Origin of the sequence: Acidovorax sp. Leaf73 (assembly GCF_916855635.1) — a bacterium.
Taxonomy (GTDB): Bacteria; Pseudomonadota; Gammaproteobacteria; order Burkholderiales; family Burkholderiaceae_C; genus Acidovorax; species Acidovorax facilis.
The window spans coordinates 1-55524 of record NZ_CAKASI010000001.1 but is presented as its reverse complement, the minus strand read 5'-3'; the positions used below and the strand labels follow the sequence as shown (position 1 = coordinate 55524).

The window sequence follows — 55524 nt, the reverse complement described above, 5'->3', positions numbered from 1 at the left end:
CCCGATTGCCAACGCCATCATCACCACCGAAAACGTCGAGCAGGCCATCGCCCGCCAGACCGAAAAAGGCACCGATGCCGCCCGCGTTGCGGTGGAAATGGCCAACCTGCTGGACGAGCTGTCATGAGCGAAAACACCCCCACGCCGTCCTCGGCACGACCGCCCAAGCAGGCCCGCACCGGGCTCAAGAGCACGGGCACGCGCAAGGCAGCCTCCAAGTCCAACCGCAGCCGCGCGCGCGAATTCGCGCTGCAGGCGCTGTACCAGCACCTGGTGGGCGGCAACGATGCGCACGCCATCGACGCGTTCACCCGCGACCTGGCGGGCTTTCACAAGGCCGATTCGGTGCACTACGACGCACTGCTGCACGGCTGCATCAACACCGCCGCCGACCTGGACGCGCTGATCACCCCGCTGCTGGACCGCAAGATGGCCGAGATCTCGCCCATCGAGCATGCCGTGATGTGGATCGGCGTGTACGAGTTTCAGCACTGCCTGGACGTGCCATGGCGTGTGGTGCTCAACGAGTGCATTGAACTTGCCAAAGAGTTTGGCGGCACCGATGGCCACAAGTACGTGAACGCCGTGCTCAACGGCCTGGCCCCCAAGCTGCGTGCGCTGGAAGTGGCGGCCGACAAGGCCCCGGGCGCAATGCCTGGCGCGCCCGCCGACGAAGCCTGAGCGCCCCCCGCCGAAAGGCTCTCGCGCGTGCAACCCACTGCCACGCACGGGGCCTTCTTTCTTGAGTTTCCGAGCAACACCCGACCCGCACGGGCAGGACACCTTCCCATGAAGTTTTCCACGCGCGCTGAGCGCATCGAACCGTTCTATGTGATGGAGGTCGCCAAGGCCGCGCAGGCCCTGGCCCGCGAGGTGGCGGGCACGCGCGTGCCGATGATCTTTCTGAACATCGGCGAGCCGGACTTCACCGCGCCGCCCCTGGTGCAAGAGGCCGCCGCGCGCGCCGTGCACAGCGGCGCCACGCAGTACACCAACGCGCTGGGGCTGGATGCGCTGCGCGAGCGCATCAGCGGCTGGTACCAGAGCCGCTTTGGCGTCAACGTGCCTGCACGCCGCATCGTGGTCACGGCCGGTGCTTCGGCCGCGCTGCAGCTGGCGTGCCTGGCGCTGATCGAGTCGGGCGACGAGATCCTGATGCCCGACCCCAGCTACCCCTGCAACCGCCACTTCGTGAGCGCCGCCGAGGGCAAGGCCGTGCTGCTGCCCACCACGGCCGCAGAACGCTACCAGCTGAGCGCCGACAAGGTGCGTGCGGCCTGGACGGACAAGACGCGGGGTGTGCTGCTCGCATCGCCGTCCAACCCCACCGGCACTTCCATCGCGCCCGGTGAGCTGCGCCGAATCCACGAAGTGGTCCGAGCGCATGACGGCATCACGATGATCGACGAGATCTACCTGGGCCTGTCGTACGAGGAAGAGTTTGGCCACACCGCACTGGCCATCGACGACAACATCATCAGCATCAACAGCTTCAGCAAGTACTTCAACATGACCGGCTGGCGCCTGGGCTGGATGGTGGTGCCCGAAGCCATGGTGCCGGTGGTCGAGCGCCTGGCGCAGAACCTGTTCATCTGCGCCAGCACCGTGTCGCAACACGCGGCGCTGGCCTGCTTCGAGGCAGAGAGCATTGCTGAATACGAACGCCGCCGCGCCGAGTTCAAGGCCCGGCGCGACTTCTTTATCCCCGCCCTGCAGTCCATGGGCCTTTCGGTGCCGGTGATGCCCGACGGTGCCTTCTACGCCTGGGCGGACTGCACGCAGGCCGCCGAGCGCCTGGGTGTCAGCGGCAGCTGGGACTTTGCTTTTGAGCTGATGCGCCGTGCGCACATCGCCGTGACGCCAGGGCGTGACTTCGGCACGGCCGAGCCAGAACGGTTTGTGCGCTTTTCCACCGCCAACTCCATGGCGCAACTCCAAGAGTCTGTGGCGCGGCTGCGCAGCGTGCTGGGGTAACGCGCGATGGCATTCGAGTTTCCCATCCGCGTGTATTGGGAGGACACCGATGCCGGCGGCATCGTGTTCTATGCCAACTACCTCAAATTCTTCGAGCGCGCTCGCACCGAATGGCTGCGGTCGCTGGGCGTGGGTCAGCAGCGATTGCGGGAACAAACCGGGGGCATGTTTGTCGTAACCGATGCCCAGCTTCGCTACCACCGGCCTGCACGGCTGGACGATGAACTGATTGTTACCGCCGCCCTGCAGGCCTCGGGCCGCGCATCGTTGACAATAGTGCAGCGCGCGCTCCTGAAACCAGAGCAGATGACCGAACAAGCCCCTTTGTTGCTGAGCGAAGGCACCATCCGCATCGGATGGGTTGATGCTGCCACCATGCGCCCCGCAAGAATTCCGAACACCCTGCTGGAACAACTCTCACCATGAACTCCCAAGACATGTCCATCATCACCCTGGTGCTGCACGCCAGCTGGGTGGTGCAACTCGTGATGCTGCTGTTGCTGGGCGTCTCCGTCGCCAGTTGGGCAGCCATCTTCCGAAAGCTGTTTTCGCTCAAGCGCGTGAAAGCGCTCAATGAGGATTTCGAGCGCGAGTTCTGGTCGGGCACCAGCCTGAACGACCTGTACGCCAGTGCCGCACAAAACGCCAAGCAGGCCGGTCCCATGGAACGTATTTTTGCCAGCGGCATGCGTGAATACCAGAAGCTGCGTGAGCGCCGCATCGTGGACCCCGGCACCCTGCTCGACGGCGCACGCCGCGCCATGCGCGCGAGCTTCCAGCGCGAGATGGACGTGGTCGAATCGAGCCTTTCATTCCTGGCGTCGGTCGGCTCCGTGTCGCCGTACGTAGGCCTGTTTGGCACCGTGTGGGGCATCATGCACGCGTTCACCGGCTTTGCGGGCATGGAGCAGGTCACGCTGGCCACCGTGGCGCCTGGCATTGCCGAAGCCCTGGTGGCCACCGCGATCGGCCTGTTTGCCGCCATCCCCGCTGTGATCGCCTACAACCGCTTTGCCCGCGACATCGACCGCGTGGCCACGCACCAGGAGACCTTCATCGAAGAGTTCTCCAACATCCTGCAGCGCAATCTGGGCGCCCAGCCCGCACCCGCAGGCCATACGGCCTCGGGCCACTGAGCACGGAGGCCCACATGCCCGCCATGGCATCCCGCGGTCGAGGCCGCCGCACCATCAACGAGATCAACATGGTCCCGTTCATCGACGTGATGCTGGTGCTGCTCATCATCTTCATGGTGACGGCGCCCATGCTGACGCCGGGCGTTGTTGATGTGCCCAGCGTGGGCAAAGGCAAGAACATGCCCAAGGTGGTGGCCCAGGTCATCGTCAACAAGGACGGCACGCTGCAGTTCAAGACGCCCGAAGCCACACGCAGTCTGAACCAGCGCGAGATCGGCGACGCGGCCAGCCGCTGGCAGAAGGCCCAGGGTGCTGACAGCGCCAGTGCCGTGGTCATCAGCGCCGACAAGGGAGTGCAGTACGAAAACGTGGTGAAAGCCATGGATGCCTTGCAAAAGGCGGGCGTGCAACGCGTGGGTCTTTCCGTCAAACAGGGTGGTTGAACCGAACGCACGCCCGCCGCTCTGAAGCCCATGCACGCCCACAACGACCGCGACCAGTTTTCCCCGCCCCGCCCCCCGGCACGCTTGCGCGCCATTTCACTGGCGGTGCTTGTGCATGTCGTGCTCATCGGTGCGCTCACCTGGGGCGTGAACTGGAAGAACAGCGCCGACCAGCCTGCGGTGGAGGCCGAACTGTGGGCTGCGGTGCCCCAGCAGGCCGCACCACGCGCCGTGGAGCCCCCGCCGCCACCACCCGCTCCCCCGGAAGTGCGTCCGCCCGCTCCGCCACCACCACCGCCCCCCCGCGCCGTGGAGCCGCCCGACACGCGCGAGGCGGACATCGCCATCGAACGCGAAAAAAAGCGCCTGGAGCAGGAGAAGAAGGCGCGCGAGCAGCAGCTGGAACGTGAAAAGCGCGAACGTGAGCGCAAGGAAGACGAACGCCGCGACCGCCTGGAGCAGGAAAAGAAGGAACGCCTGCAAAAGGAAAAGGAAAAAGAAAAGGAACAGCGCGAAAAGCAGCTGGCTGAGCAGAAGAAGGCCGAGCAGGACAAGCAAAAGAAGCTGGCCGAAGACAAGCGCAAGGCGGACGAAGCCGCCAAGCGCAAGGCCGACGCGGAGGCCAAACAGCTGGCAGAACAGCGGGAAGCCAACCTGCGCCGCCTCCAGGGCCTGGCGGGGGCCACGGGCGGCGAGAACGCCACAGGCACAGCCCAGCGCAGCGCTGGTCCGTCGGGCAGCTATGGCGGCAAGGTTGCAGCCAAGGTCAAGCCCAACATCGTGTACCCCGACGCGATCTCAGGCAACCCGCGCGCCGAGGTGGAAGTCCGCCTTTCGCCCGATGGCACCATCGTGGGCAAACGCCTGGTGCAGTCCAGCGGCAACAAGGCCTGGGATGACGCAGTGCTCCGCGCCCTGGACAAGACCGAGACCCTGCCGCGCGATGTGGATGGCCGCGTGCCGCCTTCACTGACCATTGGCTTCAGACCACAGGACTGAGCCTTCACAAAAAAAAGCGCCCGGTAGTACCGGGCGCTTTTTTTTAGAGCATTTTTAGCCTCTAGCGCTTTGTAGAAAAGCGCAAACAGCTATACAAACAATAGCAAATCTCTGCCCCTTACCGGTCCCGGCGCTCCATGCGCCGATTCAGGTTCAGCGCGCCCAGCGTGCAGGCCACGCCCGACAGCAAATACACCGTGACCGCCAGCAGCCCGAACTGGGCCGACAGGTACAAGGCCACCAGCGGTGCAAACGCGGCGCCAATGATCCAGGCAAGGTCGGCCGAGAGAGCGGCGCCCGTGTAGCGGTATTGGGGCGAAAAATTGGCCGTGACCGTGCCCGACGCCTGGCCATACGACAAGCCCAGCAGCACAAAACCCAGTAGAAGGAACATGGTGCTGCCCACCTCGCCCGAGTTGAGCAGCACGGGGGCCATGAAGCTGAACACACCGATCAACACCGCCATGCCGCCCAGCAGCTTGCGGCGGCCCAGGTGGTCCGACAGCCAGCCAGACACCATGATGGCCCCCGCTGCCAGAAAGGCGCCTACGATCTGCACGCCCAGAATCTGGGTCACTGGCTGGTCCGAATACAGCGTGATCCAAGACAGCGGGAACACCGTGACCAGGTGGAACAGTGCAAAGCTGGCCAGCGCGGCAAAAGCACCCAGCACCACATTGCTGCCTTCGTCACGTATCACACGGCTCACAGGCACGGGCTGCAGTTCACGCTCTTGCAACAGCTCGGCGTATGACTGCCCCACCACCAGGCGCAGGCGGGCAAACAGGGCCACCACGTTCACGGCAAAGGCCACGAAGAAGGGATAACGCCAGCCCCAGGCCAGAAATTCCTGCACGCTGAGGCTGCTGTACAGATAGGCAAACAGACCCGCCGCCAGCACAAACCCGACCGGCGCGCCCAACTGTCCGATCATGGCAAACCAGCCCCGCCGTTCCTTGGGCGCCGACATGGCCAGCAGCGACGGCAGGCCGTCCCAAGAACCGCCGAGCGCCAGACCCTGGCCAATGCGCAGGATCAGCAGCGCCACCACGGCAGTCAGGCCCGCGTCCTTGTAGCCCGGCAAGAACGCCATCCCCACCGTGCACACGCCCAGCAGGAACAGTGCAATGGTCAGCTTGGTGCCCCGGCCCCAGCGCCGCTGGATGGCCATGGAAATGGCCGTGCCCACCGGGCGCACGACAAAAGCGACCGCCAGCAGCGCAAACGCCATCAGCGTGCCATCCAGGCGCGAGAGGAATGGAAAGAGGAAGGACGGAAAGACGAGAACGCAGGCGATCCCGAAAACGAAGAAGTCGAAATACTCGGACGAGCGTCCGATGATCACGCCCACAGCAATTTCGCTGGGGGTCACGTCTTCATGCGTATCAGCCCGCGAGAGAGAAGCGGGGCTTTCTTCAAAGCCGGCCGCGGGGTAAGTGGCAGAGGCGGGGCTGCTCATGAACAGGGCTCCTTGTCGTTGTTTGGATAAGACATTCTGGTTCTACACGCAAGTTTGATCTGGGACAAGTGCGGTTTCACTATGCCGTGTGCAGGACAACACCGCAGGGGCCGGAAATGCACCAAAGTGGGGCGCATTACTTTGACCTTGGACAAAATGTCCAATGTACAAAAAAGCTAGGGCTATTACATTCGACGGCACTTCGTTATCCGCGTTTACCCTTAAACGCCTTGGTTGCGCCTGTCACATGTCCAAACTACCTTTACCTCGCGTGCCTGTCTGGCTCGCCGCCATGGCCGCCCTGGGCAGCCTGGCTGGCTGCAGCAAGGCGGTCGTCCTCAACCCCGCCGGCGACATCGCGGCCCAGCAAGGCCACATGGTCATCCAGGCCACGCTGCTGATGCTGATCATCATCGTTCCGGTGATTGCCCTCACCCTGTGGTTTGCCTGGAAGTACCGCCAGAACAACACCGCCAACACCGAGGCCGACTACGATCCCGACTGGCACCACTCCACCACGCTGGAGCTGGTGATCTGGACCGTGCCGCTCTTGATCGTCATCGCCCTCGGCGCCCTGACCTGGATCGGCACCCACAAGCTCGACCCCTACCGCCCGCTGGACCGCATCTCGGCCAGCAAACCGCTGGACGCCCAATCCACCCCCATGGAAGTGCAGGTGGTGGCCATGGACTGGAAGTGGCTGTTCTTCTACCCTGAGCTGGGCATTGCCACCGTGAATGAACTGGCTGCGCCGGTGGACCGCCCCATCCTGTTCAAGCTCACGGCCACGTCCACGATGAACGCGTTTTACGTGCCCGACCTCGCCGGCATGATCTACGCGATGCCCGGCATGCAGACCGAGCTGAACGCCGTGATCAACCAACCGGGCGTGTACAAGGGCATGTCATCGCACTACAGCGGCGCTGGCTTCTCGGGCATGACGTTCAAGTTCCATGGCCTGAGCGAGAGCGACTTCGCGCAGTGGGTGGCCAAGACCAAGTCCGAAGGCAAGCCACTTACACGCCAGGCCTACATGGACCTGGCCAAGCCCAGCGAGCGCGACCCCGTGCAGCGCTTTGCCAGCGTGGAAGAAGGCCTGTATGACAAGGTACTGAACCGCTGTGTCGAAGACGGCAAGATGTGCATGCACCACATGATGGCCATCGACGAGAACGGCGGTGACGCCTATGTGCGCGCCGTGGGCCTGAATCTGCCGCAGGACGTATGCACCTCGCAGAACGCCGCCCAGGTGGTGGCCAGCCTGGAAGCCCGCCACGCACCGCGCGCCAACTCCGCCCAATGACCCGCCCTTGATTTGCCATGTCGGCGCCCGTGCCAAGCGGGTGTTGGCATCTTCCAAAGACCTTTATGTCCTCCGCACCTGATACCGCATCCCATTGGGCCTTGGGCCGAATCACCTGGGATTCCATACCGATGGCGCACGAGCCCATCGTGCTCTGGACCTTTGTCGCCACCGTGCTGGGTGGCCTGGCCGTGATGGCCGCCATCACCAAATTCCGCCTGTGGGGCACGCTGTGGCGCGACTGGATCTGCAGCATCGACCACAAGCGCATCGGCATCATGTACATGATCCTCGGCCTCGTGATGCTGCTGCGCGGCTTTGCCGACGCCGTGATGATGCGCCTGCAGCAGGCCATGGCCTTTGGCGACAACATGGGCTACCTGCCGCCGCACCACTACGACCAGATCTTCACCGCCCACGGCGTGATCATGATCTTCTTCGTGGCGATGCCGCTGGTCACGGGCCTCATGAACTACCTCGTGCCGCTGCAGATCGGCGCGCGCGACGTGTCGTTCCCGTTCCTCAACAACTTCAGCTTCTGGATGACCACGGCAGGCGCGATCCTGGTGATGGTGTCGCTGTTCCTGGGCGAGTTCTCCACATCCGGCTGGCTGGCACTGTCCAACCTGGGGGCGCAGCACCCCGGCGTGGGGCTCGACTACTACATCTGGGCCCTGCAGATTGCGGGGGTGGGCACCACGCTCTCGGGCATCAACCTGATCGTCACCATCATCAAGATGCGCGCCCCGGGCATGAACCTGATGCGCATGCCCGTCTTCACCTGGACTGCCCTGTGCACCAACGCGCTGATCGTGGCCTCGTTCCCGGTGCTGACGGCAGCGCTCGTGCTGATGTCGCTGGACCGCTATGTCGGCACCAACTTCTTCACGAACGACCTGGGCGGCAACGCCATGCTGTACGTGAACCTGATCTGGATCTGGGGCCACCCCGAGGTCTACATCCTGATCCTGCCGTGCTTCGGCATCTTCTCTGAAGTGGTGGCCACGTTCTGCAAGAAGCGGCTGTTCGGCTACACCTCCATGGTCTACGCCACGGTGGTGATCACCATCCTGTCGTACCTGGTGTGGCTGCACCACTTCTTCACCATGGGCTCAGGTGCGAGCGTGAATACCTTCTTTGGCATCACGACGATGATCATCTCGATCCCCACGGGCGCGAAGATCTTCAACTGGCTGTTCACCATGTACAAGGGCCGCATCCGCTTCGAGCTACCCATGATGTGGACCGTGGCCTTCATGGTGACCTTTGCCATTGGCGGCATGACCGGCGTGCTGCTGGCCGTGCCCCCGGCCGACTTCGTGCTGCACAACAGCCTGTTCCTGATCGCCCACTTCCACAACGTGATCATCGGTGGCGTGCTGTTCGGGCTGTTCGCCGGCATCAACTACTGGTATCCCAAGGCCTTTGGCTACAAGCTCGACCGCACCTGGGGCGTGCGTTCCTTCTGGCTGTGGGTGGTGGGCTTCTGGGTGGCGTTCGGCCCGCTGTATGTGCTGGGCCTGATGGGTGTCACGCGCCGTGCCAACCATTTTGAAGACCCGTCGCTGCAGATCTGGTTCGTGATCGCCGCCATCGGCGCCGCAATGATTGCTGCGGGCATCGCCTGCTTCCTGGTCCAGATCGTGGTGAGCTACCTCAAGCGCGACCAGCTGCGCGACCACACGGGCGACCCGTGGGATGCGCGCACGCTCGAATGGGCCACCTCGTCGCCCCCGCCCGACTACAACTTTGCCTTCACCCCTGTCGTGCATGAAATCGATGCGTGGTGGGACATGAAGAAGCATGGGTACCAGCGCCCGCTCGGCGGCTTTGCGCCCATCCATATGCCTGCCAACACCGGCTCGGGCGCGGTCATCTCGGCCTTGTCGCTGGTCTTTGGCTTCGCGCTGATCTGGCACATGTGGCTGCTTGCGGGCGTTTCGTTCGCGGCGCTGCTGCTGGCTTCGATCATCCACACGTTCAACTACAAGCGTGACTTCTACATCCCGGCGTCCCAAGTCGCCGCCACCGAAGAAGCCCGCACACTCCAACTGGCACGCCATGTCTGAACTCCGCCTCAACGCTGGCGCCGCCGCAGGCGCCCTGGCCCCGCGCGACTACCACCTTGCGCACGAGCCCCATCCCGAAAACGGCACCGCACTGGGCTTCTGGCTCTACCTGATGAGCGACTGCCTCATCTTTGCCGCCCTGTTTGCCACCTATGGCGTGCTGGGCCGCAGCTATGCGGCCGGCCCCACCGGTGCGCAGCTGTTCGACCTGACGCTGGTGGCCATCAACACGGCCTTCCTGCTGCTGTCCTCCATCACCTTTGGTTTTGCCATGCTGCGCAAGCAGCAAAAGGATGTGAAAGGCACGCTGCTGTGGCTGGCCGTCACCGGCTTCTTCGGCCTGTGCTTCCTGGGCCTCGAACTCTATGAGTTTGCCCACCTGATCCACCAGGGCGCCACGCCCCAGCGCAGCGCCTTCCTGTCAGCCTTCTTCACGCTGGTGGGCACCCACGGCCTGCACGTGACCTTTGGTCTGATCTGGCTGGTGGTGCTGATGGTGCAGATCGGCAAACACGGCCTGATCCCTGCCAACACCCGCCGCCTGATGTGCCTGTCGATGTTCTGGCACTTTCTGGACGTGGTCTGGATTGGCGTCTTCACCTTTGTGTACCTGATGGGAGTGCTGTAACTATGAGCGCACAACACACAACACACGCACACGGCGCGCATGACCATGGCGGCCACGACCACCACGGCGACGCGGAACCGCACAGCAGCCTGCGCGACTACACGATCGGCTTCGTGCTCTCGGTCATCCTCACGGCCATTCCCTTCTGGCTCGTCATGGCCAAGGTCATCGCCGACCGCAACACCGCCGTGCTGGTGCTGGGCGGCTTCGCCGTGATCCAGATCCTGGTGCACATGGTGTATTTCCTGCACATGAACGGCAAGGTCGAAGGCGGCTGGACCATGCTGTCCACCATCTTCACCGTGGTGTTCGTAGCCATTGCCATTGCGGGCACGCTGTGGGTCATGTTCCACATGAACGCGAACATGATGCCCGAGCACCCCACCCCCACGCCCGCAACGCATGAGGCGCCGGGCCACTCGACGCCCTGATGCCATTCCACCCCACAGCCCCGGTCCCCCAGTCCCGGCGGCTTCGCCAGGCGGTGCTCGCAGTTGTGGGCATCGCCTTGTTTTTGGGCTTTATCGCGCTGGGTACCTGGCAGGTGCAGCGCCGCGCATGGAAGCTCGCGTTGATCGAGCGCGTCGATCAACGCGTGCACGCTGCTCCTGTACCCCTGCCCTCCCGCCCAGAGTGGCCCCAGGTGAGTGCGGCCAGCCACGAATACCTGCCCGTCACCGCGCAGGGCCGGTGGCTGCCCGAGAAAACCGTGCTTACCCAGGCCCTGACCGAGCTGGGCTCGGGCTTCTGGGTGATGACGCCCTTGCAGCTGGCCGATGGCGCGCAGGTGCTGGTGAACCGGGGTTTTGTGCCGCAGGAGCAGCGCGCCCAATGGCTGGCAAAGCCTATGCCCGCCTCCATCCCCCCTACATCCACCACCGCGACTGTCCAGGGCCTGCTGCGCATGAGCGAGCCCGACGGTGGTTTTCTGCGCACCAACGCCCCGGCTGAGCAGCGCTGGTACTCGCGCGACATTGCGGCCATCGGCCATTGGCTGCAGTTGCCCGAGACTGCCCCCTTCTTCATCGATGCTGGGTTGCCTCCCGTACCAGGCGCCGCTGCGCCCCCGGCAGCGGACACCCGTTGGCCGCGCGCTGGCATGACGGTGATCCGTTTCCATAACAGCCACCTGGTCTACGCACTGACCTGGTACGGTCTGGCCCTCATGGTTGCGGGTGCTGGCTGGTATGTGGCACGCTACGAGCGCCGCCTGCGCGGCTTTGCGCGCCCTGCCACCACCTTCGCCCCTGATGACACCTCTTCGTCCTGATACTGCGACCGCCGCGCCACAGCGCAACGCACGCTCGGCCGATGCCGCCGCAGGCATCAAGAACCTGCAGCAGCTGATCGAGCTGCGCTGGATTGCCGTGGTCGGCCAGGTGTTCACCATCGAGATGGCGCACTACAGCCTGAACCTCACGCTGCCTGTGCGCGAGATGCTGCTGGTGGTGGGCTGCCTGGCGGTGTTCAACGTGGTGAGCCTGCTGCGGCTGCGCACCGGTGTGATGGTGCGCAATGTGGAGCTTTTTCTGGCCCTGCTGATCGATGTGGCCGTGCTCACAGTGCAGCTGTACCTGAGCGGGGGCACCAGCAATCCGTTCGTCTTCCTGTACCTGCTGCAGATCACGCTGGGGGCCGTGCTGCTGCGCGGCGCCTACATCTGGTCCATCGTGATCATCACGCTGCTGTGTTTTGGCGTGCTGGCCACACACCACCTGCCCCTGGAGTTGCCGCAGGACCTGCACCAGGGCCTGTCGAGCCTTTACGTGATCGGGTTGCTGGTGTGCTTTGTGCTCAACGCCACGCTGGTGGTGGTCTTCATCACCCGCATCAACCTGAACCTGCGTGAACGCGATGCGCGCCTGGCCGCAGCACGCCGCCGCCGCGTGGAAGAAGAGCACATCGTGCGCATGGGCCTGCTGGCCTCAGGCGCGGCCCACGAGCTGGGCACGCCGCTGTCCACGCTGGCCGTGATCCTGGGGGACTGGCAGCATGACAAGCAGTTGGCGGCCCACCCAGCGCTGAAGGAAGACATCGACGAAATGCAGGCCCAGGTGCAGCGCTGCAAGAGCATCGTGAGCGGCATCCTGCTTTCGGCCGGAGAGACACGCGGCGAAGCCTCCATGCAGACCACCGTGCGCACCTTTGTGGATGCCCTGGCAGAAGAATGGCGCAGCACCCGGTCGATGCCGCAGTTCATCTACGACAACGACTTCGGCGCGGATACGCCCATGGTGTCTGACACCACGCTCCAGCAGATGGTTTTCAATGTGCTGGACAATGCACGCGACGCCTCACCCGGCTGGGTGCGCCTGGCCGTCACCCGCAACGCCGATGCACTGCGCATCACGGTGACCGACGCAGGGCCGGGCTTTGCCCCCGACATGCTGGCCAAGCTGGGCACGCCCTACCAGTCCTCCAAAAACCGCCCCGGCGGTGGGCTGGGCCTGTACCTTGTGCTCAACGTGGCACGCACGCTGGGTGGCAGCGTGGCGGCACGCAACCGCCCCGAAGGGGGTGCCGAAGTAACCATCGAACTGCCACTGGCGGCGATCGCACTGCCTGAAGCCAAAGCCTGAAGCCATGAGCCCTACCGACGACGAAGAACGAGAACAAGCGCAACCACTGCTGCTCATCGTGGAAGATGACGAGGCCTTTGCCCGCACGCTCGCCCGTTCTTTCGAACGGCGCGGCTACCGCGTGCTGCAGGCTGCCAGCCTGCCCGAGGTCGAAACCCTGCTCGCACAACACACGCCCGGCTTTGCGGTGGTGGACCTCAAGCTCAAGGGCGAAGCCTCGGGCCTGGCCTGCGTGCAAAAGCTGCATGCCGCCAGCGAAGACATGCTGATCGTGGTGCTGACCGGCTTTGCCAGCATTGCCACCGCCGTGGAGGCCGTGAAACTGGGCGCCTGCCACTACCTCGCCAAGCCGTCCAATACCGACGACATCGAGGCCGCTTTTGGCCTGAAGGCGGGCAACACCGAAGTGGAGCTGACCAACCGCTCCAGTTCCATCAAGACGCTGGAATGGGAGCGCATCAATGAGGTGCTGGCAGAAACCGGCTTCAATCTCTCGGAAGCGGCAAGGCGCCTGGGCATGCACCGCCGCACCCTGACCCGCAAGCTGGAGAAGAAACAAGTTCGTTAGGCGGGCGCCGGAACCAGGGCTCAATATTTCAAGAAAATTGGCCACTAGCGCTTAAAGGGCCTCATTGTTAGCTATATTTTTTATAGCAAAACTCATGAAGACAGCCATCAACCGCCTCGGCCCATCCATAGACACCCTTTGCGCCTGAGGCCTGGCCTCACATCAGCGCTGGCGCTGCACCAGCCAGTGCTCCGCCTCTTGCTGCTTTCCAAACCGCGCCCAATCCAGCGCATTCTTGCCATGCGGGTCTTTGCGCCAAAGGTCCACACCCCGCACCTCCAACCACTCCAGCGCCTGGATGCGCCCTTTGGCAGCAGCCAGCATCGCAGGCGTCTCGCCCCGGCTTGCGGGCGCGGGCTCGTCGAGGGGCTGCCCCTGTTCGGCCAGCCACTGCAAACAAGGCACACAACCACTTTGCGCTGCCATATGCGCCGGGCCCCAGTCCCACCGGTTGCGGGCCGCCATGCTGGCCCCGGCCTGCACCAGGCGTTGGGCGGCAGCGAGGTGGCCGCCGTAGAAGGCGCGCAACAACGCGGTGTCGCCACGCTCGCTGTCTTTGTGTGTCTGGCGAAGGTCGGGCTCTGCACCAGCCTGCAACAGCAGCTCGATGTGTTCCAGCTGCCCCCGGTGGGCCGCCAGCATGAGCACGGACGAGCCGCTGGGCGCGAGCAGGTTGGGGTTGGCGCCCGCTGCCAGGGCTGCGCCCACGGCCTGGGCATCACCGGCGTCCTGCGCGTCGAGCAGCGCGTCGTCCACTGGAGAATACGACGCAGATGGCTGTACGGCGGCGGCGACGGGCGCAGCGGATGGACCAGGCAGAGCCGGGCGCACCAGGCCGACAAGGGACGGCCCCCAGATCCACCAGGCCAGAGCAACTGCCAGCAGCAGCAATCCCCAGGCCGGGCGCGAATGCCCGGAGCGGGCAGGCCGCTGTGCGCCAGGGCTGAAATGGCCCCGACGGTGCGACCAGGCCCGCGCGATGGATTGGCCCAACGCAGTGGCAGCCCCTTCGCCACTGACGCCGGGGGTCAACCGAACCAGGGTGCCATCGCGCTCGCGCGCATAGACAGCGAAATAAGGGGTCTCGCTGGCGCCGCTGCCGGTGGAATACAGCAGCTTGTGCACCAGGCTCTGGCTGGCCTGTCCGGGCAGGGCGTCTGCCCGCGACCACAGCGCAGAGTAGCGGCGCACGGTGATGCCCTCATCCCGCACAGACAGAGTCCAGCGGCAGGTGGCAGCCTGCAGGACAAAGGCAACCAGCAGCCACCAGGCGCCGGTGGCCACAAAGAAGTGTGGCAATGCGATGCCGCCAGAGCCGAAGCGGCCGTTCAGGAAGGCCTCCACCACAAGACCCGCCAGCACCAGGCCTGCAGCCCAGCGCCAGCCGCGACGGCTGAATTCAAACTGCCACGCATGCGGGGTCTCCAGCAGCGTAACGGAAGCGGGCAGGAGCAAGGCGCCCTCACCATCCAGGCCCGCTTCTCCTTCTCCGTGGGCCGGATCAGCGGGCGCGATGGGGGTCACTTTCTTCCAGATAGCGCGCCGGTCAAAGCGATCGGCCTGCTCGTGGCCAAACGCCTGTGGGGCTGCCTGCACGGGCACGTCGTAGGTCAGCTCTACATCCCCGCCCGGGGTGCGCAGCAACTCCAGCCGCCAGTCCACACGTTCACCAGAGCGCTGCGCGCCGTGCGGGGGCGCGTCGGGTGGCAGGTCAAAACGGGCCGTCAGCCGCAGTCCGCCATCGGCCGTGGGCTGCACGCGCGCGGTTTCAGAGAAAGACTCCACACAACGCTCCGGCGAACCGGAGCTCGATTCATCCACCCGGTACTGGGCCAGGCGCAGTTGCAACTGCTGGCCCTGCTGGTAGGCGGCGGCACGCTCGGGCAGGAGCAGTGTCATCTCGACCGGGTGGCCCGCACGCGGGACTGTGGGCAGTGCGGTCAGCTCTGCGCCCGCGTAGCGCCAGGCCATGTGGGTATGGCGCACCGACAGGGCCACCAGCCCCAGGCCGATCATCACGAAGAGGGAGATGAAGGCCTTGGCAAACCAGGGGGCGCTGGATTGGGTCCACAGCAGGGCTGCCATAGGGAACGCAATACCGCACCAGAAGATGGTGAAAAACCAGATGGCACCCACCGAAGTGCCGGAAGCGCCCTTCGCGAACAAGCTGGTGGGCGAGGAGCCCGGCTGAAGGCCGCCGCTGCCAGCTTCTGGCGATACCCCACCGGCCCTGACCAGACCCAGCAGGGTGTGCAGAAAAAACCAGGCCGCCACCAGCCCCACCAAGGTAAAAACCAGGGCAAACGGAATGCGGAAAATCTGCAGCGACCAGCGGATGGAGGGATCGATAAGCGACTGCGACGGATCGTGGGGATTGACCAGGACCGTGATGCCCTGCCCCCGTGCCTGCGCGCTCTGAAGACGCCCCGCCCACTGCCGTGGCCAGTCGTCGATGTTGTCGCTGTTGCCCCGCGCGTCCAGGCCGACGCGGGTGCCTTCGTAGGCCTTGCCCGCCACCTGATAGCGGTAGCGGGCCTGCACTTCGTAGGTGGCGCCATCGCTGCTGTGGTGCGTATTGAGTTCAGCCGACAGGACTTCGGCCTGCACAGGCTGCCAGCCACGCACCTGCAGGGCAGTATCGAGCGTACGGGCGAGGGGCTTGAGCCCGGCGTGGTAGCCGCCCAACCCAAACCCCAGAGCGAAGACCGCGCTGATCAGCAGCGCCGCGAGGCGTGCCCCTACGCTGCTGGTCTTGTCGGCATTGTTTTTCTCTCCTGCCATGGATGTCCCCCCATTTCGTTTTGTTTTTATGGCTGGAGCATAGCGACGAAATCATGACATTTGCGTGACAAACACGCGTCAATTGCGTGACACACCGTGGCATGGCTTGGCGATTGCGTGGTTTGCAACAAACATCCAGCGCCAAAAAAAAGCGGCTCCGAAGAGCCGCTTTTTGCTGGTCTATCCATCCCCGAGGGGAAGGATCAGGCGGTCACGCCGTCTGCCACTTCCTTGAACTCGGCGATCTGGTCGAAGTTCATGTACTTGTAGATCTTGTCGCCGTTCTGGTTGATGACGCCGATATCTGCCAGGTACTCTTCCTTGGAAGGAATGCGACCCAGCTTGGAGCAGATGGCCGAGAGCTCGGCCGAGCCCAGGTACACGTTGGTGTTCTTGCCCAGACGGTTGGGGAAGTTGCGGGTGCTGGTGGACATCACGGTAGCGCCTTCCTTCACCTGCGCCTGGTTGCCCATGCACAGCGAGCAGCCGGGCATTTCCATGCGGGCACCGGCCGCGCCGAACACGCCGTAGTGGCCTTCTTCGGTGAGCTGGTGCGCATCCATCTTCGTGGGCGGGGCCATCCACAGCTTGACGGGGATGTCCTTCTTGCCTTCGAGCAGCTTGGAGGCTGCACGGAAGTGGCCGATGTTGGTCATGCACGAGCCGATGAACACTTCGTCGATGGCAGCACCCGCCACGTCCGACAGCGTCTTGGCGTCGTCGGGGTCGTTGGGGCAGCAAACGATGGGCTCGGTAATTTCGGCCAGGTCGATCTCGATGACGGCCGCGTACTCGGCATCTTCATCAGGTGCCAGCAGCTGGGGGTTGGCCAGCCAGGCTTCCATGGCCTTGATACGGCGGCCGATGGTGCGTGCGTCGGCATAGCCCTGGGCGATCATGTTCTTGAGCAGCACGATGTTCGAGTTGATGTACTCGATCACGGGTTCCTTGTTCAGGCGCACCGTGCAGCCAGCGGCAGAGCGCTCGGCCGAGGCGTCAGACAGTTCGAACGCTTGCTCGACCTTCATGTCAGGCAGGCCTTCGATTTCCAGGATCCGGCCCGAGAAGATGTTCTTCTTGCCCTGCTTGGCCACTGTGAGCAGGCCTTGCTTGATGGCGTACAGCGGAATCGCGTGCACCAGGTCACGCAGCGTGACGCCGGGCTGCATCTGGCCCTTGAAGCGCACCAGCACCGACTCAGGCATGTCCAGCGGCATCACGCCCGTGGCTGCGGCGAACGCCACCAGGCCCGAACCTGCAGGGAAGCTGATGCCGATAGGGAAACGCGTGTGCGAGTCGCCGCCCGTTCCCACGGTGTCGGGCAGCAGCATGCGGTTGAGCCAGCTGTGGATGATGCCGTCGCCAGGCTTGAGCGAGATGCCGCCGCGCGTGCTGATGAAGTCAGGCAGCTCGTGGTGCATCTTCACGTCCACGGGCTTGGGGTACGCAGCCGTGTGGCAGAAGGACTGCATCACCAGATCGGAGCTGAAGCCCAGGCAGGCCAGGTCCTTGAGTTCGTCGCGGGTCATGGGTCCGGTGGTGTCCTGCGAGCCCACCGAGGTCATGCGGGGTTCGCAGTAGGTGCCGGGCACCACACCCAGGCCTTCGGGCAGTCCGCAGGCGCGGCCGACCATCTTCTGGGCCAGCGTGAAACCCTTGCCGGTGGCGGCAGGCACTTGCGGCAGGCGGAACAGCGTGGAAGGCGGCAGGCCCAGGGCTTCGCGGGCCTTGGCAGTCAGGCCACGGCCAATGATCAGCGGAATGCGGCCACCGGCACGCACTTCGTCGAACAGGACTTCGCTCTTGACTTCGAATTCGGCAATCACGTTACCGTCCTTGAGCGCCTTGCCAGCGTAGGGCAGCAGTTCGATCTCGTCGCCCATGTGCATCTGGCTTACATCCAGTTCGATGGGCAGTGCACCAGCGTCTTCCATGGTGTTGTAGAAGATGGGCGCAATCTTGCTGCCCAGGCACACGCCGCCGAAGCGCTTGTTGGGCACGAAAGGGATGTCTTCGCCCGTGAACCACAGCACGCTGTTGGTGGCGGACTTGCGGCTCGAACCCGTGCCGACCACGTCGCCCACGTAGGCCACCAGGTTGCCACGCGCGCGCAGGTCTTCGATGAACTTCACCGGGCCGCGCTTGCCGTCTTCTTCGGGCGTGATGCCGTCGCGCTTGTTCTTGAGCATGGCCAACGCGTGCAGCGGGATGTCAGGGCGGCTCCACGCGTCAGGGGCGGGCGACAGGTCGTCGGTGTTGGTTTCGCCAGTGACCTTGAGCACGGTGAGCTTGATGCTCTGGGGCACTTCGGGGCGGCTGGTGAACCACTCGGCATCGGCCCAGCTCTGCAGCACGGCCTTGGCGAAGGTGTTGCCCTTGTCGGCCTTTTCCTTGACGTCATGGAACTGATCGAACATGAGCAGCGTCTTCTTGAGCGCTTCGGCGGCGACGGAGGCCACCGCAGCGTCGTCCAGCAGGTCGATCAGGGGGGTGAGGTTGTAGCCGCCCAGCATGGTGCCCAAAAGCTGCGTGGCGCGCTCACGGCCAATCAGCGTGCACACCTCCGTACCGTGCGCCACGGCAGCCAGGTAGCTGGCCTTGACCTTGGCGGCGTCGTCCACACCGGCAGGCACGCGGTGCGTGATCAGGTCCACCAGCGTGGCTTCTTCGCCCGCAGGAGGGTTCTTGAGCAGCTCGATCAGCTCGCCGGTCTGCTTGGCGGTCAGCGGCAGGGGCGGGATGCCGAGGGCGGCGCGCTCGGCCACGTGGTCACGGTAGGCTTTCAACATCATTTTTCTCCGGTTGCGTTCTAAAGTGGGGCGGCGTGCAGCGCGGCGGCGTTTTTCGATAGCCGGGGCGCCTGCATGCGCGGGGTCGTGCGGTTTTCTTCTCTGTGGCGCTGCGCTGGTGAAGGGCTTACTTCAGGGGTTCCAGCACACTGACGGGCGGGTTTTTCTTGATGGCCTCGGCCACCACCACCTGCTGCGGGCTCATGCATTCGTCGGCCAGGCGTTGACCCAGTTTCTGGTTCATCAGCATGGACTTGTTGGCGATCTGCAGCCAGACGGCGCCACCCTTCTGGTCTTCCAGGCGCACCGTGCCCGTGGTGGTAGCGACCGGGGCCATGAAGTACTTGAAGCCCTTGCCTTCCACATGGAAGTGGCCTGGGCTCGCGGGCTCGGCGGTCACGGTGACAAAGGCACCGAGTTCGCAGGGAATGCGGCCCACGTGCACACGTTCGGCAATGGCCAGTTCTTCGGGAGACAGCGCGGCTTCGGCAGCAATGATGCCGGTGGCCACCTGGTTCGCCGCGCTCTTGAGCTGGCTGCGGCTGCTGGTGCCTTCGGTTTTGGCTACCGAAGATTTCTTGGCGGCAGGCGCCTTGTCCGCAGCCTTGGCAGACTTCGTATCGGACTTGGCAGCGGGCTTTGCTGCAGGTTTGGCGGCAGCCTTGGTCTCGGGTTTGGCTTCGGTCTTGGCAGGGGTTTGCGCCAGGGCGAGGGCTGGAGCCAGCAGCATCAGGGCAGAGGCGATAAAGGATTTCATGGGAGGTCCTGCGTGGATAAATTCAGGAATGTTCACAACGGAACGGAGGCCGACGCGCCAAACCAATGGCGCACGGCAAGAGGAAGTGTGCGCCCGGTACGGTGGGCGCGCTCCAGCACCTGCCAGTAAAAGCGATAACTGGCGCGGTCGTGCAACGTGCCTTCAAGGCTGATGGGAGCCCAATCAGAATCTGCGGCAGCAGCTATTATTTTCGAAGCAACTTCGATGTCATCCTGCTGAGGCGCAAACGCCTGCAGGATGGGTCGGATCTGTGCGGGATGGATGCTCCACATGCGGGTATAGCCCAGCTCGCGCGCGGCACGGCTGGCGGCGCCTTGCATGGCCACCGTATCGGCGAACTCCGTCACCACACAATGCGATGGCACCTTGCCGTGGGCATGGCAGGCAGCGGCAATCTCCAGCTTGGCACGCACCACCAGTGGGTGAGAAAACTGCCCCGCCGAAGTCATGCCATGCGCAGGGATGGCGCCACCATGGGCCGACACAAAATCCATGAGGCCAAAACTCAGGCTCTGCACGCGCGGGTGGGCTGCGATTTCAAAAGCACGGTGCACCGCAGCAGGGGATTCGATGAGGACATGGATCGGTACCGGGGCGGCAGAGGCTTTCTCCAGCGCCCGCTCCGCTGCCAGTACGTCGTCCACAGATTCCACCTTGGGAACCATGATGTGGCTGAGCCGATGGCCTGCTTCGCCCGCTATCGTGGCGACATCGTTGGCGAATGCCGGGTGGTCCACCGCGTGGACCCGGGCGGCCACGCGGGCACCGGGTGCAGCGCCCAGGGCCAGACGGGCAACCAGCCGGGCGTGGTCGGCTTCAAGGCCGACGGGGGCGCCGTCTTCGCAATCGAGGGTGACATCAAAGACGCAGGTACCGAACTCCTGCGTCATCTCGGCCTGCAGCTGCAGGCTCTTGCGCATGCGCGCTTCGACGCCGCTGTAGTGGTCACAGACCGGCAGGAAGCCTGTCTGCGCCTGGGCGCCCAGCAACACATCGCGTGGATGGGATGGCGCAGCGCCCTGCCCCTGCGCGGGGACCCGGGCGGCCCGAAGGCCCGATGCCTGTGGCGTCGGCTGCATGGCGCTCACCTGGTTTACAGCAGGTGCTTGACGCCGTCTTGCTCGCCTTGCAGCTCAGCCAGCGTGATGTTGATGCGCTCTTGCGAGAACGCGTCGATTTCCAGACCTTCAACGATCTTGTACTCGCCGTTTTCGCACGTCACGGGGAAACCGAACATGGTGTCCTTGGGGATGCCGTACTGGCCATCCGAAGGAATGCCCATGGTGACCCACTTGCCGTTGGTGCCCAGGGCCCAGTCACGCATGTGGTCGATGGCGGCGTTGGCAGCCGAAGCAGCCGACGACAGGCCACGCGCTTCGATGATGGCAGCGCCGCGCTTGCCCACGGTGGGCAGGAAAGTGTTGGCGTTCCATTCCTGGTCGTTGATCATCTTGGCGACGCTTTCACCGTTGATGGTGGCGAAGCGGTAGTCGGCGTACATCGTGGGCGAATGGTTGCCCCAGACGGTCAGCTTTTCGATGTCCGCCACGGCCTTGCCGGTCTTGGCAGCGATCTGGCTGGCAGCGCGGTTGTGGTCCAGGCGCAGCATGGCGGTGAAGTTCTTGCGTGGCAGGTCGGGGGCCGACTTCATGGCGATGTAGGCGTTGGTGTTGGCAGGGTTGCCTACGACCAGCACCTTCACGTTGCGCGAAGCCACGGCATTCAGGGCCTTGCCCTGTGCCGTGAAGATGGCGCCGTTGACAGCCAGCAGCTCGGCGCGTTCCATGCCCGGGCCGCGGGGGCGCGAACCGACCAACAGGGCGTAGTCGGCGTCCTTGAAAGCGGTCATGGGGTCGCTGTGGGCTTCCATGCCCACCAGCAGGGGGAACGCGCAATCGTCCAGTTCCATCATCACGCCCTTGAGCGCCTTCTGGGGGCCTTCGACAGGCACTTCGAGCAATTGCAGGATGACGGGCTGGTCCTTGCCCAGCATTTCGCCGGAGGCGATGCGGAACAGCAGGGCGTAACCAATTTGACCAGCGGCACCGGTGACGGCGACGCGAACAGGCTTCTTGCTCATGGTGAAAACTCCAGGGAAGTGAGGAAAACAGGTGTGAGTGCAACGCAAGCACCAGCGCCTGTTACCAGCAGCCCGTGCCCCGCAAAACAGCCTTGGAGTGTACCGCTGATTGGACACCTCGGTCAATTTGTCTTATGTCTTATATAAGATATGATTAACACCCTGACACAGGCCGCGTATCACTTCGTGTGCGGCCTGCCCTTCTCCCGATCGCCATGTCCTCGCTTCCGCTCAACGCCGATAACCCTGCGCAGCCTTTGGCAGGCACGGGCTCTGCCACGCCCGCGTTCAGCCCGCTGTACCAGCAGATCAAAGGGCTCATCCTGCAAAGTCTGCAACAGGGCGAGTGGAAACCGGGCGAATCCATCCCCAGCGAGATGGAGCTGGCTGCACGCTTTCGCGTGAGCCAGGGCACGGTGCGCAAGGCCATTGACGAGCTGGCGGCCGAAAACCTCGTGATGCGGCGCCAGGGCAAGGGCACCTTTGTGGCCACCCATGCCGAGCAGCATGTGCAGTACCGTTTTCTCAAGCTCATGCCCGACACGGGAGACGTCCGCGTCGAGGGCCCTGCACAGCGCAAGGTGATCGATTGTCGGCGTGTGCGTGCCAGCGCTGACGTGGCGCGCGCACTGGCACTGCGTAGCGCCGACCCGGTGGTCCAGGCGCGGCGAGTCCTGTCATTCGCAGGCGTACCCACCATCCTGGAAGACATCTGGCTGCCCGGCCAGGCTTTCAAAGGGCTGACGGCCGAACAGTTGGCCAACTACCAAGGCCCTACTTACGCCATGTTTGAACTCGACTTCGGCGTACGCATGGTACGTGCCGAGGAGAAAATACGTGCCGTACTGCCCGATGCCGACCAGGCGGCGATGCTGCAGATCCCACAGGCCACGCCGCTGCTGAGCGTGGAGCGCATCGCCTACACCTACAACGACGTTCCGATGGAGTTACGGCGCGGCCTGTACCTGACCGACACGCACCATTACCGTAACGAACTGAGCTGACACCACCCTGGCAACTGAGCGGAAACGTAGAACATTCGGGCTGGAGCAAACCCTTCTTGTTGCGTTGCAATAGAATTTTGCGTTCTTTGCATCTTCAAATTACAAAGCAGTTACATCCACGAAAGCACACAACATGACAGAACTCGCCAAAAAACGGCCTGAATTCCGCAACATCAATGCCTTCAAGGACCTGACCACCTACCGCATGACTCCTGCCGCGTGGGTTTCGATCCTGCACCGCGGCAGCGGGCTGATCATGTTCCTGCTGCTGCCTTTCATCATCTGGATGTTCGACACTTCGGTGTCGTCTGAAATCTCGTTCGCCCGGTTCTCGGCGGCTTTCAACATCGGCATTGGCTTCGTGCCCGGCTGGTTCATCAAACTGGTGGCCCTGGCACTGATCTGGGCCTACCTGCACCACTTCACCGCTGGCCTGCGCCATCTGTGGATGGATGTGAGCCACAGCGCCGTGAACAAGGAATTCGGCAAGTCCTCGGCCTTTGCCGTCCTGGCCATCAGCATCACGCTGACCCTGGTGCTGGGCGCCAAGCTTTTCGGCCTGTACTGATCGATCAACCCCAAAAAGCGGCGGCTGCTGCCAGGCAGTGCCCGCCGAAGAACGAGAGGAAATTCCCATGTCCGTCAATTACGGTTCCAAGCGCGTCGTCGTCGGCGCCCACTATGGCCTGCGCGACTGGCTCAGCCAGCGCGTCACGGCAGTCCTGATGGCCCTGTTCACCCTGGCACTGCTGGCCCAGGTGATCTTCTCCAAAGGCCCCATCGGCTACGACAAATGGGCCGGTATCTTCTCGGCCCAGTGGATGAAGGTGCTGACCTTCTCCGTGATCGTTGCACTGGCTTGGCACGCCTGGATCGGCCTGCGTGAAGTCTTGATGGACTACATCAAGCCAGTGGGACTGCGCCTGGCACTGCAGGTGTTCAGCATCGTCTGGCTGGTCGGCTGTGCCGGCTGGGGTATCCAGGTTTTGTGGCGTCTCTGATTGATCCCCGCGACTGAAGGCAAAAAATAATGAGCTACACCAACGCTAACATCACCCGCCGCAAGTTCGATGTCGTCATCGTCGGCGCAGGCGGCTCCGGCATGCGTGCCGCGCTTGAACTCTCCCGCGCAGGCCTGAACGTGGCCTCGCTGTCCAAGGTTTTCCCCACCCGTTCGCACACCGTGGCTGCACAAGGCGGCGTGAGCGCATCGCTGGGCAACATGTCCGAAGACAACTGGCACTACCACTTTTACGACACCATCAAGGGCTCCGACTGGCTGGGCGACCAGGACGCCATCGAGTTCATGTGCCGCGAAGCCCCCAAGGTGGTGTATGAGCTGGAACACTTCGGCATGCCGTTCGACCGCAACCCCGACGGCACCATCTACCAGCGCCCCTTTGGCGGCCACACCGCCAACTATGGCGAAAAGCCCGTGCAACGCGCCTGCGCCGCTGCCGACCGCACCGGCCACGCCATGCTGCACACGCTGTACCAGCAGAACGTGAAGGCCAAGACCAACTTCTTCGTCGAATGGATGGCGCTGGACCTGGTCCGCGACGCCGACGGCGACGTGGTGGGCGTAACCGCCCTGGAAATGGAAACCGGCGACCTGTACATCCTGGAAGCCAAGACCGTGCTGCTGGCCACCGGCGGTGCTGGCCGCATCTTTGCGGCATCGACCAACGCCTTCATCAACACCGGTGACGGCCTGGGCATGGCGGCACGTGCCGGCATTGCGCTGCAGGACATGGAGTTCTGGCAGTTCCACCCCACGGGCGTGGCCGGCGCTGGCGTGCTGCTGACCGAAGGCTGCCGTGGCGAAGGCGCTATTTTGCTCAACAGCAACGGCGAGCGCTTCATGGAGCGTTATGCGCCCACCATGAAGGACCTGGCCCCGCGCGACTTCGTGTCCCGCTGCATGGACCAGGAAATCAAGGAAGGTCGCGGCTGCGGTCCCAACAAGGACTACATCCTGCTCAAGCTCGACCACCTGGGTGCAGACACCATCCATAAGCGCCTGCCTTCGGTGTACGAAATCGGCGTCAACTTCGCCAACGTGGACATCACCAAGGAACCTATTCCTGTGGTGCCCACCATCCACTACCAGATGGGTGGCGTGCCTACCAACATCAACGGCCAAGTGGTTGCACAAGCCAATGGCATCAACAACGAAGTGGTCAACGGCCTGTACGCCGTGGGCGAATGCGCCTGCGTGTCGGTGCACGGCGCCAACCGCCTGGGTACCAACTCGCTGCTGGACCTGCTGGTGTTCGGCAAGGCCGCTGGCCGCCACATCGTCGAGTTCAACAACAAGAACAAGGAGCACAAGCCCCTGCCCAAGGATGCGGCCGACCGCACCTTGGAGCGCTTGAACCAGCTCGACAAGTCGAACGAAGGCATCTACGCGCAAAACCTGGCAGGCGACATCCGCTCCACCATGCAGCAGCATGCCGGCGTGTTCCGCACCCAGGCCAGCATGGACGAAGGCGTCAAGAAGATCGCCGAGATCCGCAGCCGCGTGGCCAACGTGACGCTGAAGGACAAGTCCAAGGTGTTCAACACCGCCCGCATCGAAGCGCTCGAAGTGGACAACCTGATCGAAGTGGCGCAGGCCACCATGGTGTCGGCCGCCGCCCGCAAGGAATGCCGTGGCGCCCACACCGTGTACGACTACGAGCACCCTGCCGACCACGCCGAGTTCCCCCTGGGCCGCAATGACCAGGAGTGGATGAAGCACACCCTGTGGTACAGCGAAGGCAACCGCCTCGCCTACAAGCCGGTCAACCTCAAGCCCCTGACGGTGGACAGCGTGCCCCCCAAGGTCCGTACGTTCTAAACAGTAGCCCCACGAGAGAAGAACCATGCAAAAGCGCACATTCCAAATCTACCGCTACGACCCGGACAAGGACGCCAAGCCTTACATGCAGACCATCGAGATCGAACTCGACGGCCATGAACGCATGCTGCTGGACGCCCTGATGAAGCTCAAGGAGCAGGACCCCACGCTGTCGTTCCGCCGTTCGTGCCGCGAAGGCGTCTGTGGCTCCGACGCGATGAACATCAATGGCAAGAACGGCCTGGCCTGCCTGACGAACATGAATACCCTGAAGGGCACGATTGTTCTCAAGCCCCTGCCCGGCCTGCCCGTGATCCGCGACCTGATCGTGGACATGACGCAGTTCTTCAAGCAGTACAACTCGATCAAGCCCTACCTGATCAACGAGCAGATTCCACCCGACCGCGAGCGCCTGCAGTCTCCCGAAGAGCGCGAAGAGCTCAACGGCCTGTACGAGTGCATCCTGTGTGCCAGCTGCTCCACGAGCTGCCCCAGCTTCTGGTGGAACCCCGACAAGTTCGTGGGCCCTGCCGGACTGCTGCAGGCCTACCGCTTCATCGCCGACAGCCGCGATGACGCCACCGGCCAGCGCCTCGATAACCTCGAAGACCCGTACCGCCTGTTCCGTTGCCACACCATCATGAACTGCGTGGACGTGTGCCCCAAGGGCCTGAACCCCACGAAGGCCATCGGCAAGATCAAGGAACTGATGGTGCGTCGCGCCATCTGACCGGGGCCCAGGACCGCCATGGGTGCAACCGCCACCACCGCCCCCTCGGCAGCCTCGCCGCTGCTGACGGAACGCGAACTCAGCAAGCTGCACTGGCGCTGCCGGCGCGGCCTGCTGGAAAACGATCTGTTCATCGAACAGTTCTTCACCCGTTTCGAGCCTGAGCTGAACCAGCGCCACGCCCAGGGCCTTGCGGCCCTGATGGACCTCGCCGACAACGACCTCCTGGACCTGCTGCTTTGCCGCAAGGAACCCAGTGAGACGCTGGATGCGCCCGAGGTGCATGAAGTGCTGGGCATGCTGCGGGAAAGCGGCGGCACCCCCGTGCTGGGCACCTGACGAGCGGGTTTTCTCGCTCTGAAAAGATCCCAGCCCCACCAGACCGGATGATCATCGGCAAACCTAAGGAAAGTAACAATGAAGCTAGCTGACAACAAAGCCACCCTGTCGTTCAGTAACGGCGGTCCCAGCGTGGACCTGCCGGTCTACCAGGGCACCATTGGCCCGGATGTCATCGACATCCGCAAGCTGTATGCGCAGACGGGCATGTTCACCTATGACCCAGGCTTCCTGTCAACGGCAGCCACCCAGTCGGCCATCACCTACATTGACGGCGACAAGGGCGAACTGCTGTACCGCGGCTACCCCATTGAGCAGCTGGCTGAAAACTGCGACTTCCTGGAAACCTGCCACCTGCTGCTGTACGGTGACCTGCCTAACGCAGCGCAGAAGACCGACTTCACGAGCCGCGTGACCAACCACACCATGGTCAACGAGCAGATGCAGTTCTTCCTGCGTGGCTTCCGCCGTGACGCGCACCCCATGGCCGTGCTGACCGGCCTGGTGGGCGCCCTGTCGGCCTTCTACCACGACAGCACGGACATCAACAATCCGCAGCACCGTGAGATCGCCGCCATCCGCCTGATCGCCAAGATGCCCACGCTGGTCGCCATGGCCTACAAGTACGGCATGGGCCAGCCCTACATGTACCCGCAGAACAACCTCTCGTATGCAGGCAACTTCCTGCGCATGATGTTCGGCACGCCCTGCGAAGAGTACAAGGTCAACCCCGTGCTGGAACGCGCGCTGGACCGCATCTTCATCCTGCACGCCGACCACGAGCAGAACGCCTCGACCTCCACCGTGCGCCTGTGCGGCTCGTCGGGCACCAACCCGTTCGCTGCCATCGCTGCGGGCGTGGCCTGCCTGTGGGGCCCTGCCCACGGTGGCGCCAACGAAGCTGCCCTGAACATGCTGTACGACATCCAGGCCCAAGGCGGCGTGGAAAAGATCGGCGACTTCATCAAGCAGGTCAAGGACAAGAACTCCGGCGTCAAGCTCATGGGCTTTGGCCACCGCGTGTACAAGAACTACGACCCCCGCGCCAAGCTCATGCAAGAGACTTGCAATGAAGTGCTGGCCGAGCTGGGCCTGGAAAACGACCCGCTGTTCAAGCTGGCCAAGGAACTGGAAAAGATCGCCCTGGAAGACGACTACTTCGTGCAGCGCAAGCTCTACCCGAACGTGGACTTCTACTCCGGCATCGTGCAGCGCGCCATCGGCATTCCTGTGAACCTGTTCACCGGCATCTTCAGCCTGGCCCGCACCGTGGGCTGGATCGCCCAGCTCAACGAAATGATCGGCGACCCCGAGTACAAGATCGGCCGCCCCCGCCAGCTGTTCACCGGCTCCGAGCGCCGCGACGTGCCACCACTGGCCAAGCGTTGACCGGTACGGCGCCCCGCGCGCCGTCCACCCCCTCCCGAAGCCCGCTGGCAGTGCCTGCGGGCTTTTTTCATGGGCGCCCCACACAGGCCAAGCCGTGCCGGATGCACATACTCCCCCCTAGTTAAAAGGTTTTTTGACGGCCTACCGCGCGACCAGTATGGGGCTATCTTTTATACTGCCACCCAGTACAAAGGCAGCCCCCGCACCATACCCCCCGCAGCCCATGCCCCACACCCCCGAAGACAAGCAACGCGCCATCACCCGACTGCGCCGCATCAAGGGCCAGGCCGAGGCGCTGGAGCGCGCGGTGGAGGCGGGCAGCGATTGCGCCCCCATCCTGCAGCAGCTGGCGGCCATGCGTGGCGCCGTGCACGGACTGATGGCCGACCTGCTCGACAGCCATGTGCGCGAGACGCTGGCGGAAAAACCAGCACCATCGCAGCAGGCCATTGACGAAACACTGGCGTTGCTTCGCTCCTACCTCAAATAGACCGTCCCCATCCGATTGACCGAAAGGAACACCCCATGAAATCCCGTGCCGCCGTCGCCTTCAAAGCCGGAGAACCCCTGCAGATCGTCGAGATCGACGTGGCCCCGCCCAAGAAGGGCGAAGTGCTCATCAAGATCACCGACACCGGCGTGTGCCACACCGACGCGTTCACCCTGAGCGGTGACGACCCCGAAGGCCTGTTCCCCGTGGTGCTGGGCCATGAAGGCGCTGGCATCGTGGTGGAAGTGGGCGAAGGCGTGACCAGCGTGAAGCCCGGCGACCATGTGATCCCGCTCTACACCGCCGAATGTGGGGAGTGCCTGTTCTGCAAGAGCGGCAAGACCAACCTGTGCGTGAGCGTGCGCGCCACACAGGGTAAGGGTGTGATGCCCGACGGCACCACGCGCTTCAGCTACAACGGCCAGCCCATCTACCACTACATGGGCTGCAGCACCTTCAGCGAATACACCGTGGTGGCCGAGGTGTCGCTCGCCAAGGTCAACTCCAACGCCAACCCCGAGCAGGTCTGCCTGCTGGGCTGCGGCGTGACCACGGGCCTGGGCGCCGTCAAGAACACCGCAAAGGTGCAAGAGGGCGATACGGTCGCCGTGTTCGGCCTGGGCGGCATCGGCCTGGCGGTCATTCAAGGCGCCAAGCTGGCCAAGGCCGGGCGCATCATCGCCGTGGACACCAACCCGTCCAAATTCGATCTGGCCCGCACCTTTGGCGCCACCGACTGCGTGAACCCCAAGGACCATGACAAGCCTATCCAGCAAGTCATTGTGGAGATGACAACCTGGGGCGTGGACCACAGCTTTGAGTGCATCGGCAACGTCAACGTGATGCGCGCCGCCCTCGAATGCGCGCACCGCGGCTGGGGCCAGTCGGTCATCATCGGCGTGGCCGGTGCGGGGCAGGAGATCAGCACCCGCCCCTTCCAGCTCGTCACCGGCCGCAAGTGGATGGGCACGGCGTTTGGCGGCGTCAAGGGCCGCAGCGAGTTGCCCGGCATGGTCGAAGACGCGATGGCGGGCAAGATCCAGCTCGCGCCGTTTGTCACGCACACCATGGGCCTCAAGGACATCAACGAAGCGTTTGATTTGATGCACGAAGGCAAGTCGATACGCTCCGTCGTTAAATACGCAGTGGCCTGAGCCCTTCAGAGCAGCCAACGTTTGAGACGCCCGAACGCCCCGTTACCCGTTCGGGCTGAGCCTGTCGAAGCCATGGCACGCCTTGCCACCAACCCTTCGACAGGCTCAGGGCAAACGGGCTCGGTCTAAGGTCAATTTTCAATTCAAACAAAAAAGACCTCTAACGCTTATCCATAAAGCGTTAGCAGCTATTATTTTCAGAGCATCTACCATGACCACCTCCCTGGAACTCCTCAGCAGCCACGCCTGCTTTGGCGGCGAGCAGCGCTTCTACCAGCACGCCTCCACCGAAATCGGGCTGCCCATGAAGTTCTCAGTGTTCCTGCCCCCGCAGGCGCAGCAAGGGCCCGTGCCCGCCCTGCTGTTCCTGGCGGGCCTCACCTGCACCGAAGAGACCTTCATGGTCAAGGCCGGTGCCCAGCGCCTGGCGGCCGAGCTGGGCCTGGCACTCATCGCGCCCGACACCAGCCCGCGCGGAGCCAATGCGCCGGGTGAGGCCGATAGCTGGGACTTCGGCGTGGGCGCAGGCTTTTATCTGGACGCCACGGCCGAGCCCTGGGCACGCCACTGGCGCATGGAGAGCTACCTGCTGAAAGAGCTGCTGCCGCTGGTCTCAGCCCAGTTGCCCATCGACGGCACCCGCCTGGGCATCACCGGCCACTCGATGGGCGGGCATGGCGCGCTCACGCTGGCGCTGCGCCATCCGGGCCGTTTCCAGAGCCTGTCGGCCTTTGCCCCCATCTGCGCGCCCACCCAGTGCCCGTGGGGTGAGAAAGCCTTCACGGGCTACCTGGGTGCAGACCGCACGGGCTGGATCGAGCACGACGCCACGGTGCTCATGCAGCACCAGCCAGTCGCGCCTTACCCTGCAGGCATCCTCATCGACCAAGGCCTGTCCGACAAGTTTCTGGCCGACCAACTGCACCCACACCTGTTCGAAGCTGCGTGCCAGGCCATCGGCCAGCCGCTCAGCCTGCGCCGCCACGCGGGCTACGACCACGGCTACTACTTCATCCAGACCTTCATGGCCGACCACCTGGCGCACCACGCCAGAAACCTGCTGCCGCAGTCCGCACGTTAATGCGGCCTTAAGCCTCGGGCGCCACAGTGCGCCCCATGCCTTTGATACTGCAGCGCCTGCTGCTTCCCCACCTGGCCACGGGCACTGCGCCCCGGCCCGTTTCCACCGCAACACGCCACCTGCACCCTGCCTGGGTGGTGGTGCTCATCAGCACCTGGCTGGCCACGGCCTGCAATGTGCCGCTGTGGCGCGAGGTGGCGCAGTTGCCGGGCCAGGGTAGCCTGCGCGGCTGGGGCTTTGCCATCGCGTTTGCGCTCATCGTGGCAGCGGGCAATGCCGCACTGCTGAGCCTGCTGGCCTGGCGCTGGACGCTCAAGCCCGCCGCCACCGTGCTGGTGGTGATGGCTGCGTTTGGCGCGTATTTCATGCTGGCCTACGGCGTGGCCATTGACGCCAGCATGCTCACCAACGTGCTGCAAACCGACGTCAAAGAGGCGGGTGACCTGCTCAACTGGCGCATGCTGGCCACCGTACTGGCGCTGGCCGTGCCACCGCTGTGGTGGCTGCTGCGCCGCCCCGTGTTGCGGCTGAGCACCCTGCGCCACGCGGCGCACAACGGGCTGCTGCTGGCGGGCGCCATCGCCGTCATCGTGGTGTGCCTGCTGCTGGTGTTCCAGGACTTTGCATCGACCATGCGCAACCACACCAAGCTGCGCTACCTGATCAACCCGCTCAACAGCGTGTACGCGCTGGGCAACATCGCCACCAAGCCCCTGCGCATGGACACCAGCAAGCTGCTTCCCCTGGGGCGCGATGCACAGCTGGGCGCCAGCTATGCGGGTCAGGTCAAGCCGCCGCTGCTGGTGCTGGTGCTGGGCGAAACCGGCCGCAGTGGCAACTTCGGCATCAACGGCTATGAGCGCAACACCACACCGCTGCTCGCGGCCCGCACGGACCTCGTCAGCGCCCGCAATGCGTGGTCTTGCGGCACCAGCACCGCAGCATCGGTGCCCTGCATGTTCTCGCACCTGGGCCGCACGGGCTATGAAGCGCGCGCTGCCAACTTTGAAAGCCTCATCGACGTGCTGCACCACGCAGGCCTGGCCGTGCTGTGGGTGGACAACCAGTCCGGCTGCAAAGGCGTGTGCGACCGCATTGGCGAGACCCTCACCAGCGCGCCAAAAAGCCCGACGCCAGACCCCGCCCTGTGCCCCGGCGGCGAGTGCCTGGACCGCGTGATGCTGCAAGACCTGGACACCCGCATCGCCGCCCTGCCCGCTGAACAGCGCCAGCGCGGCACCGTGGTCGTGCTGCACCAGATGGGCAGCCACGGCCCCGCGTACTACAAACGCTCGGCGCCCGACAACAAGAAGTTTGGCCCCGAATGCACATCCACCTCCCTGCAGGAGTGTGAGCGCCAGCAGGTCGTCAACGCGTATGACAACAGCGTCGTGGAGACGGACTTTTTCCTCGATTCAGTGCTCAAATGGCTCACAGCGCAGGATAGCAAAGCGCAAACAGCTATGATTTATGTAGCAGACCATGGCGAATCACTGGGCGAGAACAACCTCTACCTGCACGGTCTGCCCTACTCCATTGCGCCCGACGTGCAAAAGCATGTGCCGTGGATCACCTGGCTCTCGCCCGCCATGCAGGCGCGCACCCAGGTCGCCACCGGCTGCCTGCAGCACGTGCTGGCCGAGCAGCGCATCACCCACGACAACTACTTTCACTCGGTGCTGGGGTTGATGGATGTGAAGACCGGGGCGTACAGCGCGGGTCTGGACATGTTTGCAGGTTGCCGACAGGCGGCGGGGGCGGCCAGAGCGGCGGGCTGACGCGGAGTCGGGCCTGCCCGGGCGCCATGCCCCAACCGCAACAATGAACTTCTGCGCGCCTCACGCCGCCCCTGGCAGCAGCAGAATCTTGCCGACGTTGACGCCAGATTCCATGCGACTGTGGGCCTGCGCGGCATCTGCCAACGGGTAGGTGCTGTCAATCACCGGCCAGATCGCACCGGCCGCCAGCGCAGGCAGCCACCGCTCGGCAAAGCGCTGCACCATGGCCTGCTTGACCTCGGGCGGGCGCGACTTCATCACCGTGCCAAAGATCTGCAGATGGCGGTACAGCACGGCGTCCACCGGCAACGTGGCGCCTTGCGCGCCCCCCAGCAAGCCCACGGCCACCATGCGCCCGCCCACGGCCAACGACCGCACGTTGCGCTCCAGGTATGGCGCACCAATGAAGTCGATCACCACGTCCACACCTTTACCGTCCGTTGCCTGCGCAACCACGGCCGCAAAGTCCTCGCTGCGGTAATCAATGAACACATCCGCGCCAAAGCCCAGCACTGCATCGCGCTTGTCACCGCTTGCTGTGCCAAACACCCGTGCGCCCGCCGCTTTCGCCAGTTGCACCGCCGCCGAGCCCACGCCGCCTGCGGCTGCGTGGATCAGCACCGACTCGCCCGCCTGCAGGTTGGCCAGGTGGAACAGCGCCTCGTGTGCGGTCACAAACACCTCCGCCACCGCACCCGCAGCCACCAGGGCCAGGCCCTCCGGCACATGCATGGCCATGCGGTGGTCGATGCGCGACAGCTCGGCGTAGGCCCCGCCGCCCACAATGCCCATCACACGGTCGCCCACGGCAAAGCCGCGCACCAGCGGGCCCACCGCGACCACCGTGCCCGCGATCTCCAGCCCCATGGTGTCCGCATCGCCGAAGTAGGCGCGACCGTAAGCCCCCTTGCGGTGCAACAGATCAGCGCGGTTCACGCCGATGGAGGCGTTGCGCACCAGCAGGTCCTGCGGACGCACCTCGGGGGTCGGGACCTCCCGGGCCACCAGCACCTCAGGCCCACCGAAGTCGTCGAACACGATGGCCTGCATGGTGGGTGGTACGGCGGTCTGCACAGTGGCGGGATGTTGTTCACTCAAAGCGGTGGGCATGGGTTGCATTCCTCAAAAATATCATTCAGGCCTGCAAGGTTACAGCGCCAACACACAATTCAAACGCAGCAATTTCGCTCTGTAGTGATGCAAAATTACATCACTCCCACCCGATGAATACCACCATGAACTGGGACGACACCCGCGTCTTTCTCGCGCTGACAAGAGCCCCCTCCTTGCGCGCCGCCGCGCGCAGCCTGGGCATTGACCAAGCCACCGTGGGGCGGCGGCTGAATGCACTGGAGGCCGAGCTGGGCGCCAAGCTGTTCCTGCGTGCCAAAGATGGATACCTGCTCACGCCGGCAGGCGAAACGGCCCTGGCAGCCGCCCGCCGCATGGAAAGCGCAGCCCTCGACCTGCGCACCAAAATCGAAGGCCAGGACGAAAACCCCGGCGGCATCGTGCGCGTCACCAGTACCGACTCCATCGCCATCGACCTGCTGCTGCCCGCAGTCGAGCGCCTGCAGCGGCACTGGCCTCACATCCGTGTGGACCTGGAGGTCTCCACCCAGTTGCTCAGCCTCAGCCGCAGGCAGGTGGACATTGCGTTTCGCAACGTCCGCCCGGAGACGCCCGACCTGGTCGTGCGCCGCGTGGTGTCATGGCCGGTGGGCCTGTTTGCCAGCGCGGGCTATATCGAGCACTTTGGCGAACCCGTGCCCGACGACGAACTGCGCGGCCACCACCTGGTGGCCTATGGCCCCTACCTGGAGCACAGCCCGTTTCTGACCATGGCCGGTGTGCCCGCCCGCCAAGCCCGCATCGCCATGGCCGTGCGCTCCAGCCTGCTGGTGCGCAAGGCGGTGGCAGCGGGCATTGGCCTGGGTGAAATGCCGGTGTGGATGGGCGAGCGCGAAGGCCTGGTCCGCATCTGGCCCCAACGCCGCCGCGCCACCGATTACGAGGTCTGGCAAGTCATGCACCCCGACCTGCAGCGCACCGCACGCGTCCGCGCCACGGCAGAGTTTCTGTCGGAGGCATTTGGTCAGGCGTAGCGGAAAACGGCATGCTGCTTGGCGCTGCCTTCGCAACCAAAGCATCAGCAAACCTGAACTGGCCGACCGACCGAAGAAGCAACCCATTCATCAATCGGTCAGCGGCGGCAATACCTGCTGCGCCATACTCCGGCACCTATTCCATCTGCTTCATTCACCACCCCATGCAGCACACCATCCAGCACCAGGAGCAAGACGCCAAAGGCGCCTTCACCATCGAGAACAGCGGCCAGCGCCTGGCCGAGATGACCTACAGCCGCACCAACGCCACGATGGTCATCGTGGACCACACCGAGGTAGATCCATCACTCAGCGGGCAAGGTGTCGGACGCGCACTGCTCGACGCGCTGGTGCTGTGGGCGCGGGCTACGGGTACCAAAGTGGTCCCGCTGTGCCCGTTTGCCAAGGCACAGTTTGACAAGGACGTGGCTATTCGGGATGTGCTGGTTTAGGCAGGCCCTATAACGGGGACGCGACAGCCTCAACCCACTGATTGGATCCGCTCGCCGGGGTTTTTTTTTGCTTCTTGGAGTCAGACGTCGCCTGGGCAAAATGGCAGCACCATGCGCCAGCACTCCCATCCGTCGCACGAGCCGACTCACTTCGGCTAGCCACCACATGCTGCTCAGGATCAACGTTCAGCCTCACCAGGAGCGTCGCACTTGATTCGTCTCACCATCGCCATTGCATCCGTGGTTCTGCTCATCGGATGCGCGGGGCCCCGTTTTGATGCCGGACGGACAGAAACGGTACTTCCACTGCACCGTGCCTGGGTTGACGGGCGACAGGTGGAGTACATCACGACAGACATCTCGGACGGCGCCATGGCAGAGGCCGCCGGTGTGAACCACGTGCCTCGCCTGCGCGACGCCATCGCCGCGCGCCCCTCGGTGCTGGAGCGTGTGTACAAATTCTCGCAGGGCGAACAGATCAGCATCTTTCAATCTGCACCACGTCCCGTGGGCGCGGCGAACACGGACCGAAGCTACAGCCCACTGTGGCGCCTCGTCCTGGTGACGAGAACGAGACCCCATCCCGGGCCCGAGCTGACATCGGAGGAGGAGCTATTGGCTGCCGAAGAAAAAGGCCTGGTCTCGCTCGAAGTCACCGATATCGTCATCAACTGCCCCATAACGCGGGCTGTCGGCGGCGGGGGCCTGGCAGGGGTGCGGTAAAGATGGACCGCAGCTCAACCGGGTGTCAGTTCCTGGCGTTCCACGAGGGCTGATGTGAGAAGCCGCATTGCTGCGCCTCTAAACCGTCGGCACCGTGCCCCCATCAATCACATGCTCCGAGCCCGATATCGCTCCCGCACGCGGTGACACCAAAAAAGTGATCAGGTCGGCCACCTCTTGCGGTCTGGCGGGGCGGCCCAGCGGGATGCCGCCCAGCGACTGCATGATGATCTGCTTGCCGCCTTCGTAGTCCGTGCCCGCCTGGGTGGCCACGCGCTCGGCCAGGGCAACGGCGGCTTCGGTTTCGACCCAGCCGGGCGAGACGCTCAGCACGCGAACGCCTTGTGGCGTGACCTCTTTCGACAAGGCCTTGCTGTAGGTGGACAAGGCCGCCTTGGCAGCGGCGTAGGCGGTGGTGGACTCGGGCAGCGGCAGCACGCGCTGGATGGAGCTGACGTGGACGATGACGCCCGCGCCCTTAGCCAGCATGGCGGGCAACAGAGCACGGTCCAGGCGCACGGCGGGCATCAGGTTCTGGTTCAGTTCGTTGAACCACTGCGCATCGTCCAGCGCCGCAAAACCCCCGCCAGGCGCGCTGGAGCCGCCCACCACGTTGACCAGAATGTCCACGCCGCCCCAGTGCGTGAGCACCGCCTGCGCAACCTCTGCAGCGCCCTCTGCGGTGGAGACGTCGGCAGGCACGTACAGCACGCCGCCAATCGGGTGCGCAGGGGCTGAACGCGCGGTAGCCATCACCTGCACACCGGCGTCCACCAAAGCCTGCACCACTGCAGCGCCCACGCCTTTGGTGCCGCCCGTGACGAGTGCGAGCTGGCCGCGCAGTTTTAGGTCGAAGCTCATACCGTGATCTCCAGCGACGCAATCAGGCCACGCTCAAGGCGAAAGCGGTAGCGCAGATCGACCGGGCTACCAGGGAAGTTGCCCTCGACGCGGCTGGTGACGACCTGGTGGCCGTCGATCTGCTGCAGCGCAAAGGGTTCGGTGGTGTACGTGTACCTTGTCGATGCCGCGGCCTTCCAGGCCTTGATGGCGTCGATGCCCGAATGGGTGCGGCCCTCGTCCTTGACGACGGCCTGTGCCGCGAAGCACCGGGCAATGGCCTCAGCGTCCTTTTGTTGGTCGGCCGCAAAGTAGGCGGCAATGGGGTCGGGGAGGCTCAAACGGTTCATGGTGACGATCTCCTTGGTTTAGGGATGACCTGCACAACTCCCTGCGGTCTGTGATAGCGCGGTCTCGGGCGGTCCACTGCGTTGCTTTTCTTGCCAATAGCGCGGCTATTGGCAAGAAAAGACGCCTTGGGCCCCATCCCGATCCGCACTACCACCGCCTCGCGAGGGTTATGCAGGTCATCCCTAGTCGTTGGGTTGGTGGAGTCGTCAGGATGCGCCTGCAGCACCAATTAGTGAATGGCCTAGAATTTGAATAAGCTATGTAGAGAACAATACAGAATGCGTGGATCGGATTTTGCAGAACTGAAGGCCTTTGCCGCCGTGGTCGAGCGCGCGAGCTTTGCGCGCGCGGCGGAGCACCTGGGGCTGTCGCCGTCGGCGCTGAGCCAGACGATTCGCCAGCTGGAAGCCCGCTTGGGCGCGCGATTGCTGAACCGCACCACGCGCAGTGTGGCGCCCACGGCCACCGGGGCGCAGCTGTATGCGCGCATGGCCCCGCTATTTCGGGACATGGCCGACGCAGTGGCCGAAGCCAGTGCGTCGGCTGGCCAGATGGGGGGCACGCTGCGCATCAACACGCTGGGCATGGCCGCCACACAGGTCATTGCGCCACGGCTTGGGCGGTTCCACCAGGCCCACCCGGATGTGGTGCTGGACATCGTGGTGGACGACGGGCTGAGCGACATCGTTGCGGGCCACTTTGATGCGGGCATCCGCGTGGGCGGGCGGCTGGACAAAGACATGATCGCCGTGCGCCTGACACCGGACGTGAAGATGATTGCCGTGGCCTCGCCCGACTACCTGGCGCAGCGCGGCACGCCCAAGGCGCCCGCCGACCTGCACGGCCACGCGTGCATCAACTGGCGGCTTCAGATGGATGGCCGGACCTACCGCTGGGAGTTCGAGAAAAAAGGAAAACGGGTGGAGATTGCCGCAGAAGGACCGCTGGTGACCAACCACTCGGACATGGGCGTGGCTGCGGCCATGCAGGGCCTGGGCATTGCCTATGCGTTTGACCGTGAGCGGGTGGACAACCACATTGACCAGGGGCGGCTGGTGCAGGTGCTTGCCGACTGGTCGGTGGCAAAGCCCGGCCTGTTCCTGTACTACTCCAATCGGCGCCATCCATCACCGGCATTGACGGCTTTCATCGACTGCCTGCTGGACCGTGATCTGCCAGAACCCAGGCCTGGCTTGCGACGCCCATCAGTGAATGCGGCTGTGCAGAGGGCTCCACGTCGGTGATGGGGTCTTGGGTGGCCGATATCAGCCATTCAAGCCAGAAGCGTCGCCCTCACCGTCCTTCCATCCACCCCTTCACCTCGCCCATCAGATGCCCCCGGAACACCTCCGCAATCGGTGACAGCTGCTTGCCCTTGGGCCAGACCAGGTGCCATTGCGACTGGATGGGGAAGCCTTGCACGTTGAGCACGGCCAGGCCCTCGTGGTGGGGGCCGAGGCTGTGGCGGGAAACGATGGAGACGCCCAGCTGGCCTTCCACCGATTCCTTGATGGCCTCGTTGCTGCCCAGCTCCAGTACGGCGCTGGGAACAAAGCCCAGCTGGCGCAGGCGCGCGTCGGTGGCCATACGGGTACCGGAGCCTTTTTCGCGCAGGATGAAGCGCTCGGCCTGCAATTGCGTGAACTTGACGCGCTTTTTCGCGGCGAGTGGGTGGCCTGCGGCGGCGATGACGACGAGCGGGTTGGGCATGAGGATGTGGTCTTCCAGCGGCAAATCGGCCGGCGGCATGGACATGACGTAGAGGTCGTCCAGGTTGCTGCGCAGCCGGTTGATGACATGGTCGCGGTTGAGCACCTCCAGCGAGATGTCGATCTGCGGGTGCAGCTTGCAGAAGCTGCCCAGCAGACGCGGCACAAAGTATTTGGCGGTGCTGACCACGGCGACCTTGAGGCGTCCGCTGGTGAGGCCCTTGGCGCCAGACACCCGCTGCTCAAACGCATCCCACTCGCCCGCAATGGCGCGCGCGGTGCGGGCCAGGGCATGCCCCGCTTCGGTGAGGTGCACGCGGCGCGAGATGACTTCGTACAGCGGCAGGCCCACGGCCTGAGACACCTCGCGCAGCTGCATGGAGGCGGTGGGCTGGGTGACGTGCATGACCCGGGCGGCGGCGCTGACGCTGCCGGTTTCGGCCAGCGCCAGAAAAAGGCGCAGCTGGCGAAAGGTGATGTTCATAGATTTTTATCTATAGATAAGCGCATTCGAATCGATTTTACTTTGCACCCTGCACTGCATAGCATTGGCGCCCAAGGAGTTGAATGATGCAAAGCTTGCTGGACCCTGCGATCCTGTTTTTTGCCCTGGGTGTGTTTGCGGGCCTGGTGCGGTCCAACCTGGAGATGCCTGCGGCGATCTCGAAGTTCTTGTCGATCTACCTGCTGATGGCACTGGGCCTCAAGGGCGGGTTTGCGCTGGCGGCGTCGGGCTTTACGTCCAACGTGGCCACCAGCCTGGGGCTGGCGGTGCTGCTGGCCATCGTGGTGCCGCTGGTGGGCTATGCGCTCTTGCGGCGGGTGCTGTCGGGCTTCAATGCGGCGGCGGTGGCAGCCACCTATGGATCGGTGAGCGCGGTGACGTTTGTGACGGCCACGCAGTACCTGGAGTCGCAACACATCGCCTACGGCGGCCACATGGCGGCGGCGATGGCGCTGATGGAGTCGCCCGCCATCATCCTCGCAGTGCTGCTGGCCAATGCGCTGCGGCAAAAACAGCAGGCGGTGGCCATGGCCACCGCCGCCCCGCCCGTGGTGGCGATGACAGGCGGGGGCGCCGCCACGCTGGGCGGTCATGGCCCGGGCAGCGTCAGTGGGAAGGGCGGCCCCCACCTGTCGGTGGGCAAGATCCTGCACGAGTCGTTCACCGATGGCACGCAGTTGCTGCTGCTGGGCGCGATGCTGATTGGCCTGCTGACGGGCGATGCGGGCAAGGCGGCCATGCAGCCGTTTTCGGGTGATCTGTTCAAGGGCATGTTGTGCCTGTTCTTGCTGGACATGGGCCTATCGACCGCGCGCAACCTGCCTGCGGTGCGCCAGCAGTCGCCCTGGCTGCTGGCCTATGCGGTGCTGGGCCCCATCACCCACGCCACGCTGGCGCTGGGCCTGGCCTGGCTGGTGGCGGTGCCTGCAGGCGATGCGGTGCTGCTGATGGTGCTGGCGGCCAGTGCGTCCTACATCGCCGTGCCTGCGGTGGTGCGCTATGCCATCCCTGAGGCCGACCCGTCGCTGTATGTGAGCCTGTCGCTGGGGCTGACGTTTCCGCTCAACATCATGCTGGGCATTCCGCTGTACACGCAGGTGGTGCAAAGCCTGTGGACCGTGTGAGGGGCAATGCATACAGCCCACACGTGGCCCCTGGCGTGCGCTTGCAGAGCCTGGCTCAATTGCTATTATTTATATAGCAATTAAGGCATACTGGACGCGCGGAAGCGGCGATTTTTTTCAAATTTCAACCCACTGCGCCACACAGCCGGGTCAGAACAGGCTGCTTTGCCCCTGCAGCAGCCCGGGGCGGAACTGGCCCAGGTCCAGCTCCACGCGTTCGCGGTTCAGGCCCAGCCTGCGGCAGGTGGTGGCAAAACGCTGGCGCACCAGGTCGGCCCACAGGCCGGTGCCTTTCATGCGGGTGGCGAAGTCGCTGTTGTAGGTTTTGCCCGCGCGGCGCTCGGCGTCGCTGAGGTGGTGCAGGTCTTGCACGCGGGCCATCACGCGCGCGGCGCGCTGGGGATAGTGCACCTGCAGCCATTCGCGGAATAGCGCGTCCAGCTCCCACGGCAGGCGCAGCACGGTGTAGAAGGCGCTGCGCGCGCCCGCGTCGCGCGCAGCCTCCAGCACCTGTTCCATGTCTTCGGTGATGAAGGGGATCTGTGGCGCCACGCTCACGCCCACGGGCACACCCGCCTCGGCCAGCGCACGTATGGTGCGCAGGCGCCGGTGGGGCGCGGCGGCACGAGGTTCCATGCGGCGGGCCAAGGTGGCATCAAGCGTGGTGATTGTGACGTAGACCGCCGCCAGGCGTTGCGCTGCGAGCGGAGCCAGCAAATCCAGGTCACGCTCCACACCGCTGGATTTGGTGATGAGCGAAAACGGGTGGCGCGCGTCGCGCATCACGTCGATGAGGCTGCGGGTGAGCTTCAGTTCGCGCTCCACAGGTTGATAGCAGTCGGTGGCCGAGCCGATATTGATCAAACGGGGCACGTAGCGCGGCGCGCACAGCTCGCTACGCAGCACTTCGGCAATGTTGTGTTTGGCCACGATCTGCGTTTCAAAGTCGAGCCCCGGTGAGAAGTTAAGGTAGCTGTGGGTAGGCCGCGCGTAGCAGTAAATGCATCCGTGTTCGCAGCCCCGGTAGGGGTTCACCGAGAGTTCAAAGAAGATGTCCGGCGAGTCGTTGGCGCAGATGGCGCTGCGCGCGGTTTCGAGGTGCACGCGGGTGGCGGCGGGGGTGGCGGATGCATCGTCGCCCGCATCGTTACCCCCCGGCAGTTGGCCCCAGCCGTCGTCGGCCGCCTCGCGCACATCGCGCGCAAACCGGTGAGCCAGGGCCGTGGCCGCGCCCCGGCCACGGATGGCCTGCAGCGGGATGCGGACCTCTTCGGGCGGCGCAGGGATGTCGGACTTGTCCGTGAAGGTGCGAGACATAACTGTATAAATATACAGCCATTTGGTGCTGCGTGCTTGCCCCTCTTCCCCCGCAAGCATGCGCGCGGCCTTGGCCCGGTTTACTCCTTGAACAGCTGCTCGATCAGCCCCCGCATCCACTGGTTGCCGGGGTCGCTTTCAAAGCGGCGGCTCCAGTGCAGCGACACCGTGAAGTCGCGCAGCGGCAGTGCGGGCTCGATCAGGGTGTAGCCACCGTCGGCCGCAAAGGTGAGTGCGATGTTGCGGGGCATGACCACGGCCAGGTCCGTGGCCCGCACGATGGCAGGCAGCACCATGAAGTGCTCGGTGGTCAGGCGGATGCGGTCCTGCAACTGTTGCATCTCCAGAATGCGCAGGGTGTCGGAGTGGGTGCGCACGGCCACAAACTCCAGCTGTCGCAGGGCGCTGAGCAAAGCGGGGCCGTTGCGCTTTTTGGTGGCGAACGGGTGGCCTGCGCGCAGCAGCACCACGTAGCGGTCCTGGAGGAGCTGCACGCGCTGCGTATCCTTCACCGTGGGCAAAAAGCCAAAGGCGAAGTCGATGGCGCCGCTGTCCAGCCGCTGCGGGATCTCGTGGCGCGGCACGGGCAATGTCTCCAGCCGCACGCCGGGCGCCTGGCGCTGCAGCGCCACCATCAGGTCGGGCAGAAAGCGGCCTTCGCCAATGTCGCTCATGTGGATGCGAAAGACCTTGCGCGACTGCAGAGGGTCGAACAAGGCCGACTCGTTGAGGGCCTCTTCCAGCAGGCCCAGCGCGCTGCGCACGGCGTCGGCCAGCCGGTTGGCCTTGGGGGTGGGCTGCACGCCGCCGCCCGCGCGCACAAACAGCGGGTCTTTGATCAGCAGACGCAGCCGCGTCAGCGCCTGGCTGGCTGCCGGCTGTGTCAGGTCCAGCAGCTCTGCGGCCCGGCTCACGTTGCGCGTGCGGTAGACGGCATCGAACAGGCGCAGCAGGTTGAGGTCGATGTCTTTGATATGCATTGAGTGAATACCGCTTAGTCACTTCATTGTATTGATGGATAGATTAAGCCATCCGAAGATGCGGGGATGCCTTCAGAACACCCCCATCTCCCCACCGTGCGCGAGGCCGTGCTCGACCTGCTGCGCGGCTTTCACATCGATACCATCTTTGGCAACCCTGGCTCCACCGAACTGCCACTGTTCCTCGACTTTCCCAGCGACTTCCGTTACATCCTGGGCCTGCAGGAATCGGTGGTGGTGGGCATGGCCGACGGCTATGCGCAGGCCACCCACAACGCCGCCTTTGTGAACCTGCACTCGGCGGCCGGCGTGGGGCACGCCATGGGCAATATCTTCACGGCACACAAGAACCGCACGCCCATGGTCATCACGGCCGGGCAGCAGGCGCGCTCCATCCTGCCGTTCGACCCCTTCCTGTTCTCGGGTCAGGCCACCGAGCTGCCCAAGCCCTACGTGAAGTGGAGCGTGGAGCCCGCGCGCGCCGAAGACGTACCCCTGGCCATCGCCCGCGCCTACTACATCGCCATGCAGCAGCCGCGTGGGCCGGTGCTGGTGTCCATACCCGCAGACGATTGGGACAAGCCTTGCGAGCCGCTGAAGGCGCGCACCGTGAGCACCGAGTCGCGCCCCGAGCCCCGGGTGCTGCAGGCCATCGGCGATGCGCTGGATGCCGCGCGGCACCCCGTCTTCGTGGTGGGTGCCGCCGTGGACCGCGACCGTGCCTGGGACGAGGTGGTGGCGCTGGCCGAGCGGCACAACGCTGCCGTGTGGATTGCCCCCATGGCGGGCCGCTGCGGCTTTCCGCAGGACCACCGCCTGTTCGCCGGGGTGCTGCCCGCCATGCGCGAGAAAATCGTCGCGCTGCTCGCCGGCCACGACCTGGTGTTTGCGCTGGGCGCCGCCGCCTTCACCTACCACGTGGAAGGCTTTGGCCCGCATGTGCCGCCGGGCGCGCAACTGGTGCAGCTGATTGAAGACCCCGGCACCGCCGCCTGGACGCCTGAAGGCACCTCGGCCGTTGGCGGCATCCGGCTCGGGGTGCTCGACCTGCTGGCGCGCCCCGCACCACCGCCACGCGCCTTGCCACAACCGCGCCCCGCACGCCCGCGTGTGGAGCCCACGGGGCCGCTGATGAGCGTGCCCTATGTGATGCAGACCCTGGCCGAGGTGCGCGACGCGGCCTCCATCGTGGTGGAAGAAGCGCCCAGCTCGCGCGCAGCCATGCACGCCTACCTGCCCATTGTGCAAAGCGAAACCTTCTACACCATGTGCAGCGGCGGCCTGGGCTATGGCATGCCTGCCGCCGTGGGCGTGGCGCTGGCCAAACCCGACAAGAAGGTGATCGGGCTGCTGGGTGACGGCTCGGCGATGTATTCCATCCAGGCCCTGTGGAGCGCGGCGCAGCTGAAGCTGCCTATCACCTTCATCATCCTCAAGAACCGCCGCTACGCGGCGCTGCAGGAGTTTGCCCCCACCTTCGGCTTCCACGCAGGCGACAAGCTCGAAGGCACCGACCTGCCGGATCTCGACTTCCTCGCGCTCGCCCGTGGCCAGGGCTGCGAGGCCGTGCGTGTGAGCGACCCCGCCTTGCTGCACCAGGCGCTGCGCGATGCACTGGCCAGCCCGCGCGCCATCCTGGTTGAGGTGGACGTGGCCTGACAGGCCCTGCACAACCCGTTCTTCCCGGCTCACCCCATCACCACAACACACCAGACCCGGCGCACCCGGGCGCTCACCTTGACTGGAGACAACCATGCACATCGTTCACAACCCGCCCTCCCCAACCCCCCGCCACCTGCTGCGCACGCTGGCATGCGCCGCTGCCAGCGTGCTGCTCAGCACCGCCGCCATGGCAGACACCTGGCCCAGCAAGCCGATCAAAGTCATCGTCAACTTCCCCGCCGGGGGCGCCGCCGACCAGATTGCGCGCGCCGTCACCCAGCCCCTGCAGGCCGCGCTGGGACAGCCGGTGGTGGTGGAGAACCGGGGCGGTGCGGGCGGCAACATCGGCGGGGAGGCTGTGGCCAAATCCCCGGCCGATGGCTATACCCTGCTCATGAGTTCGGGCGGCATGGTGTCGGTCAACCCGCACCTGTATCCCAAGATGCCTTTCGACCCCGTCAAGGACCTGACACCCGTGGCTGCTGCTGCACGGGTGCTGGTCTTCCTGGAGGTGCGCCCCACACTGCCGGTCAACACCATCCAGGAGTTCCTCGCGCACCTGAAGGCCAACCCCGGCAAGCTGAGCTTTGGCACGCCGGGCAACGGCAGCTCGCCCCACCTGGCGGCCGAGATGCTCAAGACCCAGGCCAATGTATTTGCGGTGCATGTGCCCTACCGGGGCGCGGCACCGGCCATGCAGGACCTGCTGGGTGGGCAGCTGGACTTCATGTTCGACCCGGGTATCGGCCTCTCGCATGTGAAAGCGGGCAAGCTCCGGCTGCTGGCCGTGGGCAGCGCCAAGCGCTCACCCCTCTTCCCGGACGTTCCCACACTGGACGAAGTGGGCCTGAAGGGCTTTGACGCAGACACCTGGTTTGGTTTTTATGCACCGGCGGGCACACCGCCCGACGTGGTCACGCGCCTGAACCGCGAGATCAACAAGGTGCTGGGCACGCAGGCCGTCAAGGACCGCATCACGGCGCTGGGCGGGGTGCCTGCCCCCATGTCGCCCACCGACTTCAACGCACGGGCTTCCATCGACAGCGCACGGTTTGGCGCACTGATCAAGGCGCGCAACATCCAGGGAGATTGACCGCGCGTGGCAGTGCGAGATTCGCGATGGTCTACAGTCCCGCGCTTTGTCACCACCTTAGAGGTACTGCCATGGCGCGCAAGCCCCAGATCATCCTGTCGTCGCTCGACGTTGACCGCATCGAAGCCCTGCTGGCCGCCATCCCGGCCAGTGTCTTCCCGGGCAAGGCGGACCTGCAAGCAGAGCTGGACCGGGCCGATGTGGTGCCGCCCGAGGACATCCCGCCCAACGTGGTGACCATGAACTCCACCGTGCAGTTCTCCATCCTGGAGACGGGCAAGGAGTTCTGCCTGACCCTGGTCTACCCGCGCGACGCGGATGGCACTGCGGACCGCATCTCGATCTTCGCGCCCGTGGGCAGCGCCCTGCTGGGCCTGGCGGTGGGCGATGAACTGGCCTGGCCCGGACCGGGCGGCAAGTCGATGACGGTGCGCGTGAAAGACATCCTGTACCAGCCTGAAAGTGCCGGCGAACTGCATCGGTGAATTCGGCCCCCCCTGAGGCGCTGCGCGCCTTCCCCTCGCTCTCACAGCGCTGCGCACTGCGGGCGGGGGGACGCCGCCCTCGCTGCGGGGCGGCCCTTGCTTGGCTGCCCTGGCCTTTGAGCACGCCGGTTTCTGAGGCTATTGGGTAGCAGGAGCCCGCTGGAGCACTGCGCGCCTTCTATTCCCGGCGAGTCCAGCCTGGAGGGTGCAGATGCCGTGGATTGGGGTGGTGCAAAGCGCCATGAGCCGCGACAATGGCAGCCGCCATGACCACACCGCCCGCACCGCACACGCCAGACATCCCTCCATCGATTGACCAGTTCGACCCGGACTCGACGGTCGCATTCCAGCGGCGAATGGAGCGGGCTCCTGAATGGTTCTGCTCCTTCCTGGCGGGAAACAGCCGCGAAAAGAGCCGCCTCAAGCGCGAGATGGCAACCATGAAGGGCTCGGTGGTGTGGCTGGTGCAGCAGCGCCGCCAGGGCAACTGGGATGCCGCAGAGCGCGCCCACTTGCGGGATGTGATGCGGTCCGCCTCGTCCGTGAGTCCCTACCTGTTCATCTGGGTGATTCCGGGCTCGATGCTGATCCTGCCCTTCATGGCCTGGTTTCTGGACCGGCAGCGCAAGCGGCGCGAGCGCAAGCTACAGCGTTGAAGGGCTCTTCACGAGCCCTCATTCAGAACCCGTTGTTGGTAACAGCCACCAGCAGACCGGTGCCCACCAGCCCCGCCTGCCAGCGCAATGCGGTGGACCAGGTGGGCACATGCCGCTCTACCCGCAGGTAGAGCAGGCGCCCGGCGGCGAGGGACAGTACAAACGCCAGCAGCATGCCCAGTGCATTGGGCACCGGCGAAGCAGACCACAGGTGGCTGACCACGGCATTGACCAGCAGGCACACGGCAAAGTGCACGAGGAAGATGGAGTAAGACATCTGCCCCACGCGAACCAGCGGCGCAAAACCGCCCCAGGCACGCAGACGTTCGGACCGCAACGCCACCACCAGGCACAGCGCCGTGACGAGCGCCACCGCGATGCGGCCCCGGAAGTCCAGCGCCAGGGCCACACCGCCCAGCAGCACCATGGCGCTCAGCCACCCTACCGGGCTGGCTGCGCGCACAGCCCAGTACGCCAGCATGCCCAGGCCATAGGCACCCAGGAAGTAGATCGCCCACATGTCGAGCCCGGCCATGCGGTTGAATACCCACAGCGACGCCGCCACACCTGCCACGATGAGCACCCGGGCCAAAACAGCCCCGTGCCGCTGGGCCCACGCGCCCGGCAGGGCCCTGACGCCCGCCCAGAGCAGCACGCTCAACGCAAAAAGCTGTAAGTCGATGGCCACATACCAGACACCGGCGGACAGGGCATCTTCGTCCACGATGTCCTGCAGCAGCAAGGCATTGGCCAGCAATTGCGCCAAGGTGGGTTCTCCCGGAACAGAAGAGTGCTCCATCCAGGGGCGCACCAAGGCGGCCACCACCACCGTCAGCAACAACGCCACCGCGTAGGGAACCACCAGCCGTACAAAACGCTTGGCCACTGCATTGCCAGCATGGTCAAACCGCGCCACGCCCTGGGGCGCCAAGCTGGCTGCGGCAAGGTAGCCGCCCAGCACCAGAAACACCTGCACCGCCATGCGCCCATAGTCATACAGCCAGGCCATCAAGGCGGGGGCGAGAGGCTGGGCGATGTCCGACATCGGGCCATAAAAGGCCAGGTGGTGCCAGACGATGGTGATGCACGCCACGCCCTTGACCATATCGATCAGGGGCATACGGGAAGGAGACGAAGACATGGGAGCGGGGAGGTATGGCATGTGCCGAGGCGGGGCCGCACCGGCAGACAAAAACCTCTATTGTCCCCCGCATCCAGCAGTTTGCGCAGCCCTAGAGCCTGCCGCAGTACCCCGCCTTCTGAAGGTGCAATTTCCTGAATTTTCAGAAATTACTGAAATTTCAAAAAATCAAGCGCACAATACGTGCCTGTATGACCTACGTCAACCATTTACCCCCTCTGAACCGCCAGTTCGTGGCCCACTTTGGCGAGATGGGCAGCCGCTGGGGCATCAACCGCACGGTCGGCCAGATGTATGCACTCATCTTCCTGTCTCCTCGCCCGCTCAACGCCGACGAGATTGCTGAAACGCTGGAGTTTTCGCGCTCCAACGTGAGCATGGGGCTCAAGGAGCTTCAGGCTTGGCGGCTGGTGAAACTGAGCCACCAGCCGGGCGACCGGCGCGAATACTTCGAGGCACCCAAGGACGTGTGGGAGATCTTCCGTGTGCTGGCCGAGGAACGCCGCCGCCGCGAGATCGAACCCACCTTGTCGATGCTGCGCATGGCGCTACTCGAAGAGCCCTCCTCCGATGAAGAGCGCCACGCCCAGGAACGCATGCGCGAGATGCACGAACTGATCGACCGGCTCATGACATGGTTCGACGACGTGCAGCGCCTGGCGCCTGAAACAGCGATGCAGCTCATGGGCATGGGCACCGCCGTTACCCGGGTGCTCGAATTCAAGGACCGGCTGACCGGCAAGGGCAGTCACTCGCCAAAGAGCAATCCCTCAGGAGTTTGACGCCATGGACGCCTTCACGCTCTCGCGCATCCAGTTCGCGGCCAACATCAGCTTTCACATCCTGTTCCCCACCATCACGATTGCGCTGTGCTGGTTTCTGGTGTTCTTCCGCCTGCGGCACACGGCCACGCGCGGCACACCGGCGGCGCTGGGCTGGGAGCAGGCCTACTACTTCTGGACCAAGGTGTTTGCGCTGACCTTTGCGCTGGGCGTGGTGTCGGGCATCACCATGAGTTTTCAGTTCGGCACGAACTGGCCGGGCTTCATGGAGCATGTGGGCAACATTGCCGGACCGCTGCTGGGCTATGAGGTGCTGACGGCGTTCTTTCTGGAGGCCACCTTCCTGGGGATCATGCTGTTTGGCCGGGGGCGCGTGTCCGAGCGCATGCACCTTGTCGCCACGCTCATGGTGGCTTTTGGCACCACGCTGTCGGCTTTCTGGATCTTGAGTTTGAACTCGTGGATGCAGACGCCCGTGGGCTACGAGATCATCGATGGCAAGTTCCACGCGGTGGACTGGCTGGCGATTGTGTTCAACCCGTCCTTCCCCTACCGACTGGGCCACAAGCTGCTGGCATCGGCCCTCACGGCAGGCTTCTTGATCGCCGGGGTGAGTGCCTGGCAGTTCATCAAGGGCACGGCCAACGAAGGCACGCGCAAGGCCCTGCGCACGGCCATCACCGCCGTGGCCGTCGTGATCCCGCTGCAGATCTTCATGGGCGACCTGCATGGTCTCAACACGCTGGAGCACCAGCCCGCCAAGATCGCCGCCATCGAGGGCATCTGGCACACCGAGAAGGGTGCGCCACTTACGCTGTTTGGCCTGCCCAACGAGAAGGAAGGTCGCACCGACTACGCCTTGCAGATCCCCAAGGCGGCCAGCCTGATCCTGGCGCACGACGTCGACGCCGAGCTGAAGGGGCTCAACGAATTCCCAGGCGCCCATCCGCCCGTGGCGCCCGTTTTCTGGGGGTTCCGCGTGATGGTGGGTGTGGGCCTGCTCATGCTGGCCGTTGCCTGGGTGGGTGCTTTTGTGCTGTATCGCCGCCGCAAGCAAGACCAGGCCACCCTGCCCCGGCCACTGCTCTACACGCTGGTGGGTATGGCGTTCTCAGGCTGGGTGGCCACGCTGGCCGGGTGGTACGTGACCGAAATCGGTCGCCAGCCTTACCTGGTCTATGGCCTTTTCAAGACCGCCGACGCCGTGGCCCCCCACGCGCCCGCCATGGTGGCCAGCACGCTGGCTGCCTATCTCATCGTCTATGGGCTGCTGCTGGTGGCCTATGTGGGCGTGATCAAGTACATGGCCGAACACCCAGCCATGCCCACACCGGCGGCGTCCCATCCCGCGCCAGCCCCTCGCGCCGTTTAAGGAGGCCTCCATGGACGCACTGAACTGGGCCACCGCCCTGCCCCTGATCTTCATGGCCGTAATGGGCCTGGCCCTGCTGGCCTATGTGATCCTCGACGGCTACGACCTGGGCGTGGGCATCCTCCTGCCCTTTGCCACCGATGCGGAGAAGGACGTGATGGTGTCCAGCATCGGCCCTTTCTGGGACGCCAACGAGACCTGGCTGGTGTTGGGCGTGGGGGTGCTGCTCATCTGTTTTCCGACCGCGCACGGCGTGGTGCTGTCGGCCCTGTACCTGCCGGTAGCCGTGATGCTGGTGGGCCTGATACTGCGCGGCGTGGCTTTCGACTTTCGCGTGAAGGCCCGCGACTCGCACAAGACCACATGGAACCGCCTGTTTGCGGCAGGCTCTCTGGCGACCACCCTGGCCCAGGGCTGGATGCTGGGGGCCTACATCACCGGCTTTCAGAACGACACCTGGGGCCTGCTGTTTTCTGCAGGCATTGCCATCACCCTGCCTGCGGCCTACGCGATGCTGGGCGCGGGCTGGCTCCTCATGAAGACCGATGGCGAGCTTCAGCGCAAGGCCGCCCGCTGGGGCCAGGGTGCGCTGTGGCCCATGGGGTTTGCGCTCATGGGGATTTCGCTGGCCACGCCGCTGGTCAGCCCCACGGTGTTTGCCAAGTGGTTTGTACTGCCCGAGCTGTTTGCGCTGCTGCCCATCCCGCTGGCCTGTGTGGCAGCCTTCTTTGCCATCCGCCATGTGCTGGCCACGCCGCGCGTGGTGCAGGCCGGCTACGGCTGGATCGTGTTCGGGGCCACCGTGCTGATCTTTGTGCTGGCCTTCCTGGGACTCGCCTACAGCATCTATCCCTACATCGTGATCGACCGCCTGACAGTGTGGCAGGCCGCCAGCGCCACGGAATCGCTGGTGGTGATCGGCATCGGCGTGGCCATCACGCTGCCAGCGATCATTGCCTACACCATCTTCATGTACCGGGTGTTCTGGGGCAAGGCGCGGGAGCTGACATACGGGTTGTGAAACCTCCGCTCAATACCGCAGACTCCCTTCCGCGTCCACAATGGCCAGTTCCACATAAGTCGAGCCGTTGTGGCTCTTGGGCGAGTATTTGACGTTAAAGCGCCCAAAGGATATTTCACCGGCATCCTCCATCGTCTTGATGAAAGACTCCGTGGTCAGGTTGCGCCCCGTGCGGCGCAACCCCTCCACCAGCAGCCGGGCATGCACGAATCCCTCGAACTGCGAAGCCGAAGGCTGGGCGCTGGGGGACTTGGCGCGCAGCAGGGCCAGGTATTCGGCCACCACGGGCACCGTGGTGCTGCGCAGCGACGGCATGATCTGCGCGAGGATGATGCCGCGCGCCTTTTCTTTAAGTTCGCGGTGGATCACGTCCATGCTGGCTACAGAGAACCCGTAGTACGCGGGCCGCGCCGCTGTCGATTGCACGGCCTTGATGTAGCTGGTGAACGTGGTTCCTGCGGTTGCAACGATCACGGCCTGGGGCTGTGCCTTTTCGGTGGCCTGCGCCGCAGCAGCGAAGTCCGGCTGTTTGGGATCTACCTTGATCTCCGCCACGAAGGCCAGCTTTTCCTCATCGGAGGCTTTCTTGAGTTCGGCCAGCAAGGTTTTGCCCAGCCCGTCGTCCTGGTAGAACACGGCCACGCGGCTGATGCCCTGCTGGCGCAGCTGCGAGACGATTTTTGCAGCCTCGCTCGCATACCCTGCGCGCACATGAAAGACGTAGGGGTTGAGGGTTTCCCGAAACACCGAAGCGCCCGTGACCGGGCCAAACAGCAGGGTGCGGTGCTCCTTGATCAGGGGCAATATGGCGGCCGTCTGCGCCGTGCCGGTGCTGTTGTAGATCATGAAGACCTTGTCGGTCTCCAGCAGCTGGCGCGTGTTCTCCACCGCTTTCTGGGGATCGAAGCCGTCGTCAAGTGTGGTGTATCGGATCATGCGGCCATGCACGCCGCCCTGCGCATTCACCGCGTCGAACATGAGCCGCGAGCCCTCGCCATACTGCGCAGTCTGTGGCCCGAGCGGCCCCGACAGCACCGCCGATGCGCCGAGACGGATTTCATCGGCGGTCACGCCCTCGTTGCGGGCATGGCCCAGGCCACCTGTGCACAAGGCAACCAGCAGCACCAGAAAAGAACGAAACATCACGCACCCACCTTGCAAAGAATGTGCTGACCGAGCAACCCAAGCACACGCGCTTTGGTTATTGATCATCATCATTATCCGCAGCCACCAGAACAGGCTTATGGGGGTTTGCCCTTGCCTCGGGAGCGCCAGAAACAGCTTCGCCCGCAGTGCACACCAGGCGCACTGCGGGCGAATGAAGCCCTCTTGCCCAAAGCCACCACGCCCTGGGCGGAGGCGGTGGTGTGGAGCCCAAAAAGCTCAGCGCAGCATCAGAGCTTGAGGCGCGCGCGCGCAGCCTCGTACTCGCGGCGCAGCTTGCCCACCAGCTCGGCGGTGCTGGTCACGGCGTTGATGGCACCAATGCCCTGGCCGCAGCCCCAGATGTCTTTCCAGGCCTTCTTGGCATCGCCGCCAAAGTTCATCTTGCTGGGGTCGGACTCGGGCAGGTTGTCGGGGTCCATGCCCGCAGCGCGAATCGACGGAGCCAGGTAGTTGCCGTGCACGCCGGTGAACAGGTTGCTGTAGACGATGTCGTCGGAGTTGCCGTCCACGATGGCCTGCTTGTAGGCATCGCTAGCACGCGCTTCGTGCGTGGCGATGAAGGCCGAGCCGATGTAGCCAAAGTCTGCGCCCATGGCCTGCGCGGCCAGCACTGCGTCGCCGCTGGCGATGGAACCACTCAGCGCAACGGGGCCGTCGAACCACTGGCGGATTTCCTGGATGAGCGCAAACGGGCTCTTCACACCCGCATGGCCGCCCGCACCAGCGGCCACGGCGATCAGGCCATCGGCACCCTTTTCGATCGCCTTGTGGGCAAACTTGTTGTTGATGATGTCGTGCAGCACGATGCCACCCCAGGCATGCACAGCCTGGTTCACATCCTCGCGCGCGCCCAGGCTGGTAATGATGATCGGCACCTTGTACTTGGCGCACACCTGCATGTCGTGCTCCAGCCGGTCGTTGCTCTTGTGCACGATCTGGTTGATGGCAAAAGGCGCGGCCGGCTTGTCGGGGTTGGCCTTGTTGTAGGCAGCCAGCGTCTCCGTGATCTCGGCCAGCCATTCGTCGAGCAGCTCAGCGGGGCGGGCATTGAGCGCGGGCATGGAGCCCACCACACCCGCCTTGCACTGCTCAATGACGAGCTTGGGGTTGCTGATGATGAACAGCGGCGAGCCGATGACAGGCAGCGAGAGGTTTTGCAGCGCGGCGGGCAGTTTGGACATAGCAACAACTTCCTGAACAGGTTTTTGGATGAAATAGGGCTCTAGCGCTTATTCATCAAGCGCTAGCAGCTATCATTTTTATATCAATAAGCTGCCCGCTCTGCGGGCAGTCCGTCTCCTCACAACACGCTCAACCTTCAAAAGGCTTCCAGCGCCAACTCGGTAACGCTGGCCGCGCCTTCCACAATGCTGTCGCGCAGGCCCGGGGCCTTCACCAGGATGTGATCAGCGTAGAACTGGGCCGTAGTGATTTTTGCGCGCATGAACGCTTCGTCCTGTCCCTTTTGCAACAGGTCCTGCGCCACCAGCAGGCTGCGCGCCAGCTGCCAGCCTGCCACCACATTGCCCGCCAGCATCAGGTAGGGCACGCTGCCCGCAAACACGGCGTTGGGCTGGGCCTTGGTGCCACCGGCCACAAAGTCAATCACATCGAGCAGCGCCTTGCGCGCCGCCGTGAGGCGCTTGGCCACTGCCAGCGCGGCGGGGGTGCCGCTGGCCAGCAGATCGGCCTCGGTCTTCTCGATCTGTGCGGCGATGCCCTTGGCGGTCTGGCCGCCGTCACGCGCCGTCTTGCGGCCGACGAGGTCGTTGGCCTGGATGGCGGTGGTGCCTTCGTAGATGGTCAGGATCTTGGCGTCGCGGTAGTACTGGGCCGCGCCGGTTTCTTCGATGAAGCCCATGCCGCCATGCACCTGCACGCCCAGGCTGGTCACTTCCAGGCTCGTCTCGGTGCTGTAGCCCTTGACCAGCGGCACCATGAATTCATAGAACGCCTGGTTCTGCCTGCGCGTTTCCGCATCGGGGTGGTGGTGGGCAGCATCGAACGCTGCTGCAGCCACGGTGGCCATGGCACGGCAGCCCTCCACGGTGGCGCGCATCGTCATCAGCATGCGCTTCACATCGGGGTGGTGAATGATGGCGGCGCTGGCGGCGATGCTGCCGTCCACGGGGCGGCTCTGCACGCGGTCTTTGGCGTACTGCACAGCCTTCTGGTAGGCGCGCTCGGAAATCGCAATGCCCTGCATGCCCACGGCGTAGCGGGCCGCGTTCATCATGATGAACATGTATTCGAGTCCGCGGTTTTCCTGGCCCACGAGGTAGCCAACGGCGCCGCCATGGTCGCCAAACTGCAGCACGGCCGTGGGGCTGGCCTTGATGCCCAGCTTGTGCTCGATGCTCACGCAATGGGCGTCATTCCGCGCGCCCAGGCTTCCATCCTTGTTGACCATGAACTTGGGCACCACGAACAGGCTGATGCCCTTGACGCCCTCAGGCGCGCCCTGCACGCGGGCCAGCACCAGATGGATGATGTTCTCGGCCATGTCGTGCTCACCGTAGGTGATGAAGATCTTGGTGCCGAAAATCTTGTACGTCCCGTCGGGCTGGGGTTCGGCGCGCGTGCGCACCAGGGCCAGGTCTGAGCCCGCCTGGGGTTCGGTCAGGTTCATGGTGCCGGTCCATTCGCCGGTCACCAGTTTTTCAAGGTACGTGGCCTTGAGCTCGTCACTGCCTGCGGTGAGCAGCGCCTCAATGGCGCCATCGGTCAGCAGCGGGCACAGCGCAAAGCTCATGTTGGCGCTGTTGGTCATCTCGATGCAGGCCGCGCCGATGGTCTTGGGCAGGCCCTGGCCGCCAAAGTCGGCCGGGTGCTGCAGGCCTTGCCAGCCGCCTTCGCCATATTGGCGGAAGGCTTCCTTGAAACCGGGGGTGGTGGTGACCACGCCGGATTGAAAGCTCGATGGATTCTTATCGCCTTCCCAGTTGAGCGGCGACAGCACCCCTTCATTGAACTTGGCGCACTCTTCCAGCACGGCAGCCGCCGTGTCCAGGCCGGCGTCTTCAAAGCCGGGAATCTGCGCAATCTGTTCAATGTTGGCCAGGTGCTCGATGGCGAACAGCATGTCCTTGACGGGGGCGGTGTAGCTCATGGGTGTCTCCGGGAAAGCAAAATTTCGTCAAAAAAAAGGCATCGCGAGCGATGCCTTTGTGCGCACAGGGGCGTTCTTACAGGGCCTTGACCAGTTCTGGCACGGCCGTGAACAGATCCGCTTCCAGCCCATAGTCGGCCACGCTGAAGATCGGTGCCTCAGGGTCCTTGTTGATCGCCACGATCACCTTGGAGTCCTTCATGCCCGCCAAATGCTGGATGGCGCCCGAAATACCCGCTGCGATGTACAGCTGCGGCGCCACGATCTTGCCGGTCTGGCCCACTTGCCAGTCGTTGGGGGCGTAGCCTGCGTCCACTGCGGCGCGGCTGGCACCCAAAGCGGCGCCCAGCTTGTCGGCCAGCGGGGTCATCACTTCGTCGAACTTTTCCTTGCTGCCGAGGGCTCGGCCACCGGAGACGATGATCTTGGCGGCCGTGAGTTCGGGGCGGTCGCTCTTGGCGATTTCGCTGCCCATGAAGCTGCTCTTGCCAGCGTCTGCGGTGGCTGCGGCGGTTTCAACGGCTGCGGAACCGCCCGTGG

At 64.4% G+C, this 55524-nt stretch carries 54 protein-coding genes (1 of these 54 only partly in view); 37 read left to right on the top strand and 17 right to left on the bottom strand.

The features are described from left to right. The 7 genes from ribH to tolA form a co-directional block, all read left to right on the top strand. On the top strand, positions 1–127 hold the 3' portion of the coding sequence (gene ribH / locus LPA35_RS00270) for a 6,7-dimethyl-8-ribityllumazine synthase (RefSeq protein WP_121419471.1). The gene continues 338 nt to the left of window position 1, outside the view; only the last 127 of its 465 coding nucleotides appear in the window; its start codon lies off the left edge, out of view; its stop codon occupies positions 125–127. Next, positions 124–681 (top strand): transcription antitermination factor NusB, encoded by a 558-nt coding sequence (gene nusB, locus LPA35_RS00265; protein WP_121419470.1) that lies wholly within the window; start codon positions 124–126, stop codon positions 679–681. The genes ribH and nusB overlap by 4 nt, the downstream gene beginning before the upstream one ends. A 108-nt stretch (positions 682–789) precedes the next feature. Further along, positions 790–1974, top strand: coding sequence for a pyridoxal phosphate-dependent aminotransferase (locus tag LPA35_RS00260; RefSeq protein ID WP_228894318.1), 1185 nt, complete (start codon positions 790–792; stop codon positions 1972–1974). A gap of 6 nt (positions 1975–1980) precedes the next feature. Further along, positions 1981–2400 carry a tol-pal system-associated acyl-CoA thioesterase gene (gene ybgC / locus LPA35_RS00255; protein WP_121419468.1) on the top strand — a complete coding sequence of 140 codons (420 nt, stop codon included), beginning with the start codon at positions 1981–1983 and terminating at the stop codon, positions 2398–2400. Next, positions 2397–3110: a protein TolQ gene (tolQ, locus tag LPA35_RS00250; protein WP_055398908.1), complete on the top strand. Its 714-nt coding sequence runs from the start codon at positions 2397–2399 to the stop codon at positions 3108–3110. The genes ybgC and tolQ overlap by 4 nt, the downstream gene beginning before the upstream one ends. A gap of 14 nt (positions 3111–3124) precedes the next feature. After that, entirely contained in the window at positions 3125–3553 is a 429-nt protein-coding gene (locus tag LPA35_RS00245) for an ExbD/TolR family protein (RefSeq protein WP_055398910.1), read from the top strand. 30 nt (positions 3554–3583) lie between these two features. Then, on the top strand, positions 3584–4552 hold the full coding sequence (tolA, locus tag LPA35_RS00240; protein WP_121419467.1) for a cell envelope integrity protein TolA: 969 nt from the start codon (positions 3584–3586) through the stop codon (positions 4550–4552). 118 nt (positions 4553–4670) lie between these two features. Here tolA and LPA35_RS00235 read toward each other — a convergent pair whose 3' ends face one another. After that, positions 4671–6011 carry an MFS transporter gene (locus LPA35_RS00235; protein ID WP_055402920.1) on the bottom strand — a complete coding sequence of 447 codons (1341 nt, stop codon included), beginning with the start codon at positions 6009–6011 and terminating at the stop codon, positions 4671–4673. A gap of 247 nt (positions 6012–6258) precedes the next feature. On the opposite strand from LPA35_RS00235, the gene cyoA reads away from it, so the two are divergent. The 7 genes from cyoA (at position 6259) to LPA35_RS00200 (ending at position 13158) form a co-directional block, all read left to right on the top strand. Further along, the gene (cyoA, locus tag LPA35_RS00230) at positions 6259–7314 is read left to right on the top strand and encodes a ubiquinol oxidase subunit II (RefSeq protein ID WP_121419466.1); all 1056 of its coding nucleotides are present in this window, start codon (positions 6259–6261) and stop codon (positions 7312–7314) included. A 65-nt stretch (positions 7315–7379) separates the two neighbouring features. After that, a complete protein-coding gene (gene cyoB, locus LPA35_RS00225; protein ID WP_228894316.1) occupies positions 7380–9383 on the top strand; it encodes a cytochrome o ubiquinol oxidase subunit I in 2004 nt (667 codons plus the stop codon). Continuing rightward, entirely contained in the window at positions 9376–10011 is a 636-nt protein-coding gene (gene cyoC, locus LPA35_RS00220) for a cytochrome o ubiquinol oxidase subunit III (RefSeq protein ID WP_055402914.1), read from the top strand. Before cyoB ends, cyoC begins: the two co-directional genes overlap by 8 nt. Before the next feature lie 2 nt (positions 10012–10013). Further along, complete coding sequence (gene cyoD / locus LPA35_RS00215) at positions 10014–10442, top strand: cytochrome o ubiquinol oxidase subunit IV (protein ID WP_055402912.1); 429 nt, start codon at positions 10014–10016, stop codon at positions 10440–10442. After that, positions 10442–11281, top strand: a complete 840-nt coding sequence (locus LPA35_RS00210) for an SURF1 family protein (protein WP_228894314.1) — start codon at positions 10442–10444, stop codon at positions 11279–11281. The genes cyoD and LPA35_RS00210 overlap by 1 nt, the downstream gene beginning before the upstream one ends. After that, positions 11262–12590: an ATP-binding protein gene (locus LPA35_RS00205; RefSeq protein ID WP_228894311.1), complete on the top strand. Its 1329-nt coding sequence runs from the start codon at positions 11262–11264 to the stop codon at positions 12588–12590. Before LPA35_RS00210 ends, LPA35_RS00205 begins: the two co-directional genes overlap by 20 nt. Before the next feature lie 4 nt (positions 12591–12594). Next, the gene (locus LPA35_RS00200) at positions 12595–13158 is read left to right on the top strand and encodes a response regulator transcription factor (protein WP_121507064.1); all 564 of its coding nucleotides are present in this window, start codon (positions 12595–12597) and stop codon (positions 13156–13158) included. Positions 13159–13320: 162 nt separating this feature from the next. Here the strand turns inward: LPA35_RS00200 and LPA35_RS00195 are convergent, their stop codons facing one another. From LPA35_RS00195 to LPA35_RS00175, 5 genes are all read right to left on the bottom strand, one after another. Next, positions 13321–15939 carry an ankyrin repeat domain-containing protein gene (locus LPA35_RS00195; protein ID WP_228894310.1) on the bottom strand — a complete coding sequence of 873 codons (2619 nt, stop codon included), beginning with the start codon at positions 15937–15939 and terminating at the stop codon, positions 13321–13323. Between the two features lie 203 nt (positions 15940–16142). Next, complete coding sequence (gene acnB / locus LPA35_RS00190) at positions 16143–18728, bottom strand: bifunctional aconitate hydratase 2/2-methylisocitrate dehydratase (protein WP_055393150.1); 2586 nt, start codon at positions 18726–18728, stop codon at positions 16143–16145. Positions 18729–18855: 127 nt separating this feature from the next. Next, positions 18856–19485, bottom strand: a complete 630-nt coding sequence (locus tag LPA35_RS00185; RefSeq protein ID WP_228894309.1) for a hypothetical protein — start codon at positions 19483–19485, stop codon at positions 18856–18858. Positions 19486–19517: 32 nt separating this feature from the next. After that, positions 19518–20585, bottom strand: a complete 1068-nt coding sequence (locus tag LPA35_RS00180) for a CoA ester lyase (protein ID WP_228894305.1) — start codon at positions 20583–20585, stop codon at positions 19518–19520. A gap of 14 nt (positions 20586–20599) precedes the next feature. Beyond that, on the bottom strand, positions 20600–21586 hold the full coding sequence (locus LPA35_RS00175; protein WP_055393136.1) for a malate dehydrogenase: 987 nt from the start codon (positions 21584–21586) through the stop codon (positions 20600–20602). A gap of 215 nt (positions 21587–21801) precedes the next feature. On the opposite strand from LPA35_RS00175, the gene LPA35_RS00170 reads away from it, so the two are divergent. The 11 genes from LPA35_RS00170 (at position 21802) to LPA35_RS00120 (ending at position 32390) form a co-directional block, all read left to right on the top strand. Beyond that, positions 21802–22590, top strand: a complete 789-nt coding sequence (locus LPA35_RS00170; protein ID WP_055393133.1) for a GntR family transcriptional regulator — start codon at positions 21802–21804, stop codon at positions 22588–22590. A 133-nt stretch (positions 22591–22723) separates the two neighbouring features. Then, positions 22724–23158, top strand: a complete 435-nt coding sequence (sdhC, locus tag LPA35_RS00165; RefSeq protein WP_121419458.1) for a succinate dehydrogenase, cytochrome b556 subunit — start codon at positions 22724–22726, stop codon at positions 23156–23158. A 67-nt stretch (positions 23159–23225) separates the two neighbouring features. Further along, positions 23226–23591, top strand: coding sequence for a succinate dehydrogenase, hydrophobic membrane anchor protein (gene sdhD, locus LPA35_RS00160; RefSeq protein WP_055393129.1), 366 nt, complete (start codon positions 23226–23228; stop codon positions 23589–23591). A gap of 29 nt (positions 23592–23620) precedes the next feature. Beyond that, a complete protein-coding gene (gene sdhA / locus LPA35_RS00155; protein ID WP_055393127.1) occupies positions 23621–25429 on the top strand; it encodes a succinate dehydrogenase flavoprotein subunit in 1809 nt (602 codons plus the stop codon). A 25-nt stretch (positions 25430–25454) separates the two neighbouring features. Continuing rightward, positions 25455–26159 carry a succinate dehydrogenase iron-sulfur subunit gene (locus tag LPA35_RS00150; RefSeq protein WP_055393124.1) on the top strand — a complete coding sequence of 235 codons (705 nt, stop codon included), beginning with the start codon at positions 25455–25457 and terminating at the stop codon, positions 26157–26159. An 18-nt stretch (positions 26160–26177) separates the two neighbouring features. Further along, entirely contained in the window at positions 26178–26498 is a 321-nt protein-coding gene (locus LPA35_RS00145; protein ID WP_055393121.1) for a succinate dehydrogenase assembly factor 2, read from the top strand. A gap of 78 nt (positions 26499–26576) precedes the next feature. Continuing rightward, complete coding sequence (locus LPA35_RS00140) at positions 26577–27887, top strand: citrate synthase (protein ID WP_121419457.1); 1311 nt, start codon at positions 26577–26579, stop codon at positions 27885–27887. 223 nt (positions 27888–28110) lie between these two features. Continuing rightward, positions 28111–28377 (top strand): metal/formaldehyde-sensitive transcriptional repressor, encoded by a 267-nt coding sequence (locus tag LPA35_RS00135; protein ID WP_055402789.1) that lies wholly within the window; start codon positions 28111–28113, stop codon positions 28375–28377. A 35-nt stretch (positions 28378–28412) separates the two neighbouring features. Then, positions 28413–29531 (top strand): S-(hydroxymethyl)glutathione dehydrogenase/class III alcohol dehydrogenase, encoded by a 1119-nt coding sequence (locus LPA35_RS00130; RefSeq protein WP_121419456.1) that lies wholly within the window; start codon positions 28413–28415, stop codon positions 29529–29531. Between the two features lie 211 nt (positions 29532–29742). Beyond that, positions 29743–30612: an S-formylglutathione hydrolase gene (fghA, locus tag LPA35_RS00125; protein WP_228894303.1), complete on the top strand. Its 870-nt coding sequence runs from the start codon at positions 29743–29745 to the stop codon at positions 30610–30612. Positions 30613–30647: 35 nt separating this feature from the next. Next, a complete protein-coding gene (locus LPA35_RS00120; protein ID WP_228894301.1) occupies positions 30648–32390 on the top strand; it encodes a phosphoethanolamine transferase in 1743 nt (580 codons plus the stop codon). 60 nt (positions 32391–32450) lie between these two features. Here LPA35_RS00120 and LPA35_RS00115 read toward each other — a convergent pair whose 3' ends face one another. Beyond that, a complete protein-coding gene (locus LPA35_RS00115; protein ID WP_370641360.1) occupies positions 32451–33440 on the bottom strand; it encodes an NAD(P)H-quinone oxidoreductase in 990 nt (329 codons plus the stop codon). Between the two features lie 185 nt (positions 33441–33625). On the opposite strand from LPA35_RS00115, the gene LPA35_RS00110 reads away from it, so the two are divergent. The 3 genes from LPA35_RS00110 to LPA35_RS00100 all read left to right on the top strand — a co-directional run bounded on the left by LPA35_RS00110 (position 33626) and on the right by LPA35_RS00100 (position 35670). Continuing rightward, positions 33626–34495 (top strand): LysR family transcriptional regulator, encoded by an 870-nt coding sequence (locus LPA35_RS00110; protein WP_218299734.1) that lies wholly within the window; start codon positions 33626–33628, stop codon positions 34493–34495. An 11-nt stretch (positions 34496–34506) separates the two neighbouring features. Continuing rightward, entirely contained in the window at positions 34507–34947 is a 441-nt protein-coding gene (locus tag LPA35_RS00105) for a GNAT family N-acetyltransferase (protein ID WP_370641323.1), read from the top strand. Between the two features lie 210 nt (positions 34948–35157). Next, positions 35158–35670 carry a hypothetical protein gene (locus tag LPA35_RS00100; RefSeq protein ID WP_228894297.1) on the top strand — a complete coding sequence of 171 codons (513 nt, stop codon included), beginning with the start codon at positions 35158–35160 and terminating at the stop codon, positions 35668–35670. Between the two features lie 78 nt (positions 35671–35748). Here LPA35_RS00100 and LPA35_RS00095 read toward each other — a convergent pair whose 3' ends face one another. Then, entirely contained in the window at positions 35749–36531 is a 783-nt protein-coding gene (locus tag LPA35_RS00095; protein ID WP_228894295.1) for an SDR family oxidoreductase, read from the bottom strand. Next, positions 36528–36860, bottom strand: coding sequence for a nuclear transport factor 2 family protein (locus LPA35_RS00090; protein ID WP_228894294.1), 333 nt, complete (start codon positions 36858–36860; stop codon positions 36528–36530). The genes LPA35_RS00095 and LPA35_RS00090 overlap by 4 nt, the downstream gene beginning before the upstream one ends. A gap of 279 nt (positions 36861–37139) precedes the next feature. Here LPA35_RS00090 and LPA35_RS00085 point away from each other — a divergent pair, with 279 nt between their 5' ends. Further along, a complete protein-coding gene (locus LPA35_RS00085) occupies positions 37140–38105 on the top strand; it encodes a LysR family transcriptional regulator (protein ID WP_228894292.1) in 966 nt (321 codons plus the stop codon). A 49-nt stretch (positions 38106–38154) separates the two neighbouring features. Here LPA35_RS00085 and LPA35_RS00080 read toward each other — a convergent pair whose 3' ends face one another. Then, positions 38155–39054, bottom strand: a complete 900-nt coding sequence (locus tag LPA35_RS00080) for a LysR family transcriptional regulator (RefSeq protein WP_228894289.1) — start codon at positions 39052–39054, stop codon at positions 38155–38157. A gap of 86 nt (positions 39055–39140) precedes the next feature. On the opposite strand from LPA35_RS00080, the gene LPA35_RS00075 reads away from it, so the two are divergent. Continuing rightward, entirely contained in the window at positions 39141–40199 is a 1059-nt protein-coding gene (locus tag LPA35_RS00075) for a sodium-dependent bicarbonate transport family permease (RefSeq protein ID WP_228894282.1), read from the top strand. A gap of 150 nt (positions 40200–40349) precedes the next feature. Here LPA35_RS00075 and LPA35_RS00070 read toward each other — a convergent pair whose 3' ends face one another. Together LPA35_RS00070 and LPA35_RS00065 are read right to left on the bottom strand one after the other, a co-directional pair. Further along, positions 40350–41516 carry a PA0069 family radical SAM protein gene (locus LPA35_RS00070; protein WP_228894281.1) on the bottom strand — a complete coding sequence of 389 codons (1167 nt, stop codon included), beginning with the start codon at positions 41514–41516 and terminating at the stop codon, positions 40350–40352. Between the two features lie 80 nt (positions 41517–41596). Next, complete coding sequence (locus tag LPA35_RS00065) at positions 41597–42496, bottom strand: LysR family transcriptional regulator (protein WP_228894279.1); 900 nt, start codon at positions 42494–42496, stop codon at positions 41597–41599. A 66-nt stretch (positions 42497–42562) separates the two neighbouring features. On the opposite strand from LPA35_RS00065, the gene mdlC reads away from it, so the two are divergent. The 4 genes from mdlC (at position 42563) to LPA35_RS00045 (ending at position 46392) form a co-directional block, all read left to right on the top strand. After that, positions 42563–44155, top strand: a complete 1593-nt coding sequence (gene mdlC, locus LPA35_RS00060) for a benzoylformate decarboxylase (RefSeq protein ID WP_228894273.1) — start codon at positions 42563–42565, stop codon at positions 44153–44155. Between the two features lie 94 nt (positions 44156–44249). Beyond that, a complete protein-coding gene (locus tag LPA35_RS00055; RefSeq protein ID WP_082437275.1) occupies positions 44250–45251 on the top strand; it encodes a tripartite tricarboxylate transporter substrate binding protein in 1002 nt (333 codons plus the stop codon). A gap of 71 nt (positions 45252–45322) precedes the next feature. Continuing rightward, positions 45323–45736 carry a nucleoside diphosphate kinase regulator gene (gene rnk / locus LPA35_RS00050; RefSeq protein ID WP_055394263.1) on the top strand — a complete coding sequence of 138 codons (414 nt, stop codon included), beginning with the start codon at positions 45323–45325 and terminating at the stop codon, positions 45734–45736. Positions 45737–46002: 266 nt separating this feature from the next. Then, the gene (locus LPA35_RS00045) at positions 46003–46392 is read left to right on the top strand and encodes a hypothetical protein (RefSeq protein WP_055394290.1); all 390 of its coding nucleotides are present in this window, start codon (positions 46003–46005) and stop codon (positions 46390–46392) included. A gap of 22 nt (positions 46393–46414) precedes the next feature. Here the strand turns inward: LPA35_RS00045 and LPA35_RS00040 are convergent, their stop codons facing one another. Further along, on the bottom strand, positions 46415–47533 hold the full coding sequence (locus tag LPA35_RS00040) for an acyltransferase (protein ID WP_228894270.1): 1119 nt from the start codon (positions 47531–47533) through the stop codon (positions 46415–46417). Positions 47534–47724: 191 nt separating this feature from the next. Here LPA35_RS00040 and LPA35_RS00035 point away from each other — a divergent pair, with 191 nt between their 5' ends. From LPA35_RS00035 to LPA35_RS00025, 3 genes are read left to right on the top strand one after another with little or no spacing between them, the layout of a single operon-like run. After that, positions 47725–48315, top strand: a complete 591-nt coding sequence (locus tag LPA35_RS00035; RefSeq protein ID WP_121419442.1) for a GbsR/MarR family transcriptional regulator — start codon at positions 47725–47727, stop codon at positions 48313–48315. A 4-nt stretch (positions 48316–48319) separates the two neighbouring features. After that, positions 48320–49687: a cytochrome ubiquinol oxidase subunit I gene (locus LPA35_RS00030; RefSeq protein ID WP_228894269.1), complete on the top strand. Its 1368-nt coding sequence runs from the start codon at positions 48320–48322 to the stop codon at positions 49685–49687. Between the two features lie 10 nt (positions 49688–49697). Beyond that, entirely contained in the window at positions 49698–50708 is a 1011-nt protein-coding gene (locus LPA35_RS00025) for a cytochrome d ubiquinol oxidase subunit II (RefSeq protein WP_121507080.1), read from the top strand. Between the two features lie 9 nt (positions 50709–50717). Here LPA35_RS00025 and LPA35_RS00020 read toward each other — a convergent pair whose 3' ends face one another. The 4 genes from LPA35_RS00020 to LPA35_RS00005 all read right to left on the bottom strand — a co-directional run. Then, on the bottom strand, positions 50718–51851 hold the full coding sequence (locus tag LPA35_RS00020) for an ABC transporter substrate-binding protein (protein WP_121419439.1): 1134 nt from the start codon (positions 51849–51851) through the stop codon (positions 50718–50720). 251 nt (positions 51852–52102) lie between these two features. After that, positions 52103–53056, bottom strand: a complete 954-nt coding sequence (locus LPA35_RS00015; RefSeq protein ID WP_055394253.1) for a nitronate monooxygenase family protein — start codon at positions 53054–53056, stop codon at positions 52103–52105. Between the two features lie 137 nt (positions 53057–53193). Next, a complete protein-coding gene (locus LPA35_RS00010) occupies positions 53194–54984 on the bottom strand; it encodes an acyl-CoA dehydrogenase (protein WP_228894267.1) in 1791 nt (596 codons plus the stop codon). A gap of 76 nt (positions 54985–55060) precedes the next feature. Continuing rightward, a partial coding sequence (locus LPA35_RS00005) for an electron transfer flavoprotein subunit alpha/FixB family protein (protein WP_228894265.1) occupies positions 55061–55524 on the bottom strand: 464 nt, incomplete at its 5' end.

What these genes read in the sequence shown, in the direction of transcription:
- nusB (WP_121419470.1), top strand. Translation starts at nt 124, where the DNA reads ATGAGCGAAAACACCCCCACGCCGTCCTCGGCACGACCGCCCAAGCAG.
- LPA35_RS00260 (WP_228894318.1), top strand. Translation starts at nt 790, where the DNA reads ATGAAGTTTTCCACGCGCGCTGAGCGCATCGAACCGTTCTATGTGATG.
- ybgC (WP_121419468.1), top strand. Translation starts at nt 1,981, where the DNA reads ATGGCATTCGAGTTTCCCATCCGCGTGTATTGGGAGGACACCGATGCC.
- tolQ (WP_055398908.1), top strand. Translation starts at nt 2,397, where the DNA reads ATGAACTCCCAAGACATGTCCATCATCACCCTGGTGCTGCACGCCAGC.
- LPA35_RS00245 (WP_055398910.1), top strand. Translation starts at nt 3,125, where the DNA reads ATGCCCGCCATGGCATCCCGCGGTCGAGGCCGCCGCACCATCAACGAG.
- tolA (WP_121419467.1), top strand. Translation starts at nt 3,584, where the DNA reads ATGCACGCCCACAACGACCGCGACCAGTTTTCCCCGCCCCGCCCCCCG.
- LPA35_RS00235 (WP_055402920.1), bottom strand. Translation starts at nt 6,011, where the DNA reads ATGAGCAGCCCCGCCTCTGCCACTTACCCCGCGGCCGGCTTTGAAGAA.
- cyoA (WP_121419466.1), top strand. Translation starts at nt 6,259, where the DNA reads ATGTCCAAACTACCTTTACCTCGCGTGCCTGTCTGGCTCGCCGCCATG.
- cyoB (WP_228894316.1), top strand. Translation starts at nt 7,380, where the DNA reads ATGTCCTCCGCACCTGATACCGCATCCCATTGGGCCTTGGGCCGAATC.
- cyoC (WP_055402914.1), top strand. Translation starts at nt 9,376, where the DNA reads ATGTCTGAACTCCGCCTCAACGCTGGCGCCGCCGCAGGCGCCCTGGCC.
- cyoD (WP_055402912.1), top strand. Translation starts at nt 10,014, where the DNA reads ATGAGCGCACAACACACAACACACGCACACGGCGCGCATGACCATGGC.
- LPA35_RS00210 (WP_228894314.1), top strand. Translation starts at nt 10,442, where the DNA reads ATGCCATTCCACCCCACAGCCCCGGTCCCCCAGTCCCGGCGGCTTCGC.
- LPA35_RS00205 (WP_228894311.1), top strand. Translation starts at nt 11,262, where the DNA reads ATGACACCTCTTCGTCCTGATACTGCGACCGCCGCGCCACAGCGCAAC.
- LPA35_RS00200 (WP_121507064.1), top strand. Translation starts at nt 12,595, where the DNA reads ATGAGCCCTACCGACGACGAAGAACGAGAACAAGCGCAACCACTGCTG.
- LPA35_RS00195 (WP_228894310.1), bottom strand. Translation starts at nt 15,939, where the DNA reads ATGGCAGGAGAGAAAAACAATGCCGACAAGACCAGCAGCGTAGGGGCA.
- acnB (WP_055393150.1), bottom strand. Translation starts at nt 18,728, where the DNA reads ATGTTGAAAGCCTACCGTGACCACGTGGCCGAGCGCGCCGCCCTCGGC.
- LPA35_RS00185 (WP_228894309.1), bottom strand. Translation starts at nt 19,485, where the DNA reads ATGAAATCCTTTATCGCCTCTGCCCTGATGCTGCTGGCTCCAGCCCTC.
- LPA35_RS00180 (WP_228894305.1), bottom strand. Translation starts at nt 20,585, where the DNA reads ATGCAGCCGACGCCACAGGCATCGGGCCTTCGGGCCGCCCGGGTCCCC.
- LPA35_RS00175 (WP_055393136.1), bottom strand. Translation starts at nt 21,586, where the DNA reads ATGAGCAAGAAGCCTGTTCGCGTCGCCGTCACCGGTGCCGCTGGTCAA.
- LPA35_RS00170 (WP_055393133.1), top strand. Translation starts at nt 21,802, where the DNA reads ATGTCCTCGCTTCCGCTCAACGCCGATAACCCTGCGCAGCCTTTGGCA.
- sdhC (WP_121419458.1), top strand. Translation starts at nt 22,724, where the DNA reads ATGACAGAACTCGCCAAAAAACGGCCTGAATTCCGCAACATCAATGCC.
- sdhD (WP_055393129.1), top strand. Translation starts at nt 23,226, where the DNA reads ATGTCCGTCAATTACGGTTCCAAGCGCGTCGTCGTCGGCGCCCACTAT.
- sdhA (WP_055393127.1), top strand. Translation starts at nt 23,621, where the DNA reads ATGAGCTACACCAACGCTAACATCACCCGCCGCAAGTTCGATGTCGTC.
- LPA35_RS00150 (WP_055393124.1), top strand. Translation starts at nt 25,455, where the DNA reads ATGCAAAAGCGCACATTCCAAATCTACCGCTACGACCCGGACAAGGAC.
- LPA35_RS00145 (WP_055393121.1), top strand. Translation starts at nt 26,178, where the DNA reads ATGGGTGCAACCGCCACCACCGCCCCCTCGGCAGCCTCGCCGCTGCTG.
- LPA35_RS00140 (WP_121419457.1), top strand. Translation starts at nt 26,577, where the DNA reads ATGAAGCTAGCTGACAACAAAGCCACCCTGTCGTTCAGTAACGGCGGT.
- LPA35_RS00135 (WP_055402789.1), top strand. Translation starts at nt 28,111, where the DNA reads ATGCCCCACACCCCCGAAGACAAGCAACGCGCCATCACCCGACTGCGC.
- LPA35_RS00130 (WP_121419456.1), top strand. Translation starts at nt 28,413, where the DNA reads ATGAAATCCCGTGCCGCCGTCGCCTTCAAAGCCGGAGAACCCCTGCAG.
- fghA (WP_228894303.1), top strand. Translation starts at nt 29,743, where the DNA reads ATGACCACCTCCCTGGAACTCCTCAGCAGCCACGCCTGCTTTGGCGGC.
- LPA35_RS00120 (WP_228894301.1), top strand. Translation starts at nt 30,648, where the DNA reads ATGCCTTTGATACTGCAGCGCCTGCTGCTTCCCCACCTGGCCACGGGC.
- LPA35_RS00115 (WP_370641360.1), bottom strand. Translation starts at nt 33,440, where the DNA reads ATGCAGGCCATCGTGTTCGACGACTTCGGTGGGCCTGAGGTGCTGGTG.
- LPA35_RS00110 (WP_218299734.1), top strand. Translation starts at nt 33,626, where the DNA reads ATGAACTGGGACGACACCCGCGTCTTTCTCGCGCTGACAAGAGCCCCC.
- LPA35_RS00105 (WP_370641323.1), top strand. Translation starts at nt 34,507, where the DNA reads ATGCTGCTTGGCGCTGCCTTCGCAACCAAAGCATCAGCAAACCTGAAC.
- LPA35_RS00095 (WP_228894295.1), bottom strand. Translation starts at nt 36,531, where the DNA reads ATGAGCTTCGACCTAAAACTGCGCGGCCAGCTCGCACTCGTCACGGGC.
- LPA35_RS00090 (WP_228894294.1), bottom strand. Translation starts at nt 36,860, where the DNA reads ATGAACCGTTTGAGCCTCCCCGACCCCATTGCCGCCTACTTTGCGGCC.
- LPA35_RS00085 (WP_228894292.1), top strand. Translation starts at nt 37,140, where the DNA reads ATGCGTGGATCGGATTTTGCAGAACTGAAGGCCTTTGCCGCCGTGGTC.
- LPA35_RS00080 (WP_228894289.1), bottom strand. Translation starts at nt 39,054, where the DNA reads ATGAACATCACCTTTCGCCAGCTGCGCCTTTTTCTGGCGCTGGCCGAA.
- LPA35_RS00075 (WP_228894282.1), top strand. Translation starts at nt 39,141, where the DNA reads ATGCAAAGCTTGCTGGACCCTGCGATCCTGTTTTTTGCCCTGGGTGTG.
- LPA35_RS00070 (WP_228894281.1), bottom strand. Translation starts at nt 41,516, where the DNA reads ATGTCTCGCACCTTCACGGACAAGTCCGACATCCCTGCGCCGCCCGAA.
- LPA35_RS00065 (WP_228894279.1), bottom strand. Translation starts at nt 42,496, where the DNA reads ATGCATATCAAAGACATCGACCTCAACCTGCTGCGCCTGTTCGATGCC.
- mdlC (WP_228894273.1), top strand. Translation starts at nt 42,563, where the DNA reads ATGCCTTCAGAACACCCCCATCTCCCCACCGTGCGCGAGGCCGTGCTC.
- LPA35_RS00055 (WP_082437275.1), top strand. Translation starts at nt 44,250, where the DNA reads ATGCACATCGTTCACAACCCGCCCTCCCCAACCCCCCGCCACCTGCTG.
- rnk (WP_055394263.1), top strand. Translation starts at nt 45,323, where the DNA reads ATGGCGCGCAAGCCCCAGATCATCCTGTCGTCGCTCGACGTTGACCGC.
- LPA35_RS00045 (WP_055394290.1), top strand. Translation starts at nt 46,003, where the DNA reads ATGACCACACCGCCCGCACCGCACACGCCAGACATCCCTCCATCGATT.
- LPA35_RS00040 (WP_228894270.1), bottom strand. Translation starts at nt 47,533, where the DNA reads ATGTCTTCGTCTCCTTCCCGTATGCCCCTGATCGATATGGTCAAGGGC.
- LPA35_RS00035 (WP_121419442.1), top strand. Translation starts at nt 47,725, where the DNA reads ATGACCTACGTCAACCATTTACCCCCTCTGAACCGCCAGTTCGTGGCC.
- LPA35_RS00030 (WP_228894269.1), top strand. Translation starts at nt 48,320, where the DNA reads ATGGACGCCTTCACGCTCTCGCGCATCCAGTTCGCGGCCAACATCAGC.
- LPA35_RS00025 (WP_121507080.1), top strand. Translation starts at nt 49,698, where the DNA reads ATGGACGCACTGAACTGGGCCACCGCCCTGCCCCTGATCTTCATGGCC.
- LPA35_RS00020 (WP_121419439.1), bottom strand. Translation starts at nt 51,851, where the DNA reads ATGTTTCGTTCTTTTCTGGTGCTGCTGGTTGCCTTGTGCACAGGTGGC.
- LPA35_RS00015 (WP_055394253.1), bottom strand. Translation starts at nt 53,056, where the DNA reads ATGTCCAAACTGCCCGCCGCGCTGCAAAACCTCTCGCTGCCTGTCATC.
- LPA35_RS00010 (WP_228894267.1), bottom strand. Translation starts at nt 54,984, where the DNA reads ATGAGCTACACCGCCCCCGTCAAGGACATGCTGTTCGCCATCGAGCAC.